At 66.2% G+C, this 55,146-nt stretch carries 56 protein-coding genes and 3 tRNA genes (1 of these 59 only partly in view); 21 read left to right on the top strand and 38 right to left on the bottom strand.

Annotated features, from left to right (window positions below):
- The 5 genes in view from ACSFBF_RS29920 to ACSFBF_RS29900 are tightly spaced (at most 13 nt apart) and all read right to left on the bottom strand, a layout consistent with a single transcriptional unit that may run on beyond the window.
- On the bottom strand, nt 1–156 hold the beginning of the coding sequence (locus ACSFBF_RS29920) for a sll0787 family AIR synthase-like protein (protein WP_435473354.1). 855 nt of this gene lie to the left of the window's left edge; only the first 156 of its 1,011 coding nucleotides appear in the window; it begins with the start codon at nt 154–156; its stop codon lies beyond the left edge, outside the window.
- On the bottom strand, nt 153–713 hold the full coding sequence (locus tag ACSFBF_RS29915) for an MSMEG_0567/Sll0786 family nitrogen starvation N-acetyltransferase (protein ID WP_435473352.1): 561 nt from the start codon (nt 711–713) through the stop codon (nt 153–155). The genes ACSFBF_RS29920 and ACSFBF_RS29915 overlap by 4 nt, the downstream gene beginning before the upstream one ends.
- Nucleotides 714–715: 2 nt before the next feature.
- A complete protein-coding gene (locus ACSFBF_RS29910) occupies nt 716–1,798 on the bottom strand; it encodes an MSMEG_0568 family radical SAM protein (RefSeq protein WP_435473620.1) in 1,083 nt (360 codons plus the stop codon).
- Nucleotides 1,761–2,816, bottom strand: coding sequence for a Nit6803 family nitrilase (locus ACSFBF_RS29905; RefSeq protein ID WP_435473350.1), 1,056 nt, complete (start codon nt 2,814–2,816; stop codon nt 1,761–1,763). The genes ACSFBF_RS29910 and ACSFBF_RS29905 overlap by 38 nt, the downstream gene beginning before the upstream one ends.
- A gap of 13 nt (nt 2,817–2,829) precedes the next feature.
- Nucleotides 2,830–3,312, bottom strand: a complete 483-nt coding sequence (locus ACSFBF_RS29900; protein WP_093058775.1) for an MSMEG_0572/Sll0783 family nitrogen starvation response protein — start codon at nt 3,310–3,312, stop codon at nt 2,830–2,832.
- A 354-nt stretch (nt 3,313–3,666) separates the two neighbouring features.
- Between ACSFBF_RS29900 and ACSFBF_RS29895 the strand changes: the two genes are divergently transcribed.
- A complete protein-coding gene (locus tag ACSFBF_RS29895) occupies nt 3,667–5,058 on the top strand; it encodes an aminotransferase-like domain-containing protein (RefSeq protein ID WP_435473347.1) in 1,392 nt (463 codons plus the stop codon).
- Between the two features lie 19 nt (nt 5,059–5,077).
- Here the strand turns inward: ACSFBF_RS29895 and ACSFBF_RS29890 are convergent, their stop codons facing one another.
- The 13 genes from ACSFBF_RS29890 to ACSFBF_RS29830 all read right to left on the bottom strand — a co-directional run bounded on the left by ACSFBF_RS29890 (nt 5,078) and on the right by ACSFBF_RS29830 (nt 18,218).
- Nucleotides 5,078–7,501, bottom strand: a complete 2,424-nt coding sequence (locus tag ACSFBF_RS29890; RefSeq protein ID WP_435473345.1) for a TonB-dependent siderophore receptor — start codon at nt 7,499–7,501, stop codon at nt 5,078–5,080.
- Entirely contained in the window at nt 7,498–8,571 is a 1,074-nt protein-coding gene (locus ACSFBF_RS29885) for a FecR family protein (RefSeq protein ID WP_435473343.1), read from the bottom strand. Before ACSFBF_RS29885 ends, ACSFBF_RS29890 begins: the two co-directional genes overlap by 4 nt.
- On the bottom strand, nt 8,568–9,068 hold the full coding sequence (locus ACSFBF_RS29880; protein WP_093058818.1) for a sigma-70 family RNA polymerase sigma factor: 501 nt from the start codon (nt 9,066–9,068) through the stop codon (nt 8,568–8,570). Before ACSFBF_RS29880 ends, ACSFBF_RS29885 begins: the two co-directional genes overlap by 4 nt.
- A 351-nt stretch (nt 9,069–9,419) precedes the next feature.
- The gene (locus ACSFBF_RS29875) at nt 9,420–10,043 is read right to left on the bottom strand and encodes a sensor histidine kinase (RefSeq protein WP_435473341.1); all 624 of its coding nucleotides are present in this window, start codon (nt 10,041–10,043) and stop codon (nt 9,420–9,422) included.
- 171 nt (nt 10,044–10,214) lie between these two features.
- The gene (locus ACSFBF_RS29870; protein WP_435473339.1) at nt 10,215–10,940 is read right to left on the bottom strand and encodes an SGNH/GDSL hydrolase family protein; all 726 of its coding nucleotides are present in this window, start codon (nt 10,938–10,940) and stop codon (nt 10,215–10,217) included.
- 124 nt (nt 10,941–11,064) lie between these two features.
- Complete coding sequence (locus ACSFBF_RS29865; RefSeq protein WP_435473337.1) at nt 11,065–11,610, bottom strand: Rrf2 family transcriptional regulator; 546 nt, start codon at nt 11,608–11,610, stop codon at nt 11,065–11,067.
- Nucleotides 11,611–11,734: 124 nt separating this feature from the next.
- Nucleotides 11,735–12,655 (bottom strand): SMP-30/gluconolactonase/LRE family protein, encoded by a 921-nt coding sequence (locus ACSFBF_RS29860; RefSeq protein ID WP_435473335.1) that lies wholly within the window; start codon nt 12,653–12,655, stop codon nt 11,735–11,737.
- Between the two features lie 17 nt (nt 12,656–12,672).
- On the bottom strand, nt 12,673–13,563 hold the full coding sequence (locus ACSFBF_RS29855) for an amidohydrolase family protein (RefSeq protein WP_435473333.1): 891 nt from the start codon (nt 13,561–13,563) through the stop codon (nt 12,673–12,675).
- Nucleotides 13,564–13,573: 10 nt separating this feature from the next.
- Complete coding sequence (locus ACSFBF_RS29850) at nt 13,574–14,527, bottom strand: tripartite tricarboxylate transporter substrate binding protein (protein ID WP_435473331.1); 954 nt, start codon at nt 14,525–14,527, stop codon at nt 13,574–13,576.
- 23 nt (nt 14,528–14,550) lie between these two features.
- Nucleotides 14,551–15,528, bottom strand: coding sequence for a Bug family tripartite tricarboxylate transporter substrate binding protein (locus ACSFBF_RS29845; protein WP_435473329.1), 978 nt, complete (start codon nt 15,526–15,528; stop codon nt 14,551–14,553).
- Between the two features lie 49 nt (nt 15,529–15,577).
- A complete protein-coding gene (locus ACSFBF_RS29840; RefSeq protein ID WP_435473327.1) occupies nt 15,578–16,504 on the bottom strand; it encodes an NAD(P)-dependent oxidoreductase in 927 nt (308 codons plus the stop codon).
- Entirely contained in the window at nt 16,501–17,190 is a 690-nt protein-coding gene (locus tag ACSFBF_RS29835; protein ID WP_435473325.1) for an RraA family protein, read from the bottom strand. Before ACSFBF_RS29835 ends, ACSFBF_RS29840 begins: the two co-directional genes overlap by 4 nt.
- Before the next feature lie 41 nt (nt 17,191–17,231).
- Entirely contained in the window at nt 17,232–18,218 is a 987-nt protein-coding gene (locus ACSFBF_RS29830) for a Bug family tripartite tricarboxylate transporter substrate binding protein (protein WP_435473323.1), read from the bottom strand.
- 170 nt (nt 18,219–18,388) lie between these two features.
- Here ACSFBF_RS29830 and ACSFBF_RS29825 point away from each other — a divergent pair, with 170 nt between their 5' ends.
- On the top strand, nt 18,389–19,141 hold the full coding sequence (locus tag ACSFBF_RS29825; protein ID WP_093077188.1) for an IclR family transcriptional regulator: 753 nt from the start codon (nt 18,389–18,391) through the stop codon (nt 19,139–19,141).
- A 28-nt stretch (nt 19,142–19,169) separates the two neighbouring features.
- Here ACSFBF_RS29825 and metE read toward each other — a convergent pair whose 3' ends face one another.
- Nucleotides 19,170–21,461, bottom strand: a complete 2,292-nt coding sequence (gene metE / locus ACSFBF_RS29820) for a 5-methyltetrahydropteroyltriglutamate--homocysteine S-methyltransferase (RefSeq protein ID WP_435473321.1) — start codon at nt 21,459–21,461, stop codon at nt 19,170–19,172.
- 106 nt (nt 21,462–21,567) lie between these two features.
- Here metE and ACSFBF_RS29815 point away from each other — a divergent pair, with 106 nt between their 5' ends.
- The gene (locus ACSFBF_RS29815; RefSeq protein ID WP_435473319.1) at nt 21,568–22,461 is read left to right on the top strand and encodes a LysR family transcriptional regulator; all 894 of its coding nucleotides are present in this window, start codon (nt 21,568–21,570) and stop codon (nt 22,459–22,461) included.
- Here the strand turns inward: ACSFBF_RS29815 and ACSFBF_RS29810 are convergent.
- From ACSFBF_RS29810 to ACSFBF_RS29765, 10 genes are all read right to left on the bottom strand, one after another.
- Complete coding sequence (locus ACSFBF_RS29810) at nt 22,452–23,312, bottom strand: isocitrate lyase/PEP mutase family protein (protein WP_435473317.1); 861 nt, start codon at nt 23,310–23,312, stop codon at nt 22,452–22,454. The two genes, ACSFBF_RS29815 and ACSFBF_RS29810, sit on opposite strands and share 10 nt — an antisense overlap.
- Nucleotides 23,313–23,327: 15 nt before the next feature.
- Nucleotides 23,328–24,521: a 2-methylaconitate cis-trans isomerase PrpF gene (gene prpF / locus ACSFBF_RS29805; protein WP_435473315.1), complete on the bottom strand. Its 1,194-nt coding sequence runs from the start codon at nt 24,519–24,521 to the stop codon at nt 23,328–23,330.
- Nucleotides 24,522–24,545: 24 nt separating this feature from the next.
- Nucleotides 24,546–27,170 carry a Fe/S-dependent 2-methylisocitrate dehydratase AcnD gene (acnD, locus tag ACSFBF_RS29800; protein ID WP_435473313.1) on the bottom strand — a complete coding sequence of 875 codons (2,625 nt, stop codon included), beginning with the start codon at nt 27,168–27,170 and terminating at the stop codon, nt 24,546–24,548.
- A gap of 21 nt (nt 27,171–27,191) precedes the next feature.
- On the bottom strand, nt 27,192–28,175 hold the full coding sequence (locus ACSFBF_RS29795; RefSeq protein ID WP_435473311.1) for a tripartite tricarboxylate transporter substrate binding protein: 984 nt from the start codon (nt 28,173–28,175) through the stop codon (nt 27,192–27,194).
- Nucleotides 28,176–28,294: 119 nt separating this feature from the next.
- Nucleotides 28,295–29,470: a bifunctional 2-methylcitrate synthase/citrate synthase gene (gene prpC, locus ACSFBF_RS29790; protein WP_435473309.1), complete on the bottom strand. Its 1,176-nt coding sequence runs from the start codon at nt 29,468–29,470 to the stop codon at nt 28,295–28,297.
- Nucleotides 29,467–29,862, bottom strand: coding sequence for an acyl-CoA thioesterase (locus ACSFBF_RS29785; protein ID WP_435473307.1), 396 nt, complete (start codon nt 29,860–29,862; stop codon nt 29,467–29,469). The genes prpC and ACSFBF_RS29785 overlap by 4 nt, the downstream gene beginning before the upstream one ends.
- Nucleotides 29,863–30,033: 171 nt before the next feature.
- Nucleotides 30,034–30,636: a methyltransferase domain-containing protein gene (locus ACSFBF_RS29780; RefSeq protein WP_435473305.1), complete on the bottom strand. Its 603-nt coding sequence runs from the start codon at nt 30,634–30,636 to the stop codon at nt 30,034–30,036.
- 9 nt (nt 30,637–30,645) lie between these two features.
- Nucleotides 30,646–31,404, bottom strand: coding sequence for a PIG-L deacetylase family protein (locus tag ACSFBF_RS29775; RefSeq protein WP_435473303.1), 759 nt, complete (start codon nt 31,402–31,404; stop codon nt 30,646–30,648).
- Nucleotides 31,392–32,402 carry an acyl-CoA dehydrogenase family protein gene (locus ACSFBF_RS29770; protein ID WP_435473301.1) on the bottom strand — a complete coding sequence of 337 codons (1,011 nt, stop codon included), beginning with the start codon at nt 32,400–32,402 and terminating at the stop codon, nt 31,392–31,394. The genes ACSFBF_RS29775 and ACSFBF_RS29770 overlap by 13 nt, the downstream gene beginning before the upstream one ends.
- Before the next feature lie 47 nt (nt 32,403–32,449).
- Complete coding sequence (locus ACSFBF_RS29765; protein WP_435473299.1) at nt 32,450–33,046, bottom strand: Dps family protein; 597 nt, start codon at nt 33,044–33,046, stop codon at nt 32,450–32,452.
- Nucleotides 33,047–33,260: 214 nt separating this feature from the next.
- Between ACSFBF_RS29765 and ACSFBF_RS29760 the strand changes: the two genes are divergently transcribed.
- Nucleotides 33,261–33,977 (top strand): glycosyltransferase family 2 protein, encoded by a 717-nt coding sequence (locus tag ACSFBF_RS29760; RefSeq protein WP_435473297.1) that lies wholly within the window; start codon nt 33,261–33,263, stop codon nt 33,975–33,977.
- A gap of 129 nt (nt 33,978–34,106) precedes the next feature.
- On the opposite strand, the gene ACSFBF_RS29755 is transcribed toward ACSFBF_RS29760, so the two are convergent.
- The 8 genes from ACSFBF_RS29755 to ACSFBF_RS29720 form a co-directional block, all read right to left on the bottom strand.
- Nucleotides 34,107–34,232, bottom strand: coding sequence for a hypothetical protein (locus ACSFBF_RS29755; protein ID WP_435473295.1), 126 nt, complete (start codon nt 34,230–34,232; stop codon nt 34,107–34,109).
- Nucleotides 34,233–34,324: 92 nt separating this feature from the next.
- The gene (locus ACSFBF_RS29750) at nt 34,325–34,741 is read right to left on the bottom strand and encodes a response regulator (protein WP_435473293.1); all 417 of its coding nucleotides are present in this window, start codon (nt 34,739–34,741) and stop codon (nt 34,325–34,327) included.
- 94 nt (nt 34,742–34,835) lie between these two features.
- On the bottom strand, nt 34,836–35,114 hold the full coding sequence (locus tag ACSFBF_RS29745; RefSeq protein ID WP_435473291.1) for a hypothetical protein: 279 nt from the start codon (nt 35,112–35,114) through the stop codon (nt 34,836–34,838).
- 63 nt (nt 35,115–35,177) lie between these two features.
- Nucleotides 35,178–35,336 (bottom strand): DUF3309 family protein, encoded by a 159-nt coding sequence (locus tag ACSFBF_RS29740; protein ID WP_435473289.1) that lies wholly within the window; start codon nt 35,334–35,336, stop codon nt 35,178–35,180.
- 109 nt (nt 35,337–35,445) lie between these two features.
- Complete coding sequence (locus tag ACSFBF_RS29735; RefSeq protein WP_435473287.1) at nt 35,446–36,138, bottom strand: Crp/Fnr family transcriptional regulator; 693 nt, start codon at nt 36,136–36,138, stop codon at nt 35,446–35,448.
- Between the two features lie 121 nt (nt 36,139–36,259).
- A complete protein-coding gene (locus ACSFBF_RS29730; protein ID WP_435473285.1) occupies nt 36,260–36,976 on the bottom strand; it encodes a Crp/Fnr family transcriptional regulator in 717 nt (238 codons plus the stop codon).
- Nucleotides 36,977–37,117: 141 nt separating this feature from the next.
- Complete coding sequence (locus tag ACSFBF_RS29725; protein WP_435473283.1) at nt 37,118–37,369, bottom strand: hypothetical protein; 252 nt, start codon at nt 37,367–37,369, stop codon at nt 37,118–37,120.
- 172 nt (nt 37,370–37,541) lie between these two features.
- On the bottom strand, nt 37,542–37,763 hold the full coding sequence (locus ACSFBF_RS29720; RefSeq protein ID WP_435473282.1) for a hypothetical protein: 222 nt from the start codon (nt 37,761–37,763) through the stop codon (nt 37,542–37,544).
- Nucleotides 37,764–38,312: 549 nt separating this feature from the next.
- On the opposite strand from ACSFBF_RS29720, the gene ACSFBF_RS29715 reads away from it, so the two are divergent.
- The 5 genes from ACSFBF_RS29715 (at nt 38,313) to ACSFBF_RS29695 (ending at nt 46,743) form a co-directional block, all read left to right on the top strand.
- Complete coding sequence (locus ACSFBF_RS29715; protein ID WP_435473280.1) at nt 38,313–38,606, top strand: hypothetical protein; 294 nt, start codon at nt 38,313–38,315, stop codon at nt 38,604–38,606.
- Nucleotides 38,607–39,237: 631 nt separating this feature from the next.
- Nucleotides 39,238–40,512, top strand: coding sequence for an HlyD family secretion protein (locus ACSFBF_RS29710; protein WP_435473278.1), 1,275 nt, complete (start codon nt 39,238–39,240; stop codon nt 40,510–40,512).
- Nucleotides 40,513–40,552: 40 nt separating this feature from the next.
- Nucleotides 40,553–41,845, top strand: a complete 1,293-nt coding sequence (locus tag ACSFBF_RS29705) for a hypothetical protein (protein WP_435473276.1) — start codon at nt 40,553–40,555, stop codon at nt 41,843–41,845.
- Nucleotides 41,833–45,300, top strand: a complete 3,468-nt coding sequence (locus ACSFBF_RS29700) for an efflux transporter outer membrane subunit (protein ID WP_435473274.1) — start codon at nt 41,833–41,835, stop codon at nt 45,298–45,300. Before ACSFBF_RS29705 ends, ACSFBF_RS29700 begins: the two co-directional genes overlap by 13 nt.
- A 738-nt stretch (nt 45,301–46,038) precedes the next feature.
- Nucleotides 46,039–46,743 carry a phosphoglycolate phosphatase gene (locus ACSFBF_RS29695; RefSeq protein ID WP_435473272.1) on the top strand — a complete coding sequence of 235 codons (705 nt, stop codon included), beginning with the start codon at nt 46,039–46,041 and terminating at the stop codon, nt 46,741–46,743.
- A 9-nt stretch (nt 46,744–46,752) separates the two neighbouring features.
- Here ACSFBF_RS29695 and ACSFBF_RS29690 read toward each other — a convergent pair whose 3' ends face one another.
- The gene (locus ACSFBF_RS29690; RefSeq protein WP_258351455.1) at nt 46,753–47,358 is read right to left on the bottom strand and encodes a chalcone isomerase family protein; all 606 of its coding nucleotides are present in this window, start codon (nt 47,356–47,358) and stop codon (nt 46,753–46,755) included.
- Between the two features lie 348 nt (nt 47,359–47,706).
- On the opposite strand from ACSFBF_RS29690, the gene trpE reads away from it, so the two are divergent.
- The 12 genes from trpE to ACSFBF_RS29630 all read left to right on the top strand — a co-directional run.
- Nucleotides 47,707–49,209 carry an anthranilate synthase component I gene (gene trpE / locus ACSFBF_RS29685; RefSeq protein WP_435473270.1) on the top strand — a complete coding sequence of 501 codons (1,503 nt, stop codon included), beginning with the start codon at nt 47,707–47,709 and terminating at the stop codon, nt 49,207–49,209.
- Entirely contained in the window at nt 49,206–49,598 is a 393-nt protein-coding gene (locus ACSFBF_RS29680; protein ID WP_056514741.1) for a GxxExxY protein, read from the top strand. Before trpE ends, ACSFBF_RS29680 begins: the two co-directional genes overlap by 4 nt.
- Nucleotides 49,595–50,179: an aminodeoxychorismate/anthranilate synthase component II gene (locus ACSFBF_RS29675; protein ID WP_093058808.1), complete on the top strand. Its 585-nt coding sequence runs from the start codon at nt 49,595–49,597 to the stop codon at nt 50,177–50,179. The genes ACSFBF_RS29680 and ACSFBF_RS29675 overlap by 4 nt, the downstream gene beginning before the upstream one ends.
- 6 nt (nt 50,180–50,185) lie before the next feature.
- Nucleotides 50,186–51,247 (top strand): low-specificity L-threonine aldolase, encoded by a 1,062-nt coding sequence (gene ltaE, locus ACSFBF_RS29670; protein ID WP_435473267.1) that lies wholly within the window; start codon nt 50,186–50,188, stop codon nt 51,245–51,247.
- 16 nt (nt 51,248–51,263) lie between these two features.
- Complete coding sequence (locus tag ACSFBF_RS29665) at nt 51,264–51,926, top strand: LysE family translocator (RefSeq protein WP_435473265.1); 663 nt, start codon at nt 51,264–51,266, stop codon at nt 51,924–51,926.
- A gap of 22 nt (nt 51,927–51,948) precedes the next feature.
- Complete coding sequence (gene trpD / locus ACSFBF_RS29660; protein ID WP_435473263.1) at nt 51,949–52,971, top strand: anthranilate phosphoribosyltransferase; 1,023 nt, start codon at nt 51,949–51,951, stop codon at nt 52,969–52,971.
- A gap of 29 nt (nt 52,972–53,000) precedes the next feature.
- Complete coding sequence (gene trpC / locus ACSFBF_RS29655) at nt 53,001–53,801, top strand: indole-3-glycerol phosphate synthase TrpC (protein ID WP_435473261.1); 801 nt, start codon at nt 53,001–53,003, stop codon at nt 53,799–53,801.
- Nucleotides 53,798–54,505, top strand: coding sequence for a uracil-DNA glycosylase (locus ACSFBF_RS29650; protein WP_435473259.1), 708 nt, complete (start codon nt 53,798–53,800; stop codon nt 54,503–54,505). The genes trpC and ACSFBF_RS29650 overlap by 4 nt, the downstream gene beginning before the upstream one ends.
- Nucleotides 54,506–54,611: 106 nt before the next feature.
- A tRNA-Tyr gene (locus ACSFBF_RS29645) sits at nt 54,612–54,697 on the top strand.
- A 64-nt stretch (nt 54,698–54,761) separates the two neighbouring features.
- A tRNA-Gly gene (locus ACSFBF_RS29640) sits at nt 54,762–54,835 on the top strand.
- 51 nt (nt 54,836–54,886) lie between these two features.
- Nucleotides 54,887–54,961 (top strand) — tRNA-Thr (locus tag ACSFBF_RS29635).
- A 73-nt stretch (nt 54,962–55,034) separates the two neighbouring features.
- Nucleotides 55,035–55,146: GTP-binding protein (locus ACSFBF_RS29630; protein ID WP_435460540.1), on the top strand; the 112-nt coding region annotated here is incomplete at its 3' end.

The following is a 55,146-nucleotide window of genomic DNA, read 5'->3' as shown; positions in this document are numbered from 1 at the left end:
GCAGTCGTCGCCGATGGGCACGGCCTGCGCCAGCGCCGCATGGCCGCCGGGCAGCGAGCGGCCCAGCGCCGACACCACGTCGCTGATGTCGCGCTTGTGGGCGAAGCCGCGCGTGGCGCGCAGGGCCTCGGCGACGTCGTGGACGTTTGTTGTCATGCCAGCACCTTCGCGCGCGTGACGAAGCCGCTCACGGGGTCGTGGCAGGGCGGATACCAGCCCAGGTCGGCCTGCATGCGCGCATGCGGGCGGCCATGCAGATTCGTCTCTTCGAGCATCGACCAGCCGAGCTTTTTGAACAGCGGCACGTTCTGCATCTGCACTTGCGCCAGGAAGGTCTCGCAACCCAAAGCGTTGGCACGCGACACGGCGAGCCGGATCAGCGTCGCGCCCAGGTGCCCCTGGCTGCGGAACGCGGGGTGCACCGCAAGGCGCGAGCCCCACCATTCGCCTTTGGCTTCGCCGCGATGGATGCGCACCGTGCCCACCACCTGCTCGGGCATGCCGCCGTTGCACGACATCGCCACCAGCAGCCGCGCATGGTCGTCGATGGCATCGCGGTCGTCGCGCACGAAGATGCCCTGCTCGATGCAGAACACCGCGCGGCGCAGTGCCATGGCCTCGTCGCGCTCCCACTGCTGGGCGGCTTCGCGCACGAGGTATTCGACGGGCGCGTAGTGGTCCGCCATCTCGCAGAGGTTGTCGATGCACAGCATGCTCAGCTTTCGCTTTCTTTTTCGTATATCGAGAGCGATGAGCACGCGCCGCACTTGCCGCAGCCGGCCTTGATGTCGGCCGAGCGCAGGCCCGCCGCCACCACGCGTTCGCCCAGCGGCGCGAGCAGCGACTTCATGAACTCGGGCGTGGGAGCAGGGTGGTCTTCGAGCGGCGTGCCGCTGATCGGCACGAAGGGCACGACGAAGGGGTACACGCCGCGCGCCAGCAGCTGGTCGCAGGTGTCGAGGATGGCTTCGCGCGTGTCGCCCAGCCCGGCCAGGATGTAGGTGCTGACCTGCCCGCGCCCGAACACGCCCACTGCCGCCTCGAAGGCGCTCATGTAGCGCGAGACGGGCACGCTGGCCTTGCCCGGCATGATGCGTTCGCGCACCTCGGGCGTGACCACTTCGAGGTGCATGCCGAGCGTGTCGATGCCCGCGGCCTTCATGCGGTGGAACCACTGGTCGTCGTCGGGCGGCTCGCACTGGCCCTGGATGGGGATGTCGACCGCCGCCTTGATGGCGAAGGCGCTCTCGCACAGCACGGCCGCGCCGCGGTCGGTGGCGTTGGGTGTGCCGGTGGTCATCACCATGTGTTTCACGCCATCGAGCAGTACGGCAGCGCGCGCCACTTCGGCAAGCTGCTCGGGCGTCTTGCGCGCGATGGTGCGGCCGGCCGCGAGCGACTGGCCGATTGCGCAGAACTTGCAGCTCTTCTTGCGGCTTTCGTAGCGGATGCAGGTCTGCAGCACGGTGGTGGCGAGCACGTCGCTGCCGTGCAGCGTGGCGATGTGTGAGTAGGGCACGCCGTCGAAGGTCTGCATTGCGTAGAAGCGCGGCTGCTTCGGAAAGCTGATGCTGGCAATGGGGATGCTGCCGCGCATCACGCGGCTCATGCCAGCCGCATCCGGCGCCTCGGCGGTGAAGGGCGAATGCCAGGCCGTGGAGGTGTGGACCGGCACCATGATCGTGTGGCCGTCGACCGTCACGGCCTTGTGGTCCGAAGGGCCCGCGCCGCCACGGCGGCTCGCGACGCCGGCCGATGGGTCAACCAGCCGCAACCCGAAGGACTGGAGCTCGGTCATCAGCTGCCGGCTGTCCTGCGGCTGCATCGTCGTGGGTGTTGTCGTCATGGTCTGGGCTCCGTTGGGCGAAAGGTTGCGTGAGGTGCATGGGCACGGTGGTCTGCGCCGGCCGGTCGTTGATGGCGAGCGACAGCAGCTCGGGTCGCGCGTAGTGGCCGACCGAATCCATCATTCGCTTGCGCTTGGCGATCAGCGCCATGTCGAGGTCGGCCACCACCATGCCTTCGCCCTCGGTGAGCGGCGGCGCAAGGTGCTTGCCTTCGGGCGAGACGATGGCCGTGTGGCAGCCGCCGCGCAGCGCCTTCTGCAGGTTGGCGTCGGGCGTGACGGAGCGGATCTGCTCGTCGGTGAGCCAGCCGGTGGCGTTGACCACGAAGCAGCCCGACTCCAGCGCGTGGTGGCGGATAGTCACTTCCATCTGCTCCGCGAAGATCGGGCCGACCAGCGAGCCGGGAAACTGCGCGCAGTGAATCTGCTCGTGCTGCGCCATCAGCGCGTAGCGCGCGAGCGGGTTGTAGTGCTCCCAGCAGGCCAGCGCGCCGACGCGGCCGACTGCGGTGTCAACCACCTTGAGGCCGGCGCCGTCGCCCATGCCCCAGACCATGCGCTCGTGGTACGTGGGCGTGATCTTGCGGCGCTTGAGCACCAGCGTGCCGTCGGCGTCGAACACCAGCTGCGTGTTGTAGAGGCTGCCGTGGTCGCGCTCGTTCACGCCGAGCACCACCACCATGCCGCGCGCGCGGGCCCGCTCGGCCACCGCCTGCGTGACGGGGCCGGGCACCACCACCGCGCGCTCCACCAGCTGCAGGTGCGGCGCGCCCTGCAGCACCGGCGGCAGCACGAAGCTGAAGTAGGGGTAGTAGGGCACGAAGGTCTCGGGAAAGACCGCGATCTGCGCGCCCTTTGCAGCGGCCGCGTCGATGGCGCTGCACACGCGCTCCAGCGTGCCGTCGGGCCGCTCGAAGTCGGGCGCGATCTGGATCGCCGCTGCGCGCACGATGCGGGGTGTGGAAGCCATCGCTCGCGCTGCCTTACAGCGTCCAGGTGTCGATGACCACCGCATTGGCCTTCTTGTGCAGCAGCACGAGGTCAAGCACGTCGAGCGGGTTGATCGGCGTGATGCCCTCGATCAGCGCGCCTTCGCCATGACCGTACAGCGCCTGCAGCGCGAAGCGGCAGGCATACACCTTGCCGCCCTCTTCCATGAACTTGGCGAGCTGCTTGTTGAAGTTCTGGTGGCCCGGAAAGGCCTCGTCGCCCAGCGTGGGAAAGCCGCGCTGCACGCCCAGCGTCACGCCGGGGCCATACAGCAGGACGGAAGTCTCGAAGCCCTTGCGACGCAGCCGCGTGGCCTGCAGCAGGTTCACGAAGCCGATCGAACCCTCGAAGGCCACGGTGTGGAAGGTGACGAGCGCCTTCTGGCCGGGCTCGGCCTTGACGTCTTCGAACACCTTCTCTTCGTAGTCGACGAGGAACTCGCCTTTTTCGTTGCGGGGGCGGGTGACTTTGGGCATGGGGTACTCCGGTTGGGTGGTGGGTACGCAGGTGTTGCGTGCCTTTTCCTTCGCAGGCGATGTGCCAGCGGCTTGCCGGGTTCATGCGATCAATGCGCGATCAACGTGCAGCAGTGCGGGCTGCGTGCGCGCAAAATTTTTTCCGGTACCCGAAAAAGCCGGCTCGGGGTGGGCCTGCGTGGCCTGTTCTGCACCGCGACGACGCACATGCCATGCGATCAATGCACCCGATCAATGGGGTTGATCGCACCTGATCGAAGCATTCTTCCCCTCTGGCGCGGGCGCGGTTCCTGCATGTTGATCGGTGGCCAGATGCAATCAATGAATGCAATCAACTTCGCCGGACCATCACCGATGACCACGATCACCGCCCACTGGCGCAAGCAGCTGCGCAACACCGCCCGGCCGGCCTACCTGCTGCTGGCTGACCTGATCGCCGACGACATCAAGACCGGCCGCCTGGGCGTGCGCGACCGCCTGCCCACGCTGCGCGAGCTGGCCGCCGATCTGGAGCTGAACTACACGACGGTGGCGCGCGGCTACGCCGAGGCGCGCAAGCGCGGGCTGATCGACTCGCGCGCCGGCACCGGTACCTTCATCCGCTCTGGCAGCCCGAGCCTGCGGCTGCGCGGCGGCAGCGGCGCCGAGATGACGATGAACATGCCGCCCGAGCCCGACGACGAGCACCTGATGGCACGGCTGCACGACAGCGCCAGCCGAGCCTTCGCGCAGGTCGATTTCCACGACCTGCTGCGCTACCAGGACTTCGGCGGCACCGCGCACGACCGCGCCGCCGCCATGCACTGGCTGCGGCCCTTCGTGCCTGACGCGAGCATCGACCGCATCCTGGTGTGCCCCGGCATCCACGGCGTGCTGACGGCGCTGTTCTCGCAGCTTGCGCGGCCGGGCGAGCTGATCTGCGTGGAAACGCTCACCTACCCCGGCGTGAAAGCCATCGCCGCGCAGCTCGGCGTGCAGCTGCATGCGCTGCAGATGGACGACGACGGCCCCATCGCCGATGCCTTCGAGCACGCCTGCAAGACGCTCAAGCCCAAGGCGCTGTACTGCAACCCCACGCTGCTGAACCCCACGGCCGCCACCGTGTCACGCGCGCGGCGCGAGGCGCTGGCCGATGTGGCGCTGCGCTATGCGGTGCCGATCATCGAGGACGACGCCTACGGCATGCTGCCGCGCCAGACGCCCGCGTCGCTGGCCACGCTGGCGCCGGGGCTCACCTACTACGTGAGCGGTTTCTCCAAGTGCTTCGGCGCGGGGCTGCGCAGTGCGTACGTGTGCTCGCCGACGGTGGTGCAGTCGCAGCGGCTGGCGGGTGCGATGCGTGCCACCACGGTGATGGCCTCGCCGATCACCAACGCGCTGACCACGCTGTGGGTGGAAGACGGCACGGCCGAAGAGATGCTGCAGGCGGTGCGCGCGGAGTCGGTGGCGCGGCAACTGCTGGCCGCGCGCTACCTGGGCGACAGCGGGCTGCAGGCGCACCCCGAGGGCTTTCATGCGTGGCTGCCGCTCACGCCGGGCTGGAGCCCGGTGGAGTTCGCGTCGTACCTGCGCACGCAGAACGTGGGCGTGGTGGCGAGCGCGGCCTTTTCCACCGATGGCGATCCGCCCGATGCGGTGCGCATCTGCCTGGGCGGGCCGATGTCGCGCGAGCAGTGCGATCAGGCGCTGCGGCTGATTGCGGACACGCTGGCGCATCCGCTGCATCCGCACGCAACGCTGCGCTGAGCTGCCGCCTGCTGCGTGACTACCAGCGGTAGGTGAGCTTCGCCTGCACCGTGCGCCCCTGGCCGAAATACTGGCCGTAGCCCGCGATGTATTTCCTGTCGGTGAGGTTGGTGGCGTTCAGCGCAAAGCTGTAGGGGCCGCGTTCGTAGCGGATGGCCGCGTCGACCAGCGTGTAGGGCGGGTTGTAGCTGCTGTTGTCCACGCTGGCCGGCACCTTGCCGACATGGCGCACGCCGCCGCCCACGCTCCAGCCCTGCAGCTCGGGGCTGCCGAAGCGGTAGTCGAGCCACAGCGCGGCGGTCTGGCGCGCGGTGTTGAGCGGCTGCTTGCCCAACTCGTCGGGGTTCAGGCTGCGGGTGATCTTTGCGTCGAGCAGTGTGTAGCTGGCCACCAGCCTGAGCTGGCGGGTCAGCGAGGCGCGCGCCTCGAACTCCGGGCCGCGCGTGCGCACCTCGCCGATCTGCGAGACCGGGTTGAGCACGTACGGGGTGAACGTGGGCGAGTTGTTCTTTTTCAGGTCGAAGACCGACACGGTGAACAGCGCGTCCACGTTCGGCGGGCGGTACTTCAGGCCCACCTCGAACTGCCGGCCGAGCTCGGGCTTCAGGAGGTCGCCGCCGGCGATGGTGCCCAGCAGCGGGGTGAACGAGGTCGAGTAGCTGAAGTAGGGCGCCAGGCCGTTCGGCGCGAGGTAGAGCAGGCCCGCGTTGTAGGTGGTCTTGGTGTTGGTGTCGAGGCCGACGGACGACGACACCGCCTGCGGCCCCGGGCTGGCGCTGTTGTGCGCCCGGTCCTGCCGCACGGCCAGCCCGAGGGACCACGGCCCCGCGCGCATCTGGTCTTGCACGTGGAGCCCGCGCTGCGTGATGCCGTTGGTCGACTGCACGGGGAACGCGGGCTCGGGCACGGGCGCGCCATAGACCGGTGCGAAGGCATCGATGGAGGGGGCCGGATCGACGCTGGTCTGCGTGGTGCTGCTCTGGCGCTGGTACTCCAGCCCCATCAGCAGCGTGTGTTCCACCGGCCCGGTACGAAAGCGCCCTTCGAGCTGGGTGTCGAGCGTGGTGGTGCGGCTCTTGTCCTTCATCCGCACCACCGCGCGGTCGAGCGTGCGCAGGTCGCTCTCGAAGCCGGTGCCGTAGATCTGCCGGTAGTCGATGTCGAGCGTCGCGTGGCGCGCGTTCTGCCGCAGCGTCCAGTTGTCGTTCAGCTGGTGCTCCAGCAGGTAGGTGAGCGAGAACGCATCGCGGTTGTAGCGGTCGAAGCCGGGCTCGCCAATGAAGCGCTCGCGCGGAATGCTGCCGTTGGGGTTGGGCGAGATGAGCGCGCCTTCGGGCCAGATGCTCTTGGGCGTCATGCGGTCGCGCGTGGCCTCGGCCATCAGCGTGACCTTGGTGCGGGACGAGGGCGTCCACGTCAGAGACGGGGCGATGAAGCTGCGGTCGTCGCGCGAGAAGTCGGTCTGGCCGTTGCTGTTGCGCAGCACACCGTTGAGCCTGAAGAGCAGGCTCCCGTCGGCGTTCATCGCGCCGCCGAGGTCGAAGCTGCCCTGGTAGCGGTTGCGGTTGCCCACCGAAAGGCTCACCTCGCGCACCGCCTCCGCCGAAGGGCGCTTGGACACCATGTTGATGGCCCCGCCTGGTGCCGACGGGTCGTAGACCGCACCCGGTCCTTTCAGCAGCTCGACGCGTTCCAGCGCCTGCGGCTCGACCAGCCATCGCGTGACGAGGCTGGTGGTGGGGAGCTTGAAGCCGTCGAGGTATTCGGCGGGCGTGAAGCCGCGCACCGTGAGCGACGCGAAGCGCGGGTCATAGCCGCTGACCTCGGTGAGCACGCCGGCGGAGTAGCGCAGCGACTGCTCGACGGTGTGCACGGCCTGGTCGTCCATCTGCGCGCGCGTGACGACGGTGACGGCGCGCGGTGTTTCGAGCAGCGAGGTGTCGGTGCGGGTGGCGGTGGCGCTGCGCTGCGCCACGTAGCCCTGCACCTGGCCGTCAGCGCGCTCGCCCTGTGCGGTGACGATGAGCGTGGGCAGCGTGCTGCCGGTGCCCTGGGCTGCCGCCGTGGCGGCTGCCGGGCGCACTGCATAGGCGCCGCTGCTGCCGGGCACGGCCTCCAGCTGGTGGGGCGACAGCAGCTCGGCCAAGCCTTCGGGCACCGTGCGGCTGCCCTGGAGCGCGGCGGCGCTCTTGCCATGTACCAGCGCCGGATCGAAAGACAGCGTAATGCCGGCCTGGCGCGCGAAGGTGCTGAGCGCGTCTTCGAGCGCGCCGGCCGGAATGTCGAAACCGGCGCGCGCGGAGGCCTGCGCCTGTGCGCGTGCGGACCCTGCGGGCGCAGCCCATCCCGCCGCGACGCCCAGCAGCAGCGCGGGAAGCAGGGTGGGCCTTGCAGGCCGGAACCGCCAGAACCCGGGAGGGCGGTCCGGAAAAAGTCGTCTCAACGTCGCGCGACAGTCAATGTGCCTCCTGTGCCATGTTCGAGCCGTACAGGCAGTGTGCGAACCAGCGCTTCGAGCGCGCGGCCGACCGGGTCGGGGCCGTTGAGCTGGAACACGCCCGACACGCGCAGCGAGGCCACGTCCGCATCGCACAGCAGCGGCGTGCCGTGGTAGCGCGCGAGCTCGGCGACGAAGGCGTCCAGGCGCATCTGCCGGGCCACCAGTGCGCCGTCGGTCCAGGCGTCGGGCTCGAAGCTGCGGTCCACGATGCGCTGGGGCTGTGCCGCGCCGCCGCGCACGATGTAGCCGTCGCCGGCCTGTGCGACCACCGGCGGTGCGCCTTCGGTGTGAATGGCCACGCGGCCTTCGATGAGCGACAGCCGCGTCTGGTCGTCCTGCTCGCGCACGCCGAAGCGCGTGCCGAGCGCCTCGAAGCGCGCATGCGGCGTCTCGACCCAGAAGGCGCGGTGGCCCAGCAGCGCGCCGCTGTCGGCGCCGGTGCGCACGAAGAGCTCGCCGCGGCTCAGCACGATGCGCCGCTGGCGCGGCGAGAAGATCACCTGCACCTCGGAGCCGGTGTTGATGTTCAGCTCGGTGCCGTCGGCCAGCGTCACGCGCTGGCGCTCGCCCACGGCGGTGGCGTAGTTGGTGCGCTGCTCCCAGGGCGTTTCGCGCCAGACGAACAGGCCGACAACGCCGCCGGTGACAGCCAGGCCCAGCACGCCGAGCGCGCGGCGCCGGCTTTGCTGCTGCCGCTGCTGTTGCGCGCGCATCAGGGTCGCGGCCTGCAGCGCGCCGTGGGCCAGCGCGCCGCCTGCATCGCCCATGTCGCTGCTCATGCCGCTGCCGATGCGCGGCACCTGGCGGAAGGCGTCTTCCACGGCCTGCACCTGCTGCCAGGCTTGTTCGTGCGCGGGGTGCGCGGCGCGCCACGCGTCGCAGGCGCTGTGCGTTGTTTCGTCCGCGCTGCCGGAGCCCAGCCGCACGACCCAGGCGATGGCCTGTTCGAGCAGGTCGGAGGCGTTGCCGCCGTCGCCGGACGAAGGAGAAGAGGAGGGGAATGCAGGTTTCATCGCAGCGCCAGGCAGTGGCGGATCGCGGTCGCCATGTATTTCTCGACCGAGCTCAGGCTCACGTTCAGGCGCTGCGCGATCTCGGCATAGCCGAGGCCGTCGAGCCGCGAGAGCAGGAAGGCGCTGCGCGCCTTGGGCGGGAGGCCGTCGAGCATGGTGTCGATGCGCACCAGCGCCTCGACCAGCAGCAGTTGCGTCTCGGGTGAGGGCGCCTGCGGCTCCGGCAGGGCCGCGATGGCTTCCATGCAGGCGCGCTCCAGCGTGCGGCGGCGCACATGGTCGACCACGAGGCCGTGCGCGATGGTGGTGAGCCAGGCACGCGGCTCGCGCACTTCTTCCACATCGCCCGGACGGCCCAGCACGCGCACGAAGGTGTCCTGCGCGAGGTCGGCGGCGTCGCCCGCGTGGCCGAGCTTGCGGCGCAGCCATCCGAGCAGCCAGCCGTGATGGTCGCCATAGAGGGTTTCCACACTGCGCGTGGGAGGACGGTCCGGCATGGAAAGGAGAGAGAAGTCGTTCGGGAACGCAGCGAGCGTTGCAGGCATGAATCTATCTCACTGGGTTGACATTTGTGAAAGCTTTACTGCCGCGGCTGCATCCCGCCGGGGGATGGCCCCGGGTCTGCATGATCGGCGCGAGCGTGGACACGTTGGCGGCGCTGGTGCTGCCAGCCTCGCAGCGCCCGAGGCCGATCGACAGCGCAAGGCCGCCTGCCGCCGCGCCGAGGCAGCACACGCTGGCCAGCCAGGAACGCAGGGAGCCCGGAACACCGATGGCGGCTCGCGCCCGTGTTTGTGCGCGTGTCCGTGCACGGGTCTGCGCCGGCACGAAGAGCCAGGGGGTGGCCATCACAGCAGCCCCTTCGGGGCACGCACTGCGCGGTCGCCGTACAGCGGAAACCGCAGCGTGAGGCAGCCGTCGCCCAGAGGCGAGGGCGCGGTGTAGATGCGCGCGCCGTGCCGCGCCACGATGGCCCGGCAGGCATGGATGCGGGGCGTGGCCGCGCGGCCGGCGCTGGTTTCGAAGGCGTGCGACAGGCGGGGTGCGTCGATGTCGGTGTCGCTGTCGATAGTGGCCTCGCGCCAGCTGATCACCGCCTGGTGTCCTTCGGCGCGCGCCAGCACGTGCAGCGTCGTGCCCTGCGGCAAGGTGGCGGCGGCAGCGTCGGCGATGTGCGCCATGAGCTGGGGCAGGTCGCCGGCGATCACGGCCACTGGCAGCGGGTCTTCCGGCAGGCGCAGGTCGAGCCCGATGCCGCGTTGCGCCAGCGTCGCCCCGTGGGTGACGGCGAGCGCGCGCAGCGGCTGTCGCAGGTCGATGCGCTCGCGCGTGGCGACGGGCTCCAGCCGGGCGCCGATGTGGGCCGGCGGCGTGCCCGCGGCGCGCATACCGAGCGCCTTGCCCGTGAACCAGACGGCGCCAAGCGCGAAGAAGGCGGTCGCGACGATGCAAAGGCTGCTTGTTGCGCTCATCGGGCAGCCTCCTGGCGGTGCGACGTTGACGATTTGGGCGATGACGGTGGCGTGCGGAAAGTGCTCTGAAGCATGGCGAGGCGGCTCCTCTTTCGGTCTCAGGTGAATGCACTTCCTTGCCGAACGGAACCGCCAAAACCCGTAATGGCGCACCGAAAAAAGTTGCGGGTGTCAGTACCTGCACTCGGGCGCGGCCTGGTCGAGCAAGGCCACGATGCGCCCGACCAGTCGCTCGCTGTAGGCGGGCGCGGGGTGCAGCACGTCGGCCATCTCGGCTGGCTTGAAGGACACCGCGCCCCAGTCGGCAAACAGCGCGCCGGTCTCGCCGGCCACGCGCCGGGCGATGTTGTCGGCCGCGTCCCTGCCCGGGGCGGAGTGCGTCTGGCGGCTGAGGCCGGTGATGACCGGCGTGCGCCCCTGGGCCTGTACGTGCGCCACCATGCGGCGCAGCGCCGGCTCGTAGGGCTGGCCGAACTGCCCGTCGTTGATGCCGTGTTGCAGCACCACGAAATGCGTGGTCAGCGGTGTGCTGGAGAAGGCGGGCGCGCGCTGGGCGGCTGTCGACCCCGGCGCGCTGTTGTCGAGCACCGTGTAGGCCGGCCGCAGGCGCTTGAGCATCGCCGCGGGCGGCTCGTCGAAGCGCTTGTTGTAGCCGTAGGCGCCGTGGAGGATCGAGTCGCCCTCCAGGGTGACGGTGCAGTCGCGTGGTGCGTCGTCGGGAGCTTTCGCGGACGCCGCCGGACGGGTCGGGGCACTGCTGCTGTGGCTATTGCTGCTGCCCCTGTCGCCTCCGCAGGCGGGGACCAGCGCACCGACCGCAAGGATGGCAAGCAGCGTGAAAGCGATGTCGGACGGGCGGACACAGGCCGCGTGTCGGCGTGCAGAAAGAGAAACCAAGGCGATCTCCGGCAAGGGCCTCCGGCGTTTTCCGGAAGCATCGATCCCTTGCCGTACGAGTCTTCAAAACCCGTAATTTGCCTTGCGTTTCAGGTCAGTCAGCCATGTAAAGCCTGCTTTGTCTTCAGCGCTTGGCGAACACGCCGTTCCACGCGAACACCGAGTTCGGCGCGTTCACGCGCATCGGCAGGGCCGCGGGGCTCGGTGGGGCTTCTTTCTTCTTCGGGGGCTCGTGCTCGACGCGCACGCCCTTGGCCAGCTGGTCTTCGACCAGGCTCTGCAGAGTGACGGAGCCCAGGAATTCCATGACATGGTGCTTGGCGGAGGCCCACAGCGCATCGGTCGAGTAGCAGCCCTTGCTGCTGCCGCCGGCGTCTTCCTTGTTCGGCGAGGCTTCGGTGTCGGCCAGTGGCTGGCCATCGACCGAAGCGAGGATGTCCGCCACGGTGATCTCGGACGCCCTGCGCGTCAGCGTGTAGCCGCCGCCCGGTCCGCGCGTTGCCTTGATCAGCGCATGCTGGCGCAGCTTGCTGAACAGCAGTTCGAGCGATGAGCGGGCAATGTGCTGTCGTCGGCTGATCGACGCCAACGGTACGGGGCCATCCCGCTCGCGCATGGCGACATCGATCATGGCCGTCAAGGCGAAGCCGCCCTTCGTCGTGAGACGCATGGAGTGTTCCTCGGTGTTGGGTTTTGCAAACAATGCGTGATAGGTGTGCAAAAGACCGGGAAAGTTTCCTTCGGGAGGTAAAGGCCTTTTTTGAAACAAATCGAAAAAAGCCCGTGGCGGGGGGCTAGGACGGCCAGCGATGCAGCCGCACGCCAGGAGCGTCGAGCGCCAGCTTCAGCACGTTGCCGTGCGTGGAGTCGGTGACGAACAAGGTCGACCCGTCCGGGCCGCCGAAGGCAATGTTCGTCGTCGAGGCGCCGGCGGGCCCGCGCAGCACCATGACGGGCTCGGCGCGCGTGTTGAGCACCCAGACATAGCCCAGGCCTGGATTGGCGACCAGCACCCGCCCCTGTGTGTCGACCGCAAGCCCATCGGGGCCGCTGGGCCCGTAGGACGTGAAGAACTGGCTCACCTTGGCGACGCTCCCGTCGGCCAGCAGCGGCACGCGCCAGACGCAGTTGCCGCGCGTCACCGCGAGATAGAGCACCTTGCCGTCCGGCGAGAGGGCCACGCCATTCGGGCTGGGCACGTTGGACAGCAGCAGGTCTAGCTGCCCGTCGGGCCTCAGGCGATACAGGCGGCCCGAAGGGTCGTGCAACCCGCTCTGGCCCTGGTCCGTGAAGTAGACGTTGCCCTGCTCATCGAGCACCAGGTCGTTCACGCCCTTGAAGCTCTCGGTGTTGCGCCGCTGAAGGTGCGGCGTGACGTGGCCGGTTCGCACATCCACCCGCATCAGGCCGTTCTTGTAGTCGGTGACGAGCAGGGTGTGTGCGTCGACGAACTTCATGCCGTTCGGCTCGCCGTCGTACTCGGCGACCAGTGTCCATTCGCCCGATGTGTCGATGCGGAAGATCCGGCCGAAAGGGATGTCCGTGACGTAGAGGTTGCCGTCGTCGTCGAACACAGGGCCTTCGAGGAAGGAGTCGGTCACCTGGCCGCCGCGATTGGCATCGGCCCAGACGCTGGGCTCCGGGCGCCGGAACGATTCGGGCATGCTGGTGAAGGTCTGCAGGTCCAGCACCTGGGGCGCTTGAAGCAGGTACAAGTCGGTCTCCTTGGCGATCAGGCAGTCGCGAAGCCATAGAGCTTCGCCGGGTTGTCGACCAGGATGCGGTCGCGCACGGCGGTGCTGTCGTCGCACCACGCCGAGAGCACATCCGCCAGGTCGGCGTCGTTGACGGTCCCTGGAGTTTCCGTGGTGTGAGGCCAGTCGCTGCCCCAGACCAGCCGTTCCGGTGCTGCCTTGACCAGCGCGCGGCCCAGCGCGAAGGCATCCTGGTAGGCGGGCGCTCCATCGCGCGATCGCATGTAGACGCCCGACAGCTTCATCCACGTATTGCCGCCGTCGAGCAGCCGGCGCGCCACCGCGAACGCGGCGCCATCGACACCGTCGGCCGGGTCGATGCGGGCCATGTGATCTATCACCAGCGGCACCGGGAGTGCCGTCAATATCGGCTCGAGTTCCACCAGTTGTTCGGGCTGCAGGAAGACCTGGACGTGCCAGCCCAGCCGGGCCACCTTGCGTGCCAGTGTCGTCAGCATCTGCGGCGTGGTGACGCCCCAGGACTGCGGTGTCACGAAGTTCACGCGCAAGCCGCAGATGCGTTGTGCCGCCAGCCGGTCGAGCTCGTCGTCGGCCACGTCCTGGCCGACGACTGCGATGCCGCGCGCACTCTCGCCCAGTTGCGCGAGTGCGTCGAGCGTGCAGGCGTTGTCCGTGCCGTAGGTCGAGGGGTTGACGACCACCGTGCGCGAAGTTCCGAGCCGCCGCTGCAGCAGCCGATAGGCGGCCACCTCGGCGCGCGGCGGCTGGCGCTTCCAGTGCGGCGATGCGGCGAAGCGCGGGTCGAAGATGTGCATGTGGCTGTCGCAGGCGTCGGGCGGCAGGCCAGTTGCAGGCCGGTTCATTCCCACCGAATGGGGAACCGGCTGCGCGTCAGGGGCGTGATTCATGGGGCCTTCTTCAGTCGAGCTTGATGTTGCCCTTGCGGATCACTTCCGCCCATTTCGCATCTTCCTTCTTCAGGAAGTCGGCGAACTCGGATGGCGTCGAGCCGACCGGCTGCACGCCCACGTCCACGAAGCGCCGCTTCACTTCGTCATTCTTCAGGACATCGACCACCGCCTTGTGGAGCTTGTCGGCAATGGGCGCCGGCGTGCCGGCCGGCAGGAGCAGGCCGTTCCACTCGTAGGCCTCGTAGCCGGGCGCAACGGTTTCGGCGATGGTCGGCACATCGGGCAGGCGCGCGGAGCGCTGCGGCGACGACACAGCCAGCGCGCGCAGCTTGCCCGAGGACACGAGCGGGTACGACGCGGCGATGGTGCTGAACATGAAGTCGACCTGCCCACCCATGACGTCGGAGATGGCGGGGCCGCCGCTCTTGTAGCCGACATGCACCATGTCGAGCCCGAGCCGCTGGCGCAGCAGTTCCGCCGCAAGCCGCTGCACGGTGCCGCTTCCGCCCGATGCGAAGTTGAGCTTTCCGGGTTCGGCCTTCGCCCTGTCCGCGAGGTCCTTGATGCTCTTCACCGGCGACTCCGCGCGGACGATCACGATGTTGGGCGCCAGCGAGACCAGCGCCAGCGGCTGCAGGGCATTGCCGGCGTACGGCATGCGAGGAAAGAGATGCGGATTGATCGAGTACGGCGTGGCGTCGTAGAGCACCGTGTAGCCGTCGGGCGCGGCCTTGGCGGCAAAGCTCGCGCCGATGGTTCCGCTGGCGCCGGGCCTGTTGTCGACGATCACGCTGGTGCCCAGCTTCTCGCCCATGCGCACCGCCAGCACGCGCGCCAGCGCGTCCGCGGAGCCGCCCGGCGCATACGGCACGACGAGCGTGATGGGGCGGTCCGGAAAGGCGGCCTGGGCGGACGCGGCGGCGAAGAGGCATGCGGCGAGCATGCATCGGATGGCCTTCATCATGGGTTCCTTGGGGTGTGCGGTCATTCGGTCTTGAGGTCGAGCGTTCGGGCCAGCTCGCCATAGAGCTTGACCTCGCGCGCCAGTTGCGCGCCGAAGGCATTGGCGCAGATGTTCTGTGCTTCCATGCCGAGCGAACGCAGCTTTTCCTGCGTGGCCGGCGCTTGCGCAAACTCGGTGGCTGCGCGGCGCAGCACGGCCAGGACTTCCGGCGGCGTTTTTGCTGGCGCCAGCAAGCCGTACCACGCGTCGGCCGTGTAGCCCTTGACGCCCACCTCCTCGAAAGTCGGCACGTCCGGCAGCAGTGCCGAGCGCTTCGGCGCCGCCACGGCCAGGGCCGTCACCTTGCCCGACTGCACCTGCGCGAGCACCGAGCCCAGCGTGGCGAAAGAGCTGTCGACCTGGCCTCCCATGAGATCGGTCGTCGCCTGCGCCGCGCCCTTGTACGGGATGTGGTTCATCGACGTGCCCGTCAGCCGCGTGAACTGCGCACTCGCGAAATGCCCCGAGCTGCCCGAACCCGGCGTGGCATAGGTGCGCTTGCCCGGCTCGGCCTTCACCGCCTGCAGGAATGCGCCGAACGACTTGCCGGGCATCGATGGCCCGACGACCAGCACCGTCGGGCTCACGGCGAGCGAGCACACCGGGGCGAACGACCGCACCGCGTCGAACTTGACCCGCTGGCTGTAGAGCGCCGGGATCATCGTGTGATTCGTCGCGCCCAGCAGCAGCGTGTACCCGTCTGCCGGCGCGGCAGCGACTGCTTCGGCCGCTAGGATCGTGTTGGCGCCGGGCTTGTTGTCCACGATGAAGGGCTGGCCCAACGCGCGAGACGCGTGGTCGGCAAAGGCGCGCGCCACCACGTCGGTGGGGCCGCCTGCGGAAAAGCCGACGAGGATGCGCACGGGCTTGGCCGGCCAGGTTTGCGCATGCGCTGCTGCCAGCACGGCCGACAGCCCGAGTTCGGCCATCGCCCGGAGGGCGTTCTTGTCTCTGTTCATTTTTTGTCTCCTTGTTCGAGTCTGGATGGTGCCGCCTTGCGGCAGCGCCTCAGACGCTCGTCGTCTGGCGGGCGAGCACCTGCAGCAGATTCTTCGCCGCGCCGACGCCCATGTTCACGTAGGCATCGCTGGTCACGCCGCCGATGTGCGGGCTCAGCACGATGTTCTTCTCGCCCTGGAACGGATGGCCGGGCGCCATCGGCTCGACCGCGAAGCTGTCCAGCCCGGCCATGGCCACCTGGCCGGAGCGCACTGCCGCCAGCAGCGAAGCCTCTTCGATGAGGCCGCCGCGTGCCGTGTTGATGACGATCACGCCACGCTTGCACCGAGCCAGTGTCTGCGCGTCAAGCAACCCCCGGTTGTCGTCCGTCAACGGACAGTGCAGGGAAATGGCATCGGACTCGGCCCAGATGGTCGCCATGTCCACGGCTTGTACATAGGCCGGGAGGTTCCTTGCATACGGATCGAACCCAAGCACGCGCATGTCCAGCGCATCGGCCATGCGCGCGAAGCGCAGTCCGATGGCACCGAGCCCGATAAGGCCGATGGTGCGGCCGCCGAGTTCGAGGCTCTTGTGCGTCGCCTTGTCCCAGTGGCCGGCATGCATGCGGGCGTCGAGTGCCACCACCGACTTGGCGCAGGCCAGGAGCAGCGCGAGCGCCTGTTCGGCCACCGCTGCGGCATTGGCGCCCACGGCCGCGACCACTTCGATGCCACGCGCCTGTGCGGCCACCTTGTCGATCGTGTCCGTGCCGCTGCCGTGCTTGGAGATCACCTTGAGCGAGGGAGCCGCGTCCATGACCGCGGCGCCCACCTTGCCGTAGCGAACGATGATGGCCACGGGGTCATGCGCGCGGCACAAGGCGACGAGGTCGTCCTCGGTCGGCGTCTTGCCTGCGTAGATGACTTCATATCCCTCGAGGAGGTCGAGTGCCTGTGGCGCGAGGTCGGCGCCCGTCACCAGGATGGCTCTCACAGCGTCTCGCCCTCCTTCAGCACACCGGCCGTGCGCAGCGCTGCATCGAGCCACTTGGCGGCGGTGTTTCCGTCCTTGATGGCGGCGATGCGCGCGGCCTCGTCTTTCACCTTCTTCGCGGCGAGAGGCAGCAGCGACTCGATCTTCTCGCGCTCCACCACGACCACGCCGTCGCCATCGCCGACGATGAAGTCGCCAGCATGCACAGTGACGCCGCCGATCGATACGGGATGGCCGATGCGTCCGCCGATGTTCTTGGTCGGCCCGTTCGGATTGGTGCCGACCGAGAACACCGGAAAGTCCATCTCGTCGATCTCGTTGCTGTCGCGGCAGGCCCCGTCGATGACCACGCCGGCAATGCCGACCTGCTTGCAGGCGGTCATCATGATCGTGCCCATGAGCGCGGAGGTCTGGTCGCCCTTGCCGTCGATCACGAGCACGTCGCCGGGCTTCGCCATGGCAATGGCGGCATGGATCATCAGGTTGTCGCCGGGGCGTACCTCGACGGTGATCGCGGTGCCGGCCAGCTTCATGCGGGGGCGCAGTGCCTTGATGCGTCCGTCCACCGCGCCGCGGCGCCCGGCCACGTCGGCCAGGATGGCGGGCTGGAATTCGGCAGCCTGCGCCACGATGTGCGCCGGCACGCGCTCGAAGTTGCGGACGATGTCGGGAAGGGGCGATGACATGGAAATGCTTTCAGAAGTGATGGAGTAAAGAAGAAGGGCGCTCAATCCAGCTTGATGCCCGAAACCTTGACGACGGCGCCCCAGCGGACACCGTCCGTGCGAATCAGCGATGCGAACTTCTCGGGCGGGCCGGACATCACCTCCGCGCCTTGCGCCGCGAGCTTCTTCTGCACTTCAGGTGTGGCGAGTGCCTTGTTGAAAGCTGCGTTGAGTTTGGTGACCGCATCCTTCGGCATGGCCGCGGGGCCTGCCACGCCGAACCAGGTGACGGCCTCGAAATCCTTGTAGCCAGACTCGGCCATGGTGGGCACGTCAGGCAGGTCCTGGTTGCGTTGCAGCGAGGTCACGGCCAGCGCGCGCAGCTGGCCGCTCTTGATCTGCGCGATCAGGGTCGGCACGGACGAGATGTACATCTGGATCTGGCCGCCAACCAGATCGGTCAGGCCTTGCGATGCACCCTTGTAGGGAACGTGCGTGAACTGCACGCCCGCGGCCTTCTGGAACTGCTCGGTGGCGAGATGGGCCACCGTGCCGTTGCCCGAGCTCGCGTAGTTGAGTGCGGTGGGCTTGGCCTTTGCGGCGGCGACCACGTCCGCGAGCTTCTTGTAGGGCGACGCGGCTGAGACCACCAGCACCAGCGGCGCAGATGCGACGAGGCCCACCGCGGCGAGGTCCTTCACCGGGTCGTAGGGCAGCTTGGCGTAGAGCGTCGGATTGATCGCGAGGTTGCTGGTCTGCCCCAGCACCAGCGTGTAGCCGTCGGGGTTGGCCTTGGCTGCCGCGTCGACACCGATGTTGCCGCCGGAGCCGGGCTTGTTGTCGATGACGATGGTCCAGCCTTCCGAGGTCGCGACCTTGTTCGCCACTTCGCGGGCAATGATGTCCGTGCCGCCGCCCGGCGGGAACGGCACGACGAGGCGGATGGGGCGCGCCGGATAGCCCTGTGCCAGCGCCATGCCGCAAGAAAACAGAAGGGCGAGGCCGAGGGCCGTGCGGCGAGGAATGGAGCTGGGGCTCGAGGTACGCATTTGTCTTGTCTCCGGAATCGTTCGATCAATCAGTGCCTGCGAGCGGTGGTGCTCAGAGGCATGAAGCGACTTTAGATTTGCGTTCCGCTCCATACAATGGTGGTCCACTGAACGGACCATGGACCACTGTGCGAAACAAATCGACGGCAGCCAAGAGATCGACCGAAGTCATCGAAGAGCCGCGTGAAGTGGACGCGGGCGCCACGGGCGGCGTGACCGCCGTCACCCGTGCCCTGCAGCTGCTCGATGCCTTCGGCATGCAGGACGAGCGCCTCTCGCTGGCCGAACTGACCCGCCGCAGCCACATGCACAAGACAACCGCGCTGCGGCTGCTGCGCACGCTGGCGCTTGCCGGCTACGTGGTGCAGCGCGACGACGGCGAATGGCGATTGGGGCCTGCGGCAGGCTGGCTCGGAGCCCGCTATCAAGCCAGCTTCGATGCCAACAATGTGGTGGAGCCGATGCTGCTCGCCCTGTCGCATGCAACGGGCGAGAGCGCGGCGTTCTATGTGCGCGAAGGAAATTCCAGGACCTGCCTGGCGCGCGTGGAAGGGCCGCAGCCCATCCGGCACCACGCACGCATGGGCGCGATGCTGCCGCTGGAAAAGGGGTCACCGGGGCGGGTGATTCTTGCGTTCTCCGGCGAGCCCGGAAAGCTGTACGAAGACATCCGCAAGAAGGGCTATCACTTCTCCATCGGCGAGCGCGAGAAGAACGTGGCGACCGTGTCGGCGCCGGTCTTCGGCCTGCGCTGGGCGCTGCTGGGTTCGGTGTGCATCTCGGGCCCCGCGGACCGGCTGCCCAAGGCAAAGCTGCTCGGCCACGCGAAGACGATCATGAAGGCCGCGAACGAGCTCTCCTATGCGCTGGCTGGCCGGCCCACTGCGCAGACACCGGCCGTGGTCTCCACCTGGCATCCCTAGACGGGGGCCGGTGGAGCCTGCGCCGGGCTCAGGCCAATGCGCGCAGCGTCTTGGCGGCCGCCACCATGTTGGTCAGCGCCGGCACTACTTCCGCCCACTGGCGCGTCTTCAGGCCGCAGTCGGGGTTGACCCACAGGCGTTCGGCAGGAACGCGCTCCGCCGCCTTCTTCATCAGCTGCACGATGTGCTCCTGGCTCGGAATGTTCGGCGAGTGGATGTCGTACACGCCGGGGCCGATCTCGTTGGGGTACTTGAAGTTGTCGAAGGCATCGAGCAGCTCCATGTCCGAACGCGAGGTCTCGATGGTGATGACGTCGGCATCCATGTCGGCAATCGACGCGATGATGTCGTTGAACTCCGAATAGCACATGTGCGTGTGGATCTGCGTCTCGTCGCGCACGCCGTTGGCCGTGATGCGGAAGGACTCGACAGCCCAGTCCAGGTACTCCTGCCACTGCGACTTGCGCAGCGGAAGGCCTTCGCGCAGCGCCGCCTCGTCGATCTGGATCACGCGCACGCCGGCCTTCTCCAGGTCGAGCACTTCTTCGCGGATGGCCAGCGCGAGCTGCTTGCATGAGGCCGAGCGCGGCTGGTCGTCGCGCACGAAAGACCAATTCAGGATCGTGACGGGCCCGGTCAGCATGCCCTTCATGGGCCGGCTGGTGAGCGACTGCGCGTACTGGGTCCACTCGACCGTCATCGGGCGGGGGCGGCTGATGTCACCGAACAGAATCGGCGGCTTCACGCAGCGCGAGCCGTAGGACTGCACCCAGCCGAACTGGCTGAAGGCGTAGCCCTCGAGCTGCTCGCCGAAGTACTCGACCATGTCGTTTCGTTCTGCCTCGCCATGGACCAGCACGTCCAGGTCGAGTGCTTCCTGCTCAAGCACGCTGCGGGCGATCTCGGCCTGCATGGCGGCCTTGTAGCCTGGCAAGCCGAGGCGGCCGGCTTTGAACTCGCTGCGTGCGTGGCGGATTTCCGCGGTCTGCGGGAACGATCCGATGGTGGTGGTGGGGTACTGCGGCAGCTTCAGGAGCGCAGCCTGCTTGGGCGCGCGCTTGGCGTAAATGCTTTCGCGCTGGCCCAACTGGCTGTTGAGCTTGGCGACAGCCGCCTGAACGGCGGGGTTCTTCACGCGGGGCGACGAGCGGCGCGCGGCAAGGGCCGCACTGTTGGCTGCCAGCTCATCCTTCACGGCATCGCGGCCGTTGCGCAGGGCGGCGGCCAGCACTCTCAGCTCCTCGAGCTTCTGAAGCGCGTAGGCGAGCCACCACTTGACCTCGGCATCGAGCTTCTGCTCGCTGGCCAGGTCCACCGGCACGTGCAGCAGCGAGCACGACGGTGCGATCCAGAGGCGGTCGCCCAGGCGCTGCGCCAGCGGCTCGAGCCAATCGAGGATGGCCGCCAGGTCGCTCTTCCAGATGTTGCGGCCGTTGATGACCCCGAGCGACAGCACCTTGTGCGCGGGCAGCATGCTCAGCAGAGGCACCACGTCGTCGCGGCCGTTGATGGCGTCGACGTGCAGGCCCGCCACCGGCAGGTTGGCGGCCAGGTACTTGTTTTCCAGCAGCTGGCCGAAATAGGTCGCGAGCAGGATCTTGACCTTGGCGGCCTTGAGATGGTGGTAAGCCGTGTTGAAGGCATGTTGCCAGTCGGCGTCCAGCTCGGTGACGAGCAGGGGCTCGTCGATCTGCACCCACTCGACGCCCTGGGCCGCCAGCGCGTCGAGCAGTTCCGCGTACACCGGCAGCAGGCGCGGCAGCAGCGCGAGCTTGTCGGAGTCGTCCTTGGCCTTTCCGATGGCCAGGTACGTCACGGGGCCCACCAGCACGGGCTTGGCTTTCACACCTTGCGCCTTCGCTTCGGCGAGCTGCTCCAGGATGCGCGATGCGTCGAGCTTGAACTCGGTTGCCGACGTGAACTCGGGGACGATGTAGTGGTAGTTGGTGTCGAACCACTTCGTCATTTCGCCCGCGGCAACACCGCCGCAGCAGCCCGCGTGGTCTTCGGCGGACTGCGCCGAGCGGCCGCGCGCCACGCGGAAGTAGTTGTCCAGGGCATCGCCGTGGAAGCCGCGCACACGCTCGGGCAGGTTGCCGAGCGTGAAGCTCATGTCCAGCACCTGGTCGTAGAACGCGAAGTCGCCCACCGGCACCAGATCGATGCCGGTCTGGTCTTGCCAGTGGCGTTGACGCAGCTCGGCGCCAAGGGCCTTGAGCGCGTCGCGCGAAGACTCTCCCTTCCAGTACGACTCGAGCGCGAACTTCAATTCGCGCCTGGCGCCGATGCGGGGAAAGCCAAGGTTGTGGGTGGTGGTCATGGGTATCGGAACGTCCGGCAGTCAGAGAAAGCGTGGATCGTAGGTTTGCCGACTGTTGAAGTAAAATGGTCTTATTTCACGTATCCATGAATACTGCTCATTGATCATGTTGGAGCGCACGCATCTCACCATCGTTCAGGAGGTGGACAAGCAAGGCTCGCTCACGGCTGCCGCCGAGGTGCTGCACCTGACGCAATCGGCCTTGAGCCATTCCATCCGCAAGCTCGAGATCCAGCTCGGAACTGAAATCTGGCAGCGCGAAGGGCGCGGCCTGCGACTGACCCAGGCGGGCCAGTACCTGCTGGCGGTCGCCAACCGCGTGCTGCCGCAACTCACGCTGGCAGAAGAACGCTTGCGCCAGTTCGCCCAGGGCGAACGCGGGTCGCTGCGCATCGGCATGGAGTGCCACCCCTGCTACCAGTGGCTGCTGAAGGTGGTGTCGCCGTACCTGGCGTCATGGCCCGACGTGGACGTCGACGTGAAGCAGAAATTCCAGTTCGGCGGCATCGGTGCGCTCTTCGGTTACGAGATCGACCTGCTGGTGACGCCCGATCCGCTCTACAAGCCAGGCCTGCACTACGAGCCGGTGTTCGACTACGAGCAGGTGCTCGCGGTTGCGCGCGGCCACCGCCTGGCGAACGTGCCCTACGTCAAGCCTGCGCAACTGACCGAGGAGGTCCTCGTCACCTACCCGGTTGCGACGGACCGGCTGGACATCTACAACATGTTCCTGATGCCCGCGGGTGTGACGCCCAAGCGCCACAAGGCGATCGAGACAACGGACATCATGTTGCAGATGGTGGCGAGCGGCCGTGGCGTGGCCGCGCTGCCTCGCTGGCTGGTGGAGGAATACGCGGAGAAGATGGACATCGTGCCGGTGCGGCTGGGCTCGCGCGGCATTGCCAAACAGATCTTTCTTGGCGCGCGAGAGGCAGACACCGACGTCGATTACCTGAAGGCCTTCGTCGAGCTGGCGCGGCAGCCGGCGCCTCAGGTGTAGCGCTTCTCCAGCGCGTCCCACTCCGGCTTGCCGACCAGGCGCTGGCGCTCTGCAAAGGTCGCGACCAGTCCGCTCGATTCCTGCACTTCCTTCTCGTCGCGCAGCACCGTCAATGCCTTCTGCATGCCTGCCACGGCGCCCTGCAGCGCGGCGTTGGCGTAGAGCACGATGCCGTAGCCCAGCTCGCCCAGGTCCGTGGCATTGAAGATCGGCGTCTTGCCGCCGATCACCATGTTCATGAGCTGCGGCTTGACCAGGCGCTGGGGCAGCGCGCGGATCTCTTCGGCCGTGGTGACCGCTTCGACGAAGAGGATGTCGGCGCCGGCCTCGGCAAATTTTTGCGCCCGCTCGACCGCGGCCTCGAAGCCGTGGACTGCAGCCGCATCGGTGCGGGCCATGATCAGCAGGTCCGGGTCCTGGCGCGCATCGACGGCCGCCTTGATCTTGCTCACCGCCTCTTCGGTAGCAATCACTTCCTTGCCCGAGAAATGGCCGCAGCGCTTGGGCGCGACCTGATCTTCGAACTGGATGCAGTCGGCGCCGGCGCGCTCCAGCGTGCGGACCGTGTGGCGCACGTTCAATGCGTTGCCGAAGCCGGTATCGGCATCGACGATCAGCGGCACCGACACCGCATCGCGGATGCGCGCCGTGTGATCGGCAATTTCCGCCAGGCCCATGAAGCCCTGGTCGGGCATGCCGAACCACATGTTGGTAACGCCTGCGCCGGTGATGTAGATCGCCTTGAAGCCCAGGTCTTCGATGACCTTGGCCGAGAGCGCATTGAAGGCGCCCGGAACGATCAGGCCGCGGCGGGCCTCGGCGAGGGCTTTGAGTTGCTTGCGGGTGGACATTCGGGAAACTTCCGATCAGAAACTGTCGCCGGGCACGCGCACCCAGCCTTCCATCAACACACGGGCGCTCCGGCTCATCAGGGCCTTGGTCACCACCCATTCGCCATCGACCTTGCGGGCCTCGGCGCCAACGCGCAGCGTGCCCGATGGGTGGCCGAAGCGCACCGCTTGGCGCTCGCCACCGCCGGCCGCAAGGTTCACCAACGTGCCGGGGATCGCCGCTGCGGTGCCGATGGCGACCGCGGCCGTGCCCATCATGGCGTGGTGCAGCTTGCCCATCGACAGCGCACGCACGAGCAGGTCCACGTCCGCTGCCTTCACTGCCTTGCCGCTGGAGGCCGTGTAGTCCCTGGGCGCTGCGACGAAGGCCACCTTGGGCGTGTGCTGGCGCCTGGCGGCTTCGCCGATGTCCTTGATGAGGCCCATCTTCACTGCGCCATGCGCGCGGATTGTCTCGAACATCGCCAGCGCCTTCGCATCGCCGTTGATCGCGTCCTGCAGTTCGGTGCCGGTGTAGCCGATGTCCGCGGCGTTGACGAAGATGGTGGGAATGCCCGCGTTGATCAGCGTTGCCCTCAGCGTGCCTACGCCGGGCACCTCCAGATCATCGACCACCTTGCCGGTCGGGAACATCGCGCCGCCGCCTTCGCCATCGCCTTCGTCGGCCGGGTCGATGAATTCCAGCGGCACTTCAGCTGTGGGGAAGGTCACGCCGTCGAGTTCGAAGTCGCCTGTTTCCTGCACTTCGCCTTCGACGATCGGCACGTGGGCGACGATGGTCTTGCCGATGTTGGCCTGCCAGATCCGCACGGTGCACGAACCGTTCTGCGGCACGCGCGCCCGGTCGATCAGGCCCTGCGCAATCGCGAACGGCCCGACCGCCGCTGACAGGTTGCCGCAGTTGCCCGACCAGTCGACGAAGGCGCTGTCGATGGAGACCTGGCCGAACAGGTAGTCGACGTCGTGGTCCGGCCGCGTGGAGCGCGACAGGATCACGGTCTTCGAGGTGGACGAGGTGGCAGCGCCCATGCCGTCGATCTGCTTGGCGTAGGGGTCGGGGCTGCCGATCACCCGCAGCAGCAGCGCGTCACGCACTGGCCCGGGCTGGCGCGCCGCCGCGGGCAGGTCCTGCAGGCGAAAGAACACGCCCTTGCTGGTGCCGCCGCGCATGTAGACGGCGGGAATCTTGATTTGGGGAGCGGATGCCATGGCAAATGGATGTGGTGGTTGTCTTCAGGCTGCCGACTTGTTCTCGGCCAAGAAGTCTTGTGCAAATCGCTGCAGCACGCCGCCTGCTTCGTAGATCGACACTTCCTCGGCCGTGTCCAGCCGGCAGGTCACGGGCACCTGCAGAAGGTCGCCGCCCTTGCGGTGGACGACCAGCGTGAGGTCGGTGCGCGGCGCGGGCTTGCCGATCACGTCGTAGGTTTCGCTGCCGTCCAGGCCCAGCGTGAGGCGCGTGGTGCCGGGCTTGAACTCCAGCGGCAGCACGCCCATGCCGAGCAGGTTGGTGCGGTGGATGCGCTCGAAGCCCTCGGCCACGACCGTCTCCACGCCGGCCAGGCGCACGCCCTTGGCGGCCCAGTCGCGCGACGAGCCCTGGCCGTAGTCGGCGCCGGCCACGATGATCAACGGCTGCCTGCGGTTCAGGTACGTCTCGATCGCCTCCCACATGCGCACGACCTTGCCTTCAGGCTCGATGCGCGCGAGCGATCCCTTTTTCTGCACGCCATCGACCACCGCCATCTCGTTGATGAGCTGCGGGTTGGCGAAGGTGGCGCGCATGGCTGTCAGGTGGTCGCCGCGGTGCGTGGCGTAGGAGTTGAAGTCCTCTTCCGGAAGGCCCATCTTCGCCAGGTACTCGCCGGCGGCGCTGTCCAGCAGGATCGCATTGGAAGGCGACAGGTGGTCGGTCGTGATGTTGTCCGGCAGCAGCGCCAGCGGCCGCATGCCGCGCAGCGTGCGCGGATTGGCCGCGAGCGCGCCCACGCCCTCGCTGTCCCAGTAGGGCGGGCGGCGAATGTAGGTGGACTGCGGCCGCCAGTCGTACTGCGGGCTTACCTTTTCGCCGCTGTCCGCGTGAATCGCGAACATGGGCTCGTACACCTTGCGGAACATCTCGGGCCTGACGGAGGCCGCGACGATCGAGTCGATTTCCTCGTCGCTCGGCCAGAGGTCCTGCAGGCGGATCTCCTTGCCGTTCACCACGTCCAGCACGTCGCGCTCGATGTCGAAGCGCATCGTGCCCGCGATCGCGTAGGCCACGACCAGCGGCGGCGATGCCAGGAAGGCCTGCTTCGCATACGGATGGATGCGGCCGTCGAAGTTGCGGTTGCCCGAGAGCACCGCGGTGGCGTACAGGTCGCGCTCGATGATCTCCTGCTGGATCTTCGGGTCCAGCGCACCCGACATGCCGTTGCAGGTGGTGCAGGCAAAGGCGACGATGCCGAAGCCGAGCTGTTCCAGCTCGGGCAGCAGGCCGGCGTCGCGCAGGTAGAGCTCCACAGCCTTGGAGCCCGGCGCCAGCGATGACTTGACCCACGGCTTGCGCTTGAGACCCAGGCGATTGGCATTGCGCGCCAGCAGTGCGGCCGCGATCACGTTGCGCGGGTTCGAGGTGTTGGTGCACGACGTGATGGCCGCGATGATCACGGCGCCGTCGGGCATCAGGCCTGCTGCTTCCTGCAGCCTGGCTTCTGCAAGACCGACGGCGATGTTGCGTTCGGCCAGTTGCGAGGTCGGCAGCCGACGGTGCGGGTTGGAAGGGCCGGCCATGTTGCGCACCACGCTCGACAGGTCGAACTTCAACACGCGTTCGTAGCTCGCGGTCTTCAGCGCATCGCCCCAGAAGCCGGCTGTCTTCGCATACGTTTCGACCAGCGCGACCTGTGCGTCTTCGCGGCCTGTGAGCCGCAGGTAGGTGAGCGTCTGGTCGTCGATGTAGAAGAGCGCGGCCGTGGCGCCGTACTCGGGGCACATGTTGGAGATGGTGGCGCGGTCGCCGATGGTCAGGCCATGCGTGCCTTCGCCGAAGAACTCCAGGTACGCGCCGACCACTTTTTCCTTGCGCAGGAACTCTGTGAGCGCCAGCACGATGTCGGTGGCGGTGATGCCCGGCTGGCGCCGGCCGGTCAGCTCCACGCCGACGATGTCGGGCAGGCGCATCCACGAGGCGCGGCCCAGCATCACGTTCTCGGCCTCCAGGCCGCCGACGCCCACCGCGATCACGCCCAGCGCGTCGACATGCGGCGTGTGGCTGTCGGTGCCCACGCAGGTGTCGGGGAAGGCCAGGCCGTCCTGCACGTAGACCACCGGCGACATCTTCTCCAGATTGATCTGATGCATGATGCCGTTGCCCGCCGGAATCACTTCCATGTTGGCAAAGGCGCGCTTCGTCCAGTCGATGAAATGGAAGCGGTCTTCGTTGCGGCGGTCTTCGATCTGCCGGTTTTTCTCGAAGGCCTGCGGATCGAATCCGCCGCACTCCACGGCCAGCGAGTGATCCACGATCAGCTGCACCGGCACCACCGGGTTCACCTGCGCGGGGTCGCCGCCTTCGGCCGCTATCGCGTCGCGTAAACCGGCCAGGTCCACCAGCGCGGTCTGGCCCAGGATGTCGTGGCACACCACGCGCACGGGAAACCACGGAAAGTCGCGATCGCGCCGGCGCTCGATGAGCTGCATCAGGCATTCATCGAGGATGGCGGGGGCGCAGCGGCGCACCAGGTTCTCGGCGTGCACGCGTGCGGTGTAGGGCAGTGTGTCCCAGGCGCCGGGGCGCAGTGCATCGACCGCGGCGCGGGCGTCGATGTAGTCCAGCGCGGTGCCGGGGAGTTGTTTTCTGTGTCGTGAATTCATCGTGGCGAATCAGGAAGCGGCTTACTCGGAGCGGATGTCGTTGTCTTTCACGACCTTGGCGTAGCGCGGAATTTCGGCGCGAATCAGCGCACCGAACTGTTCCACCGTGCCGCCCGCAGCAGACACACCGGTGGGCTCCAGCTTGGCGTTGAGTTCGGGCGCTTTCAGGCCGGCGTCGAGCGCGCCGTTGAGCTTTGCGAGCACAGCGGGTGGCACGCCCTTGGGCGCGATCAGCCCGTGCCATGCCACCACGTCGTACTCGGGCAGGCCGCCGGCCTCGGCGATCGAGGGAATGTTGGGGTAGGCCTGCAGGCGCTGCGCCGTGGTCACGGCGAACGCACGCAGTCGGCCTGACTGCACGTGAGGCATCAAGGCCTCGGTGCCCGCGACCAGCATGTCCACGTTGCCCGCCACCAGGTCGGTGACCGCCGGCCCCGTGCCTCGGTACGGCACGTGCGTGGCCTTGACCTTGGCCATGCCGAACATGTACTCGGTCACGATGTGCAGGTGGCTGCCGTTGCCCGCCGAAGCGAAGGTCAGCTTGCCCGGGTTCTGGCGCCCGTAGTCGAGCAGTTCCTTCAGGTTCTTCGCCGGCACCTTGGCCGGGTTGACGCACAGCACGTATGCGCCCATGGACAGCTGGATCACCGGCGTCATGTCGGCGACCGGGTCGAAGCGCAGCTTGTACAGGGAAGGGTTGACGGTGTAGCTGCCGGCAATCAGCAGCAGCGTGTAGCCGTCGCCGGGCGTGTGCAATGCGTACTCGGTGCCGAGCGTGCCGCCGGCACCCGGCCGGTTGTCCACCACCACGGCCTGGCCCAGCCGCTGGCTTAGCACGTTCGATGCGACGCGCGCGATGAAGTCGGAGCCCCCGCCGGGCGCGAAGGGGCAGACGATCTTGACCGGCTTGGCCGGAAAGGCATCCTGGGCCCAGCCGGTGCGGGCAACGGGCAGTGCAAGCCCGGCCAGGGCTGCTGATGAAAAAGCGCGGCGATTCAGGGTCATGCTGTTGTCTCCAGTGTTGTTGTGCATGCCTCCCGCGACGGCGTGCCATCGCGGTGGCAAGCGCTAGTTTGCGCCCGTATGGCAAACCCGCGATAAACGCTCGGAGACTCCTGCGCGGCTCAGGCCCGCGCCTCGATCGGCACGAACTTCATGTCTTCGGGACCGGTGTAGTTGGCGCTTGGCCGGATGATCTTGTTGTCGACGCGCTGCTCGATCACATGCGCGGCCCAGCCGCTGGTGCGCGCGATCACGAACAGGGGCGTGAACATCGCGGTGGGAACGCCCATCATGTGGTAGCTCACGGCGCTGAACCAGTCGAGGTTGGGAAACATCTTCTTGACCTCCCACATCACCGACTCCAGCCGCTGCGCGATGTCGAACATCTTGGTCGAGCCGGCTTCGTCGGACAGCCGCCTGGCCACGCCCTTGATCACCACGTTGCGCGGATCGCTCACCGTGTAGACAGGGTGGCCGAAGCCGATCACCACCTCCTTGGCCTCCACGCGGCGGCGGATGTCGGCCTCGGCTTCGTCGGGCGAGTCGTAGCGCTTCTGGATCTCGAAGGCCACCTCGTTGGCGCCGCCGTGCTTGGGGCCGCGCAGCGCGCCGATCGCGCCCGCGATCGACGAATACATGTCGCTGCCGGTGCCGGCGATCACGCGCGCGGTGAAGGTCGATGCGTTGAACTCGTGCTCGGCATACAGGTTCAGCGAGGTGTGCATTGCGCGCACCCAGGCCTTGGAAGGCTTCTCGCCATGCAGCAGGTGCAGGAAGTGGCCGCCGATGGAGTCGTCGTCGGTCTCCACGTCGATGCGTTTGCCCTGGCTGCTCCAGTGATACCAGTACAGAAGCATCGAGCCGAGCGAGGCCATCAGGCGGTCGGCGATGTCGCGCGCGCCGGGCAGGTTGTGGTCGTCTCTCTCGGGCAGGATGCAGCCCAGCGCGGAGACGCCGGTGCGCATCACGTCCATCGGGTGGGCGCCGGCGGACAGGCTCTCCAGCGCGTCCTTCACGTTCGCCGGCAGGCCGCGCATGGCCTTCAGCCGTGCCTTGTAGGCCTTGAGCTCGGCGCGCGTGGGCAGCTTGCCGTGCACCAGCAGGTGCGCAATTTCTTCGAATTCGCAGACCTCGGCGATGTCCAGGATGTCGTAGCCGCGGTAGTGCAGGTCGTTGCCGGTGCGGCCCACGGTGCACAGTGCAGTGTTGCCCGCGGTCACGCCCGACAGGGCGACGGATTTCTTGGGTTTGAAGCCGGCCGGCGCGGCGGCTTCGGCCATGAGGGTCGTGGTGGTCATGCGGTTTCCCTGTTCAGATAAGAGCGATCGATGGCGGCGGGGCGGCCGGCGGCATCGACCGCCACCATCTCGAACACGCCCTTGAGGACTTCTTCCGCCGGAACGCCCGGCACGTCGGCCAGGCCGGTCACGCACACGGTCATCGAACAGCGGCCGATGCGGCTGACCCATCCGCGCAGGACGAGCTGATAGCCCACCGGCACGGGCGAGAGAAAGCTGACGCTGGTCACCTCGGCCATCACCACTTCGCGTTGAGCCAGGCCGCGCGCCGCCAGGAAGGCCGCCTTGCTCATGAGCTGCAGGCCCTGGCCGGCGAAGAGCGTGCCGCGGTGGTTGGCATGCACCGGCAGCACCAGTTCGCGGAGTTCGGTTGTTCCAACGGGTGTTGTCATGGTTCGCAATCTACGCAGAAAGCGCCGACTGCAGAAGGACTGAAAGGGCGAACTCCTGCGAACGGAAGCCTGGAGATTTGCGAATACTGCGAAGTTCAGCGACTGGGGCGGCGGGTATCCAGTCGGGCCCGGTGCTTCAAAGCCGGGCTTCCATCGTGACGACAACGCCGTTCAACGGATGCCCTCGCGCTCAGCCACCGAGCGGCCGTCGCGCGTCCAGACCTGGAGCACGAAGTCGTCTTCTTCGTGGAATGCCAGGCGCGCCAGGCCGAGCGAGGCCAGCGCGCCGTGTACTTCCTGCGTGGAGAGCCTGCGCTGTGCGAAATCAGGCCGCCAGTCGCAGGCCACCAGGGTGCCGTCGGCCTCCAGCGTGTCCTGGCAGCAGGCGGCCAGCAGGTGCATGTCGTTGCGGTCGAGGAAGTAGCCCAGTTCGCTCAGCACGATGAGGTCGAAGCGGCTGGCCTCGTGCGGCCAGTCGGCGGGCAGCACATGATGCGCGACGTGCACGTTGGCAAGGCTGCCGGTGCGCTTGCGCGCAATGTCCACGGCATGCGCCGAGAAATCGCTTGCCAGCAGGTGGTCGCAGCGCTGCGAAAGGGCGAGCGTGAGCTCGCCGATGCCGCAGCCGGGTTCGTAGCCGCTTCGGTAGCGCTCCTGCGGCAAGGCGGCCAGCAGCAGCGCCCGCTTGCGCGCCTCGTACCAGCGGTGGCGCAGCGCGTAGGGGTCTTCGCTGGCCGCGTAGAGCGATTCGAAATAAGGCCGCTGGTCATTCATTGCCGCTGCTTAAAGGAAGACCACCTCGAAGGGGCGTGCCGCGCGCTGGACGGTGGTGGCGCGAAGCACCGGGCCCGAGCCGGTGGACGCATCGCGCCGCAACTGGCTGGTGAATGCCTTGACTGCCATGCGCTTGCGCCGCACGGCCTCTTCGCTCAGCGGGAGCCGAAAGGCGCGCTGCCAGGGCATGCGCGCATCGCCGGGACGGGACCAGTGCCAACCCCAGACGGGCACTTCCACCAGCCGGGCCCCTGTGCTCGCGGCTGCCAGCGCGCAGGCCTCGCCAGTCGCTTCGTGGTCGGGGTGGCCGTCCTGTCGCCATGTGGTGAACACCACGTCACCGGGCCGGAGCAAGGACACGAGCTCGGCCACGAGCTCGGCGCGCAGTTCCTTCAAGCCGCCGTCGGGCAGGCCCAGTCTCGCGGGCTCGATGGCCAGGCCCAGGCAGTGCAGTGCCTTTCGGCTCTCCCGTGGCCGGGTGCGCGCGAGCCGTTCGACGGGCCATTCGGTCGAGCCGCGATGACTGGCAGTGCCGTCGGTGACGGCGATCACTTCGACGGGCCTGCCGCAGTCGGCCAGCAGCGCGAGCAGGCCGCCGACCGAGAGCACCTCGTCGTCGGGATGCGGCGCGACGACCACGGCGCGTGCGCTTTGCGGAACCAGCTCTTGCGGCGCGATCGCGGGCAGACGTGCAAGGCCGGGCCAGCGACTCCACTCGATCTCGGTGGTGCCCTCGCCCCGGATGGCGCGGCGTGCTACAGCGTCCATGACGAAGGCTCCTCTTTCTCGTTCGCGGCGAGCTGGCCCAGCGCCGCAAGATCGCGCTCGGCGTGGCTCTGGCGAAGGAACACGGGCAGGTCTGCCATCGCGTGGGCGAAGTGCGGGTCGCGGCACAGCGGGCCGGCGCCGACCGCGCGGCCGGCGTGGTGCATGACGACGTTGGTGGCTTGCTCGACGGCGAGGCGTGCGTGCAAGGCGATGCGCTGTGCGTTGTCTTCGGGGTGTCGGTCGATCCAGGCTGCGGCCTCGCGCAGTTGCGCGGCGGCCGCGGTCAAGGCCACTTCGATGGCGCCAATGTGCGCGAGGCGATGAGCGTCTGGCGCCGGTCCTGCGCGCTGATGAACTGCGCGCGCAATGCCGAATGCGCCGCCGAACCAGCATGCCGCAATGCCGGCACCACCCTGCCAGAAGCCGGCGCGGTTCACGTAGTCGCCGGGCCGACCGATCTGCGTGGCCACCGCGCGGTCGAATCGCACATCGACACTGGCGCTCGCTGCCATGCCGACGGCATGCCAGCCATTGCCGGTCACACGTACGCCGGGCTGATCCATGGCGACAGCCGCAAGGCACGGTTCGCCGGCCGCGTTCCAGCAGCTCACGACAGCGTGGCTCACGCTCGCGGCGCCCGAGCACCAGGCCTTGGTGCCGGTCAGGCGAACGCGATGACCCTCTGCCGCGTCGAGCACCACGCGCGCGTCGGGCGGCTCCGCGCACCAGGTGCCCCAGCGCGCACGCGCGGGTGCGGCCGACGCCGCGCCCAGTTCGGCAAGGATGGCGAGCGCATCGGTATGCCCTTCGAACAGCTTCACCAACGAAAGGTCATGGGCCGCCACATCGGCCAGCACACGCCAGCGCGCCAGGGTCTGGCCGGCGCCCGGTTTTGGAAGCACGTCGATGCCCGCGTCGACCAGATGCTTCAGCGCGAGGTCGCAGCCGTAGCGAAGCTGCAGTTGCCGCAAGGCATCGGCGAGCGCGGGTTCTGACATGTGAAGTAGCGGCTATCGCCCGGAGCCCTTGGCACCGTTGGCCGGCGTCAGGCCGTCACCGGCGAAGCGGCGACCAGGTGCTCGGTCAGGAACCACACCTGCAGTTCGTTGGTGCGAAGCACGTTGCTGACGAACACGTCGTTGCTGCCGGCGTCCCCGGACTTGTCGACCTGCTCGGCCGCATCGCGCGCCGAGATGATGATCTGCTCATGCGCCTCGGCCAGCCGGCGCAACTGCACGGCAGCCGGCTCGCGCCCGCGCGGCGGCCTTGCGATCTTGGTGGCTTCGGCGATGTCGGGCGCCATGGCGAGCGCAACGCCGCCAAGCAGCTGAATCCGCTCGGCAACGATGTCCACCAGCAGCACCTGGCCTTCGTAGTGCTGGTCGTACATGAGGTGCAGCTGGTTGAAGGTCGGGCCCACTACCTGCCAGTGGTGCTTCTTGTACATGTCGCGCAGCGTGATCGTGTCGGCCAGGCACTGGTTCAGCAATGCCACGCTCTGCTTGCAGACCTTCTCCGACAGTCCGTTGGGGAGCTTGATGATTTCCCCGTACCGTTGTGTCTCGTGGCTCTGCTGGTGCAGGTTCGGCTCGACTTCTTTCGCCGACGCTCCTTTCGACTTGCCGTTTTTCGATGCTGCCATGGATGCGCTCCTGAATTTGGAAGATCAACTTCTAGCACCCGTGCAATGGCCTGCGCGTAGTCCAGCCGCCCGCTTCGACCAGCTGTTTTTCTTCGTCGAGTCCGGATGTCCGTCGCCTACAGGCCCGCCGCGCTTCTCCTGACGCGGCGTGTGCGCGCAGCTCTCTATCTTCAGTACTTGGCAATCCGATCTACAACGGCACGAGGGCTCGACCATGCTAGGTATCGTCATCCCGGCGCACAACGAGGAGCAACTGATCCGCGGATGCCTGTCTTCAGTGCGCATCGCATCGCAGCACCCCGCACTGATGGGAGAGCCCGTGGAGACGATCGTGGCGCTGGACGACTGCACGGACGCCACTGGCATCCTGGCGTCCAGCTGTGGCGCCATGACCGTGACCATTCGCGCGCGAAATGTCGGGATGGCCCGGGCCGTGGGCGCGAAGGCTCTCCTGGCAAGGGGTGCGAGATGGCTGGCGTTCACCGATGCCGATACGCTGGTTTCCGAAGACTGGCTGGCGGCCCAACTTTCTCTTCAGACAGACGTTGTATGCGGAACGGTGTCCGTGCTGGACTGGTCGCCTCACGGCAGCCATGCAGCGCTGCTCCAGACACACTTCCAGGAGACCTATTTCGACTGCGAATCCCATCGCCATGTGCATGGCGCAAACCTCGGCGTCTCGGCAGCGGCGTATCTTCGCGTCGGTGGGTTCAGGCACCTTGCGTGCAGCGAGGACGTCGCCCTGGTGAATGCGCTGGTCGACGCCGATTGCAGCGTTTCCTGGAGTTCGCTGCCGCGGGTCGTGACCAGCGCTCGCACCGATGCACGGGCGCGTGGCGGCTTTGCTGGCGCGCTGCTGAATGCTGTAGCGCAACGCCTGACCGAGTCCGCAGGCGCCGCGATGCAACCGGCAATTGCCGCTGGCTTGTGACGTCATGAGCGACGCCCTCGATCTGGTTCAATGGCCAGCGTGCAATGGCCGGACTGCCTTACCAACGCTTCCACCAGGGCCGTGCAGGGTCCCAAATAGCGAGAGGGCGAGTGTCTAGCAGTTCGTGACTCATGGCAGGAGCACTGCCGCGAAGCCGTCGGACTTCCACTTCGAGCGCGTGGGCGATGCCTCGGGCATCTCGATCGCCACGGAGTGCTCGTCGGCGCCATTCGGCAGCCTGGGCTGCCAATCCATGTTGATCTGAGTTTTCCAGTTCCATGGCGTCTATCGTCCTCCAGAAAAAGTTGTCGCACGGGATCTGGGTGGCGTCCACGCGCCCGTCAATGTCAATGCTCGGCAGCGCAATAGGCGAGGAACTCATTGACCTCTGCTGCCTTATCGAAGACCGCATCGGCGCCCAGACGAATGCACTCCGCACGGTTGTCTGGAGAAGCCGCATTGGTCAACGCCACCACGATCCCTCTCTTCCTGCCGAGCGCTGAAAGGGCGGCCAACACGCCGAGCCCTGTTCCCTGTTTCAGCAACAGATCCACGACGAGAAGCTGCCATGCCTCTTCATTCGCCTGGAGCCAGGCCACAGCTTCGGCCTCGGAGAGCGCAGTACCTACTACCTCGGCCTGCAAGTAGCCCTCGAGCACAACCTTGAGGCTGTCTTGGATCAATGGCTCGTCTTCCACAATAAAAACAGCAAGCGTCATTTTGGGAAGCCTCCTGCGGATGTCGACATCGAATGCGGGGCGCATTACCAACGTCCTGTAGAAGGTCGTGCTTTCGAGGAGACCCTGTTGTAGGTAGACACCGCATCAGCTTGTTGGTGCAGCAGCCAAACTCGCCCCGTCACCGGGCGTCCGACGCCACCAGATCGGGAGAGCGTTGCGTCGAGTTCAACAGCGAGAACGCTCGCATCTTCAAGGCCGCTTCGCCCCTGGCCGTCACCCGCATCACCGTGGCTTGACCGGAGTAAATCGTTCGCCCCTGGTAGTGCATGAACGGCGGAAGATCTGCCTCTATCAGCCTTGCAGCGCGCAGCAAGTCACACTTCTCGATGTCCTCATGCGCATCGATGGTCACTGGCATATCTGCGGAGCAAAGTCGCTCGAGCAATTGCATGGGCATTGCGAATGCTCCCGTCGGTGCAGGTTGACGTCTCTGGGCGATGAACTCGCGTGTACCGCAGTGCTAGATGCGTCCAGTCAACAACAAGACGATCACTACGAGTACGACGATGCCGAGAATTCCACTCGGACCGTAACCCCAGCTGCGGCTGTGCGGCCACGATGGAAACGCCCCGACCAGAACGAGGATCAGGATGATCAGAAGAATGGTGCCAATGCTCATGATTCACTCCTAGGTGCTTGCTTGATATCAAGTTACCAAGGCAGCGCATTCCAGTCTGTTCGCTATCGAACAAACTGGAATGCACTGCCTGGCTGTCTGACCGCTGGCGTCAATCCAGCGTGTCGGCGTAGGCCTTCCGATCGGCCGCGTAGCAACCGCACGCTGCCGCTTCCAGGCCGCTGCGATCGAGCACCTTGAGATCGCCACGGTGGTAAGCAATCAGCCCGCTGTGCTGCAGGGCGTTGGCGGCCACGGTGATGCCTACCCGTCGCACGCCGAGCATGTAGGCCAGGAATTCATGCGTCACGCGAAAGCTGTCGGAGTGGGCGCGGTCCTGGCTCATCAGCAGCCACCGGGCCAGACGTGGGCCAATCTGGTGGAAGCGAAGACATGCGGCGGAGGTTGTCAGCTGGGCCATCAGCACGTAGAGGTAGCGATTCAGCACGCGCTGCAAGGCCGCGCTGCGTTCGAGCTCCTTTCGGAAGGCACCCGCGTCGACGCGCCATGCCGTCCCCGCACCTTGCACAACCGCACGCAGGGGCGTTGTGCCCACCCCCAGCACGATTTGCGCGCCCAGCATGCCCTCGCGCCCGACCATCCCGACTTCGAGCTCGGGGCTGCCGCCGGTCAACGTCAGCAGCGAAATGAAGCCTTCCGCGGGGAAATAGGCGTAGCGCGTGTACTCGCCGGGCGAGCAGAGCACATCGGCCAAGATCAATGGAGTGGGTTCGCAGATGGCGAGGAAGCGCCGCCGGTCCTTCGCGGGAAGCAGTTCGATCAGATGATTCTCGACGGCGGTCAATCTCGCCCTCCAGTGCGTTGGCAGTCCGAACGAGTCTGCAACCTGCGCTGAAAATTCACTGTTCGATAGCGAACACAACGTGCTGGCGTCCGCAGATGCCGGTCGTGACCGCCCGGACCGCCTACGCCGCGACCCTGTTCGGCAGAAGTCGGTCGTATTCCTTCTTGACCACCGCGTAGCATTCGCAGGTGCGTTGCTCCAGGCCCCGTCGATTCAGCACCGAAATGTGACCGCGTGCGTAGCGGATCAGCCCGGCCTCTTGCAGCTTGAGCGCCCCCTCGGTAACGCCTTCACGGCGTACGCCGAGCATGTTGGCGATCAGCTCCTGTGTCATCAGGAGTTCGCTTCCGTCCAGCCGGTCTAGGCTCAGCAGCAGCCAACGGCAAAGCTGTTGATCCAGAGAATGGTGTCGGTTGCAGACCGCCGTCTGCGCCATCTGCGTGATCAGCGCCTGGGTATAGCGCAGCAACAGGTGAAGGATGGGGGGACGCGTGAATTCGTCCTTGAGGGCCTGTGCCCTCAGCCGGAAGCCCTGGCCTGCGCTTTGCACAACTGCGCGACTTGGCGTGGATCCGCCACCCATGAACAACGAGATGCCGACGATGCCCTCGTTGCCAACCACGGCAATCTCGGCCGATGCGCCGTTCTCCATCACGTACAGCAACGAGACGATGGCGCTGGTCGGAAAGTAGACATGGCTCAGTGTCATGCCCGACTCGTACAACACTTGGCCCAACGGCATTTCCACCGCTTCGAGTTGCGGCCGCCAGCGTTGCCATTCGGCATCGGGCAGTGACGCCAGCAGATGGTTTCTTCTCGGGTCGATCGCAATGGGCATCGCGTCCTCCAGACGGCTCTGGAGATGAATCGGGATCCGGGTTCAGGCGCAGAGTCTTCTTCAGTATAGGCAGCGGCAGCATTTTTCGTGCGCTATCGCACACATCGGTTTCTCGCGAATACCCCGGCCGTTCAGCGCAAATCACGGTGTCGGGAGCGCCGTTTTCTTCCGCGAGCTGGATTTTTCGTTGGCGATGGCCAAAGCGCCTTCGCGGGTGATCGCGTGGACATGCACTGCTTCCGTCGCGAATGCTTTCGGCCCGCATTGCATGTCAAGAGTCGCTTCGATCATGCCGCTGGCAACCAGCCGCTTTGCCGCAGCAACATCCGCCGACAACGTGAGCCACCGAGGCGGTGTCATGCGTTCGATCCGCATCAGCAATTGAATGTCCATGGCGAGTCCTTCTGAAGCAGGGAACGACGCGGTGCCTGTCATTGGAGCGAGTGGCGCGGCAATGAGATCGTGAAGACGCAACCGGTGTCGCCTGCTTTTTGCTTCGCGGGCGTGCATGCCATCGTTAGTTGCCCGGGGAGGAATTGTCTGTGCGGTGACGCACACGCCTCGGCTATAGGGCGACCTGCCGTATGTCGGTGGCAAACCAGCGAAAGATCTTGGTCGGATTCTTCCAATCCCTCGTGCACCGAACGAACAGAAAGCCGGACGCTGCATTACCGATTGCGTCGAGGGGAATGCCAGCGGCCTGCAACGCTGCCGCCTCTTCTTCAGCACTCGTATTGAGCGGCAGCTTCAGAGTGATAGTCGCGCTGTGGATGACTTGCTTTGGCATTGAATTTCCTCCCATGAGTGCGCGATACGCTAGGAAAGTCGAGGAAATTGGTCTGTGCGGTTCCGCACATAGTGAGCGCCACTTTCCTCAAGAACAAGTCCAGAAGAGACGCGGGCAATGGCTTGACCTGAGCAGAAAGATATCTGCATCTGTTCGTGAGAAAGGAACGATCCATCGCCGTGATGGAAATGCGGCAACCGGCTGTGCGCGGAACAGGCGTAAAAATGCCCGCTTGAAGCGGGCACTGAAACGTTAGAAGTTCAGGATTTGCCGTGCTGCTTGGGGTCAGCTGCATTCAGTCAGTTTCCAAGGCCGAACCTTCGATCCGAAGACAGCTTTTTCTCATAGGCGCTTTAGACAGTGACAGCCCGCCAGCATCGAGGATCCACCCTGGATGGGCGGGCGCCTAAGCTACCCCTACCAGCGCTGGATGGCCGTCAACCAGATCATTGCGTGGCTCTGGTTCTCGGTCTGTGTGCTACCGCACGGTTCAAACTCTTCCCAAGCAGTAGTGTTGCGGTCTCTAGCTCCCTCCAAATGGAGGACACCATGACTCCCTCCCAATTCACCGCTGAGTCTCTGCTTTGTACCTACCTCAGTGGGCGCAGCATGCCGAAGATTCTTCGTGACGCAGTTGTATGGGTGATCGAGGCCCGGCTGGCCAGCAACGAGACACCAACTCTCGACGAAACGCTGCGCATTGACATCGACAACCATGCTGTCGCGCTTCCTGAACGACCGATCGTATGCGCCTTGCTGCGTCGCTCTGACGAGATTGAAGTCACAACGTATGCAAGCGCGAGGCATCCAGGCCACAGAGAGTTCGGAACCTCGGTGTATTGATACGAGTGCTGGAGCTTCAGGGCCACCCATCGGCTTCAAATCATGCGGGCGTTGCAGATCTCGGACACGCGTAGCCCGCCGATGTAGAGCAGCGAAAACAGCCGTCGGCAGCGCGATGCGTGCAGCGCTTCACGTTCGCTGGACACGGGCATCACCACGCGCAGAAAGCTGCGTTATGCGCTCTTTGACGCAACGCCAAGATTCGCTTCTGAGGTGACCAACGCACCGGCAGCGTGCATGACAAACGCTTGTGCCCAGTGGCATCCGCATGTTGCGTCTCATCCGTACGGGTGCAAGCGAAGTTCACGGCCAACGAGCGGGGCCGAGGGTGCAATCGAGCATAAAGACGTGTCAATTTGAAATGACGCCAAGCGTTGCAACGCGACCTCGTCGCAAGCATGCGCTCGGTTGGCAGACGGCAAGAAATCGGCTTATGGATCGATGTTTTCTGAGAGCAGCCACTGTTTCTTTTTGAGGTCAAACGACTTCATTTCGGCATGCATATTGCTGCACTGCAATATGAACATGCGGAGCGCCCCCGAAGGGTGCCGGCGCAGAGAAAGTTCAGTCTTGGGGACACGCGCGTTCGTTGATTCGGGCGCTTCACACCGGGTGAACTCAAGGGGTAACCATGACCAAGACTCTGCAGATTTCACAGATCAAGATTTCTCCGCCCAGTGCCTGGCGCCGGCAGCTCGGCCGCCTGTCTGGCGGCGCATCCGATTCGATCGTGCCGCGCCTTGCCGGCTACGCGCTGCTCGCCTTCGTGCTGTGGCTGATGGTGTCGACGCTGGTTATGCCGCTCGTTTCGTCGCGCGCAACCCGCACCGTGTTGCAAGCGCCTGTCGTGCTCATCACGTCGCCGATCAGCGGGGTCGTCACCAGGATGTCGGCGCATCCGCTCGAGTCGATCGAGCCGGGAGCCGTGGTGGCGACGGTGCAGAACCCCACGCTCAATCGTGAAATCCTCACCACGTTGACCACGCAGCGCCTGGCGCTGCGTGGTCAGGTGCTGCAACTCGACAACCTGTTCAGCGCCTACACCGAGGAACTGAAATTCGTGGAGCAACAGGTGAACCTGTATCGCAAGGCCTCGATGGCGCAAACGCGGGACGCCTATCAAATCGCTCAGCGCCAACGGGAGGTTGCGCTCACCGCCGTGGCCGAGCAGGAACTCAAGGTGCGCCACACCTCGGCATTGCTCGACGAGGGCGCGATCAGCCCGCAGGCGATGGACGCCGCGCAGGCCCAGCTGCGCACATCGCGCGCGAGCGCAGGCGTTGCGGAACAGGCCTATGCAGGCCTGGGGCAGGTCGTTGCCAGCGCCAGCCAGGGCGCCTTCGTGGGATCGAGCAACGGCAATGTCTACCAGACGCTGGTGAGCCGCCGCGAGACGCTGCTTCGCAGCATAGAGCGCGCGCAGAGAGACAGTGCAGCGCTGAATGAGCAACTGCAGCAGGTCACTGCGCTCGAAGAAGCGGAGCGCCGTCGCGTCGAAAAGCTGGCGGCCTACGAGGTCAAGGCAATGCAAGGCGGCCAGGTGCGCACCGTGCTCCTGGCCGAAGGCACTTTCGTGCCCGAGGGCGCTACGCTGGTACGCATGACCGATTGCAGCAGGCTGCAGGTGGTGGCGGTCTTCACGGCGCGGCTGGCCAAGCGTCTGAACATCGGTTCGATGCTCGACGTCACCCTGAACGATGCCAGCGCATCGCTGCCGGCGCGCGTGACGCAGCTGCTGCCCGTGGCATCGGAAGAGGTGCAGAGCAGCTACAGCGTGCCTTTTCCGTACGCGGAGCAAGGCTCGGTCTATGCCGTGGCGCAAATCGAGGGCCGCGGGGCGGAGCCTTCCATTCAACGCCACCTGTGCTCGCCGGGCAAGGTGGTCACGGCCGAGCTGCGATCCTGATCGATTGATTCGCCTGGACGCCACCTCTGGAAGGCATCCCATGAATTTCCCGACTCGTGTTTCGCTGGTGCTTGCCTTGGCGGGAGCGACCGCATGCTGTGCTGCACCGACAACCAATGAAGCACAACAATCCCTCGCGCGGCAAAGCTGCGAAGGGTTGCGCCGCGCGGTGGCGTCCGATCAGGTGGGCAATGCATCGAGTCCGCTTTTTCTCGCGAGCTACCGCCTGGGCGATACGAAGTCGGGGGAGCCGTCGCTCGAGCCCATGCTTGCGAACGTGGCATTTGTCTACGACAACGCATTGGCCGGCATCGCGTTGCTCGCCTGTGGCGATGCGACTTCGGCTCGGCGCATTGCCGATGCCGTCGTGCTCGCCATCGAACAAGACCCGAATGCGCTGCAGGGTCGCTTGCACAATGCCTACCGCGCAGGCCCGCTCGGCGCCGGGAAGCCGGCGCTGCCGGGGCACTGGGACGCCGGCAGAAAACAGTGGATCGCCGACGCCTACCAAGTGAGCACAGCGACGGGCAACGTGGCGTGGGCCGCCTTGCTGCTGCTGAACGTCTACCAAACGACGTCGGTGCCGCGCTATTCGACTGCGGCACAGCAGCTCCTGGCCTGGATCGAACAGCGCACGCGCATGACCGTCGAACCCGACGGCTACAACGGCGGCTGGTACGGGTGGGACGGCGCGCAAAGGGCGCAGACCTGGAAGTCGACCGAACACAACATCGACATTGCGATGGCCGCGGCCTGGGCCGCACGCATCAGCGGACGGCCCGAGTTCGCGCGACAAGGCCGCATCGCGCTGGCGTTCGTCTCGCGCATGTGGAGCCCGACGGAGCAGCGCTTTTTCATCGGTACGGGGATCGACGGCGCGACCGTCTCGGCCACGGCATCGGGACTGGACGCGCAACTCTGGCCGCTGCTTGCCGCACCCGAAGGCCACTGCGTCTGGGGCCGCGCGCTCGACTGGGTCGAACGCAATCACCGCAGCGGTGCCGGCTACGGTTTCTCGCGACAGCCTGATGGCATCTGGACCGAGGGCAGCGCGCAAGCGGCCGCCACCCTGATGGCCCGCAAGGGCGCGGTGCCTGATTCGCTGTGGCGCCTGCTGGGAGCGCAACGCGCCGACAACGGCCTCTACTACGCCACGCCCAGTCAGCGCATTTCCACCGGTCTCGCCATCGGGCCGGACTCCGCCGACGCAGACTTCTACTACTACCGGTGGCCCCATCTGGGCGCCACCGCATGGGTCGCACTGGCCGCCACGGGCTGGAATCCATTCACTGGACAAACAACCGTTGCAGGAGCTTCACCATGTCCGATTTGATCGACACACCCGAGTTCAGAATCAACATCCTCGTCGTGGGGCTGGCCGTGATCATGATCTTCTGGGCCCGCGCCGACCGGGCCGCACACCGGCGCCTCTTCGGTGCGCTGACCGCGCTCGTGCTGCTGCGCTACCTGGTCTGGCGATTGACCGAAACGCTGCCGCCGGCAGACCTGGGCTTCGACACGCTGTTTGCGTGGGTGTTTCTGGTGCTCGAGCTCATCTCGATCGTCTACACGCTGATGTCGATCCAGATACTGACCGGACGCCGCGACAACCATGCGCTGGCCGACAAGGGTGAAGCGGCGTTGCGCCAGCGCGGCGCCGATGTGCCCGCGGTCGATGTGTTCATCTGCACCTACAACGAAGACCTGAGCGTGCTCGAGAAGACGATCGTGACCGCGCAGGCCATCGACTATCCGCACGTCGAGGTCTGGGTGCTGGACGACACGCGCCGCGACTGGCTGCGCGACTACTGCGCGCGCAAGGGCGTGCACTACGCGCGGCGCCCCGACAACACGCATGCCAAGGCCGGCAACCTGAACAACGGCCTGCGCCTGTCGGGCGCGGCAACCAACTCGCCCTTCATCCTTGTGCTGGACGCCGACTTCGCGCCGCACCGGAACATCGTCTACCGCATGCTGGGCCTGTTCGACGACCCGAAGGTCGGGTTGGTGCAAACGCCGCAGTTCTACTACAACGCCGACCCGATCCAACACAACCTGCGCGCCACCGACAGTTGGGTCGATGAGCAGCGAGTGTTCTTCGATGTGCTGCAGCCCGCCAAGGACGCCGTGGACGCGGCGTTCTGCGTGGGCACCTCGTTCATTGTGCGGCGCGACGTGATCACGGCAGCGGGCGGCTTTCCCACGGGCAGCGTGTGCGAAGACATCTACACGACCTACCTGCTTATGCGCAAAGGCTACGTCACGCGCTGGCTCAACGAGCGGTTGTCGAATGGCCTTTCGGCCGAGAGCATCATCGACTACATCAACCAGCGCAGCCGCTGGTGCCTGGGCACCATTCAGGTGGCGCTGCTGCGCGACGGGCCGCTGCGCGCCAAGGGCTACAGCCTGACGGCGCGCATGCATTACGTGCACGGCCTGCTGCACTGGCTCGGCAAGCCCTTCATCCTTCTCATCCTGCTGGCGCCGGTGTTGTATTGGTATGCGGGCGTCTCGGCGTTTCACGCCACGCCGCGGGAGTTCGCGGCCTACGGACTGCCGCCGCTCGTGATGTTCTGGGGCTACAACTACTGGATCAGCCAACGTCGCTGCCTGCCGGTCTTTACCGAAGTGACGCACATCGTTGTCGCAATGGCCGTCACGCGAACCATCGCGAGCGCGCTGCTGCGACCCTTCGGCCGGCCGTTCAAGGTCACGGCGAAGGGGCTCGATCGATCGAAGACCGTGGTGCACTGGAATCTCGTCGCCGTGTTCGGCGGCCTGATCGTGGCACTGGAATTCGGTGCGTGGGGGGCGTTCGGCAGCGCGATGTCGACGGGCGACGCCCTCAACGTCGTCTGGACCATCGTCGCGATCGTCTACAGCCTCGCGGCGCTCATTGCCTGCGTCGACCGGCCGCGCCCAGAACAGGAGGAGCGCTTTCCGTGCGAGGCCATGACCAGCATCCGCACCGCCGCGGGTGTGGGTGCCGCGCGGTTCATCAACATCGCGATGGATGGTGCGCGGCTGCAGGACAGCGCGTTGCTCAGGCGTCTGCCTGCCGGCCGGCCGTTGGACATTCATGTCGATCAGGTCGGCTGGGTGCCTGCTTTCGTGAGGGCTCAGGTGGCCGGCGGCACTGAACTGCAGTTCGCCAGCGACGGGGCTACCCGCGATCGCCTGATCCGTCATGTCTTCAGCGTCTCGCCGAGCCATGTTGCGGTTCAGGTGAAGCCGGGGCGCGCGATGGCGGCCTTTCTTGAGAGCGCAGGCTGGCGCTGGCCTTCGGCCCGCGTGCTGCGCCTGCCGGCATCGATGCGGCGTGCCTTCGTGGGTGCTGCGCCGCTGCTCGTGATGGTGGTCGTGGGCGTGCTCGTGTTGAGCGGCTGCAACATGACGCCGCCGCTGAAGCCTGCCGACGTCGCGCTGCCGGAACAATGGCCCGTGAACACGCCCGGTGCCTTGTCGGCATCCGCGCCGCCGGACTGGCAGGCCTTCGTGGTGGACGACGAACTGCGTGGGCTGATTGCCATGGCGCTCGCGCAGAACCGCGACCTGCGCGTCTACGCCGCCAAGGCGCGCGAAGCCCGTGCCGTCTATGCGGGCAGCCGCTCGACGCTCTTCCCGGAGATCGGCGTGGCCGGCTATGCCCAGCGCGGCAACATGGCGACTTCGCTCAGCTCCACGGGCGTGATCACCAGCGGCCAGACGAACGCGCGCGTGGCCAACACCTACGGCATCCAGGCCGGGATCACGGCCTACGAGCTCGATTTCTTCGGCCGCATCGACAGCGGCGTGCAGCAGGCCAATTCGCTGGCGCTCGCGAGCGCCAACGATTACGCGGCCGCCCGGATGAACCTGGTCGGGGAAGTTTCAAACGCCTACCTCACACTGCGTGCCGACCGCGCCTTGCTGGCCCTGACCGAGGCCAACGAGACCCGCCAGACCGGCAACACCGACATGATCGCGCGAGCCCGTGCGGTTGGGGGAGCCGCCGACCTCGACGTCTACCGTTCGCAGTCGCTGGTGCAAGGCGCGAGAGTGCGGCGCGAGGAGTTCCGCACACGCGTCGAGCAGGACTTGCAGTGGCTGAGCGTGCTGGCCGGGCAGCCCGTGCCGGCGACGACGGGCACGCAACGGCCGTGGCCCGAGCGCTCGGTGGCCGACGTGCCGCCAGGCTTGCCGGCGAGCCTGCTGCAGCGCAGGCCCGACTTGCTGGCGGCCTATGCGCGTGTCGAGGCCGCTAATGCGGGCATCGGCAGCGCGAAGGCGGCGTTTTTTCCGACCATCTCGCTGACTGCCGTGGCTGGAGGCCTGAGCAATGAATTTTCGAATCTGCTAAGCAGCGGAAATCGCAGCTGGGCCGGTGTGCTCGGCGTCTCGCTGCCTATTTTCGACTGGGGCAGGCGATCAGCCAATCTGACCGCGAGCGAAGAGAGGCTCGCCGCCGCCATGGCGGCCTACGAATACGCCGTGCAGCAGGCCCTTCGAGAGACTGCCAATGCGCTGATTGCCGACAGCCACCTGCGACCGCAACTCGAAGCGCAGCAGGCGCGCGTGCAGTCGCTCGACAAGGTGGCCACCATTTCGAAGACACGCTTTCGCAGTGGGATGGAAGACTACTTCGCCAGTGTCGATTCGCAACGCGAACTCGATGCCGAGCAGCGCCAATGGGTCGAGCTGCAATTGAAGCAGTCGGTCAACATGGTCAATCTCTACAAGGCCCTGGGCGGTGGCTGGACGCCCGCCGATCCTCAGTGGCGATCGTCCTCCGCCTTGAGCGTGAGGTAAGTGACGCGATGGGTCTCATCCAGCTACTGCTGGTACTTTTCGTGGCCGAGTACCCCGGCGTTCCTGCGCGAGACGGCGTCCTTGGCCGCGCTGAGGTAGCCATCCACCTTCAGGAAATAGCACATGGCGTTGCGCTCGACCAGCCCGCGCGTTCCCCGGATGCACTACGACCGCCGCTCGGGCGTTTGTCCGGTCACCGTGAAACCGACCTTGGCGTAGCCGACGGTCGCCAGGCAACGTTCCGGTTCAGTGGCACGCATCTGGCGATCCAAAATTGCTTGCCGTGGATAAGGGATTTGTCAGACATCCGCAAAGTCTGTCGCGCTTTACTTCGCTGGCTGAGTCTCCGGAGCTGGTGTGACGATCACAGTAGTGCTTTCGCTGGGCTTGCCAGGCTCCCCTTTTTTTCCATCGACGCCTTGGGCACCCGCGATACCTGGAGGCCCTGCGGGTCCGGGCGCAGCCACGGGTGCCGCTGGAACGGCGACCACGGCAGTAGGTCTATCGCACGCGGCCAAGCTCAACGCACCGAGCAGCGCCAAAGTCAGTAGTGAACGGTTCATGGAGAATCCTTTGAAGGCCTCCTCAGGCTAGGCGCATTCCTGGCATGAGACGGTGCGCCAGCGAACATAGGCGCATTGCACTTCGTCAGCCGTTGTGGATGATCACTGTCGCTTGTCGAGCCCGCAGGGTGTTCACCCAGGATTTTCGAAATTTTTTGAACTCTATTTGTTTGTTTTGAACTCTATTAGCTTCGACCACACCCGCTTCGACGCCGCCATCGTCGACCTCGACGGCACCATGGTCGACACGCTCGGCGACTTCGCCGCGTCGCTGAACCGCATGCTCGACGACCTCTCGCTGCCGCATGTGGCGCCTGCCGCCATCGAGACGATGGTGGGCAAGGGTTCGGAGCACCTGATTCATTCGGCGCTCGTGCATGTGCTGGCGCCGGATGCTGCCGCCGATGCGAAGGCACGGGCCTTGTTCGATCGCGCATGGGAGCACTACCAGCACCACTACCTCGCCATCAACGGACAGCACTCGGTGGTGTACCCCGGCGTGATCGACGGACTGAAGGCGCTGCGCGCAAGCGGCCTGCGGCTGGCCTGCCTTACCAACAAGCCGACATCGTTCGCAAAGCCCTTGCTGGTCGACAAGGGCCTCGACGGTTTCTTCGAATTGGTGTTCGGCGGCGATGCCTTCGAGCGCAAGAAGCCCGATCCGCTGCCGCTGCTGAAGACCTGCGAAGCGCTGGGCACCACGCCCGCGCGCACGCTGATGATTGGCGACTCGAGCAACGACGCGCGCGCCGCACGCGCCGCGGGTTGCCCCGTTGTGCTCGTGACCTACGGCTACAACCACGGCGAGCCGGTGCGCGGCGTTGATGCCGATGGCTTCGTCGATTCGCTGGCTGAGCTTGCGCCGGCCGCGTTGCGGTAACGGCCCTTCTTATTGCTTGCCGAGCAGCGCGTCTTTCAGTTTCCAGTCGGCCGGGTTCGGCCCCAGCCAGATGCGCAGCAGCGCATTGAAGAAAGCCGGCTCCTTCACCGGATCGGGCTGAGGCACGCCGCGCACCGTAATCACCGTGCCGGTGCCGGGTAGCCAATCGATGGTGAAGGTGTCGCCGGTCTTCAGTTGTTTCTGGTCGGCGAACATCTGGCCCATGCGCAGCAGGCCCGGAATGAGGTTGACCATTTCGCTCTTGGGCGAGTTGTCTTCCACGCCCTTGGTGAAGAGCTTGCCGAGTTCGTTTGCGTCGATGTCGCGCAGCATGGTGATGGCCACGCGCTTGGGGCCCGGCGCGGCCAGCGCCTCTTCGGTGGTCGACACCTTTTTGCCCACGTACAGGCCGGCCGTGTAGACCTTAAAGATGGCCTTGTAGCGGATGCCCGCGCCGTTGAGCACCAAGGGGCTGCCGCGCAGATCCATCTGGTCTTCGAGCTTGACACCTGCCACGTCGACCTGCGCCGCCGAGGCGCCGAGGGCGGCAGTGGCAAGGCAGGCAGCCAGGGCGAGGCGGGAGAAGAGCACGGTCGGAAGCGAAAGAGCAGTCAACGCAGTCTCCTTGGAATTTTGCGAACGATCGTGCGAATGTATCTTTTTGTTTTACGTTCCCGGCTTCGGGGGAACCCTGAATGCGGCCATGAAGGCGACCGTTGCGCACTTCGGCGATTTCGTGGGCTAAACTCCGCGCCTCATATGTTCGTTCATCACATCATTCAAACAGGTGAAGGCAGCCGGGGAGCCTGGCCCTGGCGTCGCCATACTTCGCTGACTGTTTGATTGCACGGCGCACGCCGTGCGCCCGCGGTTCCGAGTCGATACACACTACGACGCCGGACCACCCGTGAATGACCTTGCCGCCGGCCAAAGGAGCGCCGCAGGCAACTGGAGAACGAATCCGTGATCACCGAACTTGAATTCAAGAGCCTCAGCGCACAGGGCTACAACCGCATTCCGCTGATGGCCGAGGCCTTTGCCGACCTCGAGACGCCTCTTTCCCTCTACCTCAAGCTGGCCCATTCGCAGGGCGGCGGCAAGCACAGCTTTCTGCTCGAATCGGTGGTGGGCGGTGAGCGCTTCGGGCGCTACAGCTTCATCGGACTGCCGGCCCGCACGCTGCTGCGAGCCAGCGGCTTCGGCGCCGAGGCCGTCACTGAAGTGGTGACCGACGGGCAGGTGGTCGAGACCACCAGAGGCAACCCGCTCGATTTCGTGGCCGAGTACCAGAAGCGATTCAAGGTCGCGCTGCGGCCCGGCCTGCCGCGCTTCTGCGGCGGCCTTGCCGGCTATTTCGGCTACGACACCGTGCGCCACATCGAGCGCAAGCTCGAAAAGAGCTGCCCGCCCGACACGCTGGGATGCCCCGACATCCTGCTGCTGCAGTGCGAGGAACTGGCCGTCATCGACAACCTGTCGGGCAAGCTCTACCTCATCGTCTATGCCGACCCGAAGCAGCCCGAGGCCTATGCCGGCGCCAAGCGCCGCCTACGCGAGCTGAAGGAAAAGCTCAAGTACTCGGTGAGCGCGCCCGTCGTGAAGCCCACGCAGCCGCATCCGCCCGAGCGCAGCTTTGCCAAGGCCGACTACCTTGCGGCCGTCGAGCGCGCCAAGGAAATGATTGCCGCCGGCGACTTCATGCAGGTGCAGGTGGGCCAGCGCATCAGCAAGCGCTACACCGAGTCGCCGCTGTCGCTGTATCGCGCGCTGCGTTCGCTGAACCCGTCGCCTTACATGTACTACTACAACCTGGGCGACTTCCACGTGGTGGGCGCTTCGCCCGAGATCCTGGTGCGCCAGGAAAACACGGGCGAGGGCGAGCAGAAGATCACCATCCGCCCGCTGGCCGGCACGCGCCCGCGCGGCGCGTCGATTGAGCTCGACAAGGCGGCGGAGGAAGAACTCATCAACGACCCGAAGGAGCGCGCCGAGCACGTGATGCTGATCGACCTGGCGCGTAACGACATCGGCCGCATCGCCAAGACGGGCACGGTGAAGGTGACGGAAGCCTTCGCGGTGGAGCGCTATAGCCACGTGATGCACATCGTGAGCAACGTCGAAGGCACGCTGAAAGACGGCATGACTGCCATCGACGTGCTGAAGGCCACCTTCCCGGCCGGCACGCTGACCGGCGCGCCCAAGGTGCATGCGATGGAACTCATCGACCAGCTGGAGCCCACGAAGCGCGGCCTCTATGGCGGCGCGTGCGGCTACATCAGCTACGCGGGCGACATGGACGTGGCCATCGCCATTCGCACCGGCATCGTGAAGGACCAAATGCTCCACGTGCAGGCCGCGGCCGGCGTGGTGGCCGATTCGGTGCCCGAGCTGGAGTGGAAAGAAACAGAGGCCAAGGCACGCGCACTGCTGCGTGCCGCCGAACTGGTCGAGGAAGGCCTGGAATGAGCAACGCACCCGATATTCAGAACGACTTCTCGCACGAGATCATCGGCGCGGCCGTCGAGGTGCAGCGCGTGCTCGGTACGGGGCTCGACGAAGGGGCTTATGCCGCTGCGCTGGCGATCGAGCTTGCCGAGCGCGAGATCGGCTTCACGCGCGACGTGGCGCTGTCGGCCAGCTACAAGGGCCGCTCGCTGGGCGAGGTGTACCGTGCGGGCTTCGTGATCGAGCAATCGGTCATCGTCGAACTCAAGGCGGTCGACGTGCTGACCGACCTGCATCGCGCGCAGGTGCTGGCCGCGCTGCGTCTCTCGGGCCTCAAGCTGGGCCTTCTGATCAACTTCAACGTGTTCCCCGTCGTCAAGGGCGTGCACCGGATTGTGAGCAAGCCATGAAACTGCTGATGATCGACAACTACGATTCCTTCACCTACAACATCGTCCAGTACTTCGGCGAGCTGGGTGCGGACGTGCAGGTGCACCGCAACGACGAGATCACGGTGGAGCAGATTGGCGAACTGATCGCCTCCGGCGTGACGCGGCTGGTGGTGTCGCCCGGGCCGTGTTCGCCGGCGGAGGCGGGTGTCTCGGTGGCGGCCATCGAGGCCTTCGCGGGCAAGCTGCCCATTCTTGGCGTGTGCCTCGGCCACCAGGCCATCGGCGCGGCCTTCGGCGGCAAGATCGTGCGCGCGCAGCAGCTCATGCATGGCAAGACCAGCGAGATCACGACCACGCAAGAAGGCGTGTTCGCTGGGCTGCCCGAGAAATTCATCGTCAACCGCTACCACTCGCTTTCCATCGAGCGCGAGAGCTGCCCGAAGGCCCTGGCTGTCACCGCCTGGACCGACGACGGCGAGATCATGGGGGTGCGGCACACCGGATTCGCGCACGACGTGCGCATCGAAGGCGTGCAGTTCCATCCCGAATCCATCCTGACGGAGCACGGCCACGCCATGCTCAAGAACTTCCTGGACTGAGCCACCATGACCGATCGCACCTCCCTCGTCGACCTGCGCAGCGACACCGTCACGCAACCCACGCCCGCGATGCGGGAGGCCATGATGGCGGCGCCATTGGGCGACGACGTTTTCGGCACCGACCCGAGCGTGAACGCGCTGCAGGAAAAGATCGCCGCGATGCTGGGCTTCGAGGCTGCGCTGTTCGTGCCCACGGGCACGCAGAGCAACCTGTGCGCGATTCTTTCGCACTGCGGGCGCGGCGATGAATACATCGTCGGCCAGCAGGCACACTGCTATCGATGGGAAGGCGGCGGCGCGGCGGTGTTCGGCAGCGTGCAGTCGCAGCCGCTCGACCATGCGCCCGACGGCACGCTGCCGCTGGCGCAGATCGAGGCGGCCATCAAGCCCGATGACGCGCACTTCGCGCGCACGCGGCTGCTGGCGCTGGAGAACACACTGGGCGGCAAGCTGCTGCCCTTCGAGTACGTGCAGGCTGCGACCGATCTGGCGAAAAGCAAGGGGCTGCAGCGGCATCTGGACGGCGCACGGCTCTTCAATGCGGCAACCGCGCAGGCGGCGTTGAACAAGCGCAGCGACATCCGCGCGGAGGCGCGCCGCATCGCGCAATGCTTCGACAGCGTGTCGGTGTGCTTCAGCAAGGGGTTGGGCGCGCCCATCGGCTCGGCGTTGGTTGGGTCGCGTGAATTCATCGCCCGCGCCCATCGCATTCGCAAGATGGCGGGCGGCGGCATGCGGCAAGCTGGGCTGCTGGCTGCGGCGGCTTCGCATGCACTCGATCACCACATCGATCGCCTGGCCGACGACCACGCATTGGCACAGCGGCTTGCACAAGGGCTCGAAGGCATCGAGGGCCTGACGGTCGAGGCGCCGCACACGAACATCGTGTTCGCGGATCTCACCGGGGCTGCGCAGGCGCGTTCGTCGGAACTGATTGCGAGCCTGAACCAGCAGGGCATTCTTGCGACCGGGCTCTACCGGCTGCGCTTCGTGACGCACCTCGATGTCGATGCCGCCGGCGTCGACCGGGCCGTTGCCGCGATCCGCGCCTTCTTCAACAAGCCCTGAGCGGTGCGAGGACGCGATGCCTGATCTTCCCCATCTGCTCGCTTTCATCGCCGCCGGCTGGCTGCTGAACCTCACGCCCGGGCCCGACGTGCTGTACGTCGTGACGAATTCGCTGCGCTCCGGTGTGCGCGCCGGCATCGTGGCCGGGCTGGGCATCACGGCCGGCTGCTTCGTTCACATCTTTGCCGCCGCGGTCGGCGTCGGCACGCTGATGGCGACATCGGCGGCGGCCTTCACCGCGCTCAAGTACGTCGGCGCGGCGTACCTGCTGTATCTGGGCGTGCGCATGCTGCTGTCGCGCGCGGCGCCGCCTGCGGATCTCGACAAGGCGGCCGCCGATGCGGGCGGCGAGCGCAGTCTCAGGGCGATCTTTCTCGGGGGCTTCTGGACGAACGTGCTGAACCCCAAGGTTGCGCTGTTCTTCCTGGCCTTCGTGCCGCAGTTCATTGCGCCCGGCACCGACAACAAGGCACTGGCCTTCGTGCTGCTGGGCGTGCTGTTCAACCTCAACGCCATTCCCGTCAACGTGGGGTGGGCCTTGGCCGCAGGCTGGATGGCGCACCGCAGTGCCGTGCAGAAGGGCATGCACTGGCTCGACCGCGCCGCCGGCGTGCTTTTCATCGGCTTCGGCCTCAAGCTCGCGTTCACCGACGCGCCCGCCGTTCGCGTCGGCCGCTGATTCACTCTCGAGGAGACTTTTCATGATCACCCCCCAGGAAGCGCTGCAGCGCACCATCGAACACCGCGAAGTCTTCCACGACGAGATGCTGCACATCGTGCGCCTCATCATGAGCGGCGAATGCTCGCCCGTGATGATGGCCGCGCTGATCACCGGCCTGCGCGTGAAGAAGGAAACCATCGGAGAGATCACCGCCGCTGCGCAGGTGATGCGCGAGGTGTCGACCAAGGTGCCCGTTGCGGACACGACGCACCTCGTGGACATCGTCGGCACAGGCGGCGACGGTTCGCACACCTTCAACATCTCGACCTGCTCGATGTTCGTCGCGGCCGCGGCAGGCGCCAAGGTGAGCAAGCACGGCGGGCGCAGCGTGTCGAGCAAGTCGGGCAGCGCCGACGTGCTGGAGTCGCTGGGCGTGAACATCAACCTCAAGCCCGAGCAGATCGCGCGTTCGATCGAGGAGTGCGGCATCGGCTTCATGTTCGCGCCGAACCATCATCCGGCAATGAAGAACGTCGCGCCAGTGCGAAAAGAGCTCGGTATCAAGACCATCTTCAACATCCTCGGGCCGCTGACCAATCCGGCTGGCGCGCCGAACATCCTGATGGGCGTGTTCCACCCCGACCTCGTCGGCATCCAGGTGCGCGCGCTGCAGCGGCTCGGCGCCGAGCATGCGGTGGTGGTCTACGGGCGCGACGGCATGGACGAGATCTCGCTCGGTGCCGCCACCATGGTGGGCGAGCTGAAGGACGGCGAGATCCGCGAGTACGAACTGCACCCCGAGGACTTCGGCTTCCAGATGTCGAGCAACCGCGCGCTGCGCGTGGAAACGCCCGAGCAGTCGAAGGCGATGCTGCTCGGTGTGCTCGACAATCAGGCCGGCCCCGCGCTCGACATCGTGCTGCTGAATGCCGGCGCGGCGCTGTATGCGGCGAACGTGGTCGATTCGGTGCAAGCGGGTGTTGAGCGCTCGCGCAGCGCCATCGCGTCGGGCGCGGCGAAGGCCAAGCTGGCCGAGCTGATCAAGGCCTCCACGACCGCCTGAGCCCCAAGAAACCGGAAACCCCAGAAGCTATGTCCGACATCCTCGACAAGATCGTTGCCGTCAAGCGCCAGGAGGTGGCTGCGGCCCTGAAGCGCGCGCCGCTCGAAGCCGTGCGCTTCGATGCCGAGAGCCGCGTGCTGACGCGCGACTTCGAAGGTGCGCTGCGCGCCAAGATCGCCGCCGGCCAGGCTGCGGTGATCGCTGAAGTCAAGAAGGCCAGCCCGAGCAAGGGCGTGCTGCGCGAAGACTTCATTCCGGCCGACATCGCCCAGAGCTACGCCGAGGGCGACGGCGAGATCAGCGCGGCCTGTCTTTCGGTGCTGACCGACAAGCAGTTCTTCCAGGGCGGTGTGGACTATCTCAAGCAGGCGCGCGCCTCTTGCGACCTGCCAGTACTGCGCAAGGACTTCATCGTCGATGCGTACCAGGTGTACGAATCGCGCGCGATGGGCGCCGATGCCATCCTGTTGATCGCAGCTTGCCTCGACGATGCGCAGATGAAGGACTACGAGGCCATCGCGCGCGGGCTAGGTATGGCGGTGCTGGTGGAGGTGCACGACGCGGCTGAGCTCGACCGTGCGCTCAGGCTGAAGACGGCGCTGATCGGGGTCAACAACCGCAATCTGCGCAACTTCGAGGTGTCGATCCAGGCGACCATCGACTTGCTGCCGAAGCTGCCGGCCGACCGTTTGCCTGTGACCGAGTCGGGCATCGGCACGCGCGAAGACGTCGCCACGCTGCGTGCGGCCGGCGTCAACGCCTTCCTGGTCGGCGAAGCGTTCATGCGCGCCAAGGAACCCGGCGAGGCCCTCGCTGCGTTGTTCAAATGAGCCGGCCCGATCAGCTGTCGAGCAGCGATCCTGCTGACTGGCCGGTGGCGCCGGGTTGGCAGCCGCTGGTCGACGATTTCTTTGGAGGCGCCGTGGGGCAGAAGCTGCTGGGCTTTCTGCGCGAACGTCTCGATGCGGGGGCGGTGATCTTTCCGCCACAGCCGCTGAGGGCGTTGGAACTCACGCCGCCAGAAGACGTGCGCGTGGTGATCCTGGGCCAGGACCCGTACCACGGGCGCGGCCAAGCCGAGGGGCTGGCGTTTTCCGTGGCGCCCGGCGTGGCGCTGCCGCCGTCGCTGCGCAACATCTTCAAGGAGCTCCAGCGCGACCTGGGCACACCGCCGCCGGCGTTCCCGAATCCGGGTGGCAGTCTGGTGAAGTGGGCGACGCATGGCGTGCTTCTGCTCAACACCTGCCTGACAGTCGAGGAAGCACAGCCGGCCAGCCATTCCGGACGTGGCTGGGAGGTGCTGACGGACGCCGTCATTCGGCATGTTTCAGGCGGCGCCAAACCTGTTGTTTTTATGCTGTGGGGCTCGCATGCGCAGAGTAAGCGAGCGTTGATCGACGTTAAGCGCCATAAGGTGCTGATGTCGAATCATCCATCGCCTCTTTCGGCGTTGCGCCCGCCCGCGCCGTTCATCGGCTGCGGCCACTTCGGCGAAGCGCGCGCGTGGCGGGAGGCTCAGCGGGCGGAGGGGTGAAGTTGGGCGATAATCGTGGGCTCACGCCTCGATCAGTTTCCCTGCATCTTCTGGATGCTTGGATTTCTGAGTAGTCACAAAACCGTGCTATATTTCGAGGTTCGCCGGAGAGGTGGCCGAGTGGTTAATGGCAGCAGACTGTAAATCTGCCCTCTTACGAGTACGCTGGTTCGAATCCAGCCCTCTCCACCAGCGATGAATTTGGTTTCTAAGAGCGATTGGATTTCGCGCTTTGGGTGCCTTGAGTGCCCCCGATGCGGGAGTAGTTCAATGGTAGAACCCCAGCCTTCCAAGCTGATGACGCGGGTTCGATTCCCGTCTCCCGCTCCAGAGACTCGGTTCATTGTTGAGGCGATGTGAATTCGTAACTTTGTTACAAATGCCCTTTTGGCTCAGTGGTAGAGCACTCCCTTGGTAAGGGAGAGGTCGCGGGTCCGATTCCCGCAAAGGGCACCAGTTTTTGGGGGTTGCAACGGCAGCTTTGCAACCCATCTGCATACGTTGGAAACGTTTTTTTCGGAGTCGAAAAATGGCAAAAGGTAAATTCACCCGCACCAAGCCGCACGTGAACGTGGGCACGATCGGTCACGTTGACCACGGCAAGACCACGCTGACGGCTGCGATCGCAACGGTTCTGTCGG

The organism is Variovorax nivicola, assembly GCF_051216475.1.
Lineage (GTDB): Bacteria > Pseudomonadota > Gammaproteobacteria > Burkholderiales > Burkholderiaceae_C > Variovorax.
This window is presented reverse-complemented; position numbering and strand designations above follow the sequence as displayed.

Bases quoted from the DNA above. Each gene is read 5' to 3' on its own strand.
- ACSFBF_RS29915 (WP_435473352.1), bottom strand. From the start codon at position 713: ATGCTGTGCATCGACAACCTCTGCGAGATGGCGGACCACTACGCGCCC.
- ACSFBF_RS29910 (WP_435473620.1), bottom strand. From the start codon at position 1,798: ATGACCGAGCTCCAGTCCTTCGGGTTGCGGCTGGTTGACCCATCGGCC.
- ACSFBF_RS29905 (WP_435473350.1), bottom strand. From the start codon at position 2,816: ATGGCTTCCACACCCCGCATCGTGCGCGCAGCGGCGATCCAGATCGCG.
- ACSFBF_RS29900 (WP_093058775.1), bottom strand. From the start codon at position 3,312: ATGCCCAAAGTCACCCGCCCCCGCAACGAAAAAGGCGAGTTCCTCGTC.
- ACSFBF_RS29895 (WP_435473347.1), top strand. From the start codon at position 3,667: ATGACCACGATCACCGCCCACTGGCGCAAGCAGCTGCGCAACACCGCC.
- ACSFBF_RS29885 (WP_435473343.1), bottom strand. From the start codon at position 8,571: ATGAAACCTGCATTCCCCTCCTCTTCTCCTTCGTCCGGCGACGGCGGC.
- ACSFBF_RS29880 (WP_093058818.1), bottom strand. From the start codon at position 9,068: ATGCCGGACCGTCCTCCCACGCGCAGTGTGGAAACCCTCTATGGCGAC.
- ACSFBF_RS29875 (WP_435473341.1), bottom strand. From the start codon at position 10,043: ATGAGCGCAACAAGCAGCCTTTGCATCGTCGCGACCGCCTTCTTCGCG.
- ACSFBF_RS29865 (WP_435473337.1), bottom strand. From the start codon at position 11,610: ATGCGTCTCACGACGAAGGGCGGCTTCGCCTTGACGGCCATGATCGAT.
- ACSFBF_RS29855 (WP_435473333.1), bottom strand. From the start codon at position 13,563: ATGAATCACGCCCCTGACGCGCAGCCGGTTCCCCATTCGGTGGGAATG.
- ACSFBF_RS29850 (WP_435473331.1), bottom strand. From the start codon at position 14,527: ATGAAGGCCATCCGATGCATGCTCGCCGCATGCCTCTTCGCCGCCGCG.
- ACSFBF_RS29845 (WP_435473329.1), bottom strand. From the start codon at position 15,528: ATGAACAGAGACAAGAACGCCCTCCGGGCGATGGCCGAACTCGGGCTG.
- ACSFBF_RS29835 (WP_435473325.1), bottom strand. From the start codon at position 17,190: ATGTCATCGCCCCTTCCCGACATCGTCCGCAACTTCGAGCGCGTGCCG.
- ACSFBF_RS29830 (WP_435473323.1), bottom strand. From the start codon at position 18,218: ATGCGTACCTCGAGCCCCAGCTCCATTCCTCGCCGCACGGCCCTCGGC.
- metE (WP_435473321.1), bottom strand. From the start codon at position 21,461: ATGACCACCACCCACAACCTTGGCTTTCCCCGCATCGGCGCCAGGCGC.
- ACSFBF_RS29815 (WP_435473319.1), top strand. From the start codon at position 21,568: ATGTTGGAGCGCACGCATCTCACCATCGTTCAGGAGGTGGACAAGCAA.
- ACSFBF_RS29810 (WP_435473317.1), bottom strand. From the start codon at position 23,312: ATGTCCACCCGCAAGCAACTCAAAGCCCTCGCCGAGGCCCGCCGCGGC.
- prpF (WP_435473315.1), bottom strand. From the start codon at position 24,521: ATGGCATCCGCTCCCCAAATCAAGATTCCCGCCGTCTACATGCGCGGC.
- acnD (WP_435473313.1), bottom strand. From the start codon at position 27,170: ATGAATTCACGACACAGAAAACAACTCCCCGGCACCGCGCTGGACTAC.
- ACSFBF_RS29795 (WP_435473311.1), bottom strand. From the start codon at position 28,175: ATGACCCTGAATCGCCGCGCTTTTTCATCAGCAGCCCTGGCCGGGCTT.
- prpC (WP_435473309.1), bottom strand. From the start codon at position 29,470: ATGACCACCACGACCCTCATGGCCGAAGCCGCCGCGCCGGCCGGCTTC.
- ACSFBF_RS29785 (WP_435473307.1), bottom strand. From the start codon at position 29,862: ATGACAACACCCGTTGGAACAACCGAACTCCGCGAACTGGTGCTGCCG.
- ACSFBF_RS29780 (WP_435473305.1), bottom strand. From the start codon at position 30,636: ATGAATGACCAGCGGCCTTATTTCGAATCGCTCTACGCGGCCAGCGAA.
- ACSFBF_RS29775 (WP_435473303.1), bottom strand. From the start codon at position 31,404: ATGGACGCTGTAGCACGCCGCGCCATCCGGGGCGAGGGCACCACCGAG.
- ACSFBF_RS29770 (WP_435473301.1), bottom strand. From the start codon at position 32,402: ATGTCAGAACCCGCGCTCGCCGATGCCTTGCGGCAACTGCAGCTTCGC.
- ACSFBF_RS29765 (WP_435473299.1), bottom strand. From the start codon at position 33,046: ATGGCAGCATCGAAAAACGGCAAGTCGAAAGGAGCGTCGGCGAAAGAA.
- ACSFBF_RS29760 (WP_435473297.1), top strand. From the start codon at position 33,261: ATGCTAGGTATCGTCATCCCGGCGCACAACGAGGAGCAACTGATCCGC.
- ACSFBF_RS29755 (WP_435473295.1), bottom strand. From the start codon at position 34,232: ATGGATTGGCAGCCCAGGCTGCCGAATGGCGCCGACGAGCACTCCGTG.
- ACSFBF_RS29750 (WP_435473293.1), bottom strand. From the start codon at position 34,741: ATGCGCCCCGCATTCGATGTCGACATCCGCAGGAGGCTTCCCAAAATG.
- ACSFBF_RS29745 (WP_435473291.1), bottom strand. From the start codon at position 35,114: ATGCCCATGCAATTGCTCGAGCGACTTTGCTCCGCAGATATGCCAGTG.
- ACSFBF_RS29740 (WP_435473289.1), bottom strand. From the start codon at position 35,336: ATGAGCATTGGCACCATTCTTCTGATCATCCTGATCCTCGTTCTGGTC.
- ACSFBF_RS29730 (WP_435473285.1), bottom strand. From the start codon at position 36,976: ATGCCCATTGCGATCGACCCGAGAAGAAACCATCTGCTGGCGTCACTG.
- ACSFBF_RS29725 (WP_435473283.1), bottom strand. From the start codon at position 37,369: ATGGACATTCAATTGCTGATGCGGATCGAACGCATGACACCGCCTCGG.
- ACSFBF_RS29720 (WP_435473282.1), bottom strand. From the start codon at position 37,763: ATGCCAAAGCAAGTCATCCACAGCGCGACTATCACTCTGAAGCTGCCG.
- ACSFBF_RS29715 (WP_435473280.1), top strand. From the start codon at position 38,313: ATGACTCCCTCCCAATTCACCGCTGAGTCTCTGCTTTGTACCTACCTC.
- ACSFBF_RS29710 (WP_435473278.1), top strand. From the start codon at position 39,238: ATGACCAAGACTCTGCAGATTTCACAGATCAAGATTTCTCCGCCCAGT.
- ACSFBF_RS29705 (WP_435473276.1), top strand. From the start codon at position 40,553: ATGAATTTCCCGACTCGTGTTTCGCTGGTGCTTGCCTTGGCGGGAGCG.
- ACSFBF_RS29700 (WP_435473274.1), top strand. From the start codon at position 41,833: ATGTCCGATTTGATCGACACACCCGAGTTCAGAATCAACATCCTCGTC.
- ACSFBF_RS29680 (WP_056514741.1), top strand. From the start codon at position 49,206: ATGAGCAACGCACCCGATATTCAGAACGACTTCTCGCACGAGATCATC.
- ACSFBF_RS29675 (WP_093058808.1), top strand. From the start codon at position 49,595: ATGAAACTGCTGATGATCGACAACTACGATTCCTTCACCTACAACATC.
- ltaE (WP_435473267.1), top strand. From the start codon at position 50,186: ATGACCGATCGCACCTCCCTCGTCGACCTGCGCAGCGACACCGTCACG.
- ACSFBF_RS29665 (WP_435473265.1), top strand. From the start codon at position 51,264: ATGCCTGATCTTCCCCATCTGCTCGCTTTCATCGCCGCCGGCTGGCTG.
- trpD (WP_435473263.1), top strand. From the start codon at position 51,949: ATGATCACCCCCCAGGAAGCGCTGCAGCGCACCATCGAACACCGCGAA.
- trpC (WP_435473261.1), top strand. From the start codon at position 53,001: ATGTCCGACATCCTCGACAAGATCGTTGCCGTCAAGCGCCAGGAGGTG.
- ACSFBF_RS29650 (WP_435473259.1), top strand. From the start codon at position 53,798: ATGAGCCGGCCCGATCAGCTGTCGAGCAGCGATCCTGCTGACTGGCCG.